The following is a 57,416-nucleotide window of genomic DNA, read 5'->3' as shown; positions in this document are numbered from 1 at the left end:
GCTCGGCATCTTCCAGCCGCCGAATACCCAGGACTCGTGCCGCCACCCGCGATTTCAGCTCTTCGGTTTCTCCGGGAACCGGCACGAAGGTGCCCGTCGACTGATCGCTGGCAATCTTGTCGGCCATCGCTTCGATGTGGCCGGCGGTCTCGATGCGGTAGGTAATGGTAATGCTCATAAGCAGCCGTTGCTCCTCTCGCCAACGATTTTGTCGTGGCGTCAACTCGTGATCTGGTATAATGAGTATTCCAATTTGTGCAACGATTTTTTTGTTCAGGAGGCCTAACTCGTTCCGAACGGGCTTTCTCGGCGCTGTCTGACATTGCATAAGGGAGAAAAGCTTTGAGCCAGCGAGATGCCATGAGCCAGCCAGTCGAACAGATCGTACGTCGGAAGCTCTCCGACGAAGTATTCGACCGATTAGAGCGGTTGATCACGTCCGGAGAACTCAAACCCGGCGACGAGATGCCGTCCGAGCGTGTTCTCATGGAGCGCTTCGGTGTCGGGCGTCCGGCGATCCGCGAGGCGATGCAGTCGCTTGCCAATATGGGATTGGTCAGCATCTCGCATGGGGAGCGGGCGAAAGTGCTGCAGCTGACCGCGAAATCGATTTTCCGGCAGGTCGATTTGACGGCGAAGATCATGCTGTCGCAGTCTTCGGACTCTCTCGAGCATCTGAAAAGCGCGCGCATATTCTTCGAGCGCGGCATGGCCCGGGAGGCCGCACCGCGCGCAACCGAAAAAGATATCGCCGACCTCAGGGATATTATCGAACGCCAGCGGGCCTCCCTGGGGCGTGCCGAGGAATTCATTTCGGCCGACATGCAGTTTCACACCCGGATTGCCCAGATTTCCGGAAATCCGATCTTCGTCGCGGTCAGCGAGGCGATGCTGGCGTGGCTGAAGACCTACCATACCGAGATGCTTATCTGGACCGGCAAGGAAAAGTTCACGCTTGTGGAGCATGAAGAAATATTGGAACGGCTTTCCGTCCATGATGCCGATGGTGCAGAAGCTGCGGTCATGAAGCATCTGGAGCGATCCAGAGCCCTCTACACCAAATAGGCAGCGATCCGGATCCGACATTGCCGGATTCGGTTCCTATGACGACGTGCCGCGAAATGGCTGGAAATCAAAAGGCCACCTCCGGAACATGCTCCCCTTATTGATGTTAGGGGCATTGTTTCACGGAGGAACAAGCAATGTCTCCGCCTGATCACAATCAAAGTATCGGCAATTTCCAATTTCCTGGCGAAGCACCGCTGCGCGATCCTCTTATGGGTACCTTCAGCAATGAGCTTGCCGATAAAGGGTTTCTGGTCACAAGCACCGATGAACTCATCACCTGGGCGCGAACGGGATCGCTAATGTGGATGACGTTCGGGCTCGCCTGTTGCGCAATCGAGATGATGCAGATGTCGATGCCGCGTTATGATGTCGAGCGCTTCGGCACCGCGCCACGCGGCAGTCCAAGACAATCGGACCTGATGATTGTGGCGGGAACCCTATGCAACAAGATGGCCCCGGCACTTCGCAAGGTCTACGACCAGATGCCTGAACCCCGCTATGTGATCTCGATGGGCTCATGTGCCAATGGCGGCGGTTATTATCATTACTCCTATTCCGTCGTTCGGGGCTGCGACAAGGTGATCCCTGTCGATATCTATGTACCAGGGTGCCCTCCGACGGCGGAAGCGCTGCTCTATGGCATCCTGCTCCTGCAACGCAAAATCCGCCGCACCGGCACGATCGAACGGTGATCAAAACAGCCAAAAGAGTGTCTGTGAAGGCAGCTCTTACGACGATGCGGCGAAGGTCGGCTATGCGGTCGGCACAATCGAGAGCCACATCGCCAACCGCATGCTGCCTTCAGAGGTCCCGTTTTCGCCTGCCGAACAGTGCTTTGGCGATGTGTTCGATCTCAGTGGCTTTTTCGCACAGGATGAAGCCGGTAAAGCCGGCGGGAACGATGGGCGGGCCATAGCCCTTTGCGAATATATGGGGAAGCTTCAGCCTCTGTAGGGTTTCTACAATCGGAAATGCAAATCCGGCATCGAGATGCAGGTCAAGGATCACCGCATCCACTTTCTTGCCCTTGATGAGTTCGAGAGCGTCTTCGACTTTGCCGACAGGGCCGCTCAGGATAGCGCCAAGTTCCCGCAATTTTTGGCACGCCCCTTCGGAGAGGAAATGTTCGTCCTCGACGATCAAGAGCCGCTTGCCCGCAAACATCTGGCGATATGTCACCGTCGAGTCGTTCATATTTTGATCCAGAAACTGCCCCGCACATCGACGAACATTCAAGGGCAGCGGTTGTTCCCGAGCCGGCCAGACGATGTTGGTGATGATGAGGAATGCGATGCCTGCGCATGCGGCATGCAGGGATATCCCAGCACTGCACATGCAATGTCGTATCCAGCAAATAGCGCTCCATCCCGCGGGAACAATCATCCCGACGCCTTGTTTGGTGGGCAAGTGACAGGGGGAGCAAATGAACGAGATCATCGACGTCAAATTCAAGATGCTCTGGGACGCACCGGTTTGCGTAGCGGTAGGCGGCCGCTTTACCTCGCGCGTGAACGGACCTGAAGACGCAATTCATTTCCTGTCCGTCAGATGGCCGTCCGAAAGGGGCTCATCTTATGCAAAGGCAATGCAAAAATGCCTCGCAGCCATTTCGCACCGCGCCACCCTGGAGGCTGCGCGCGAAGCCTTTGTCATGGCCTGTCTCGAAGCGCATCTGATACAGGACGATGGATACGTATGGTGAAGAGATCGTCAGACGCGTTTCTGGCCCTCAGCCATTCCTGTCCTGGTCGTCTGGATCGATCTGATCTGATATGGAACAAACATACCGGCAATCGGTTGACGGATGTGATTTCAAAATTGCAGCGAGCCTCCCATGCTCGATAAACACCTCTTGCCCGATACCGGTCCCTCTCTTCGACCCGATCATGCCGATGCGCCAACGCTCGGCGAACTCCGGCACGACGCCGAATCCTGCACGCGTTGCGACCTCTATCGCAACGCAACGCATCTCGTCTTCGGTGAGGGGTCTGAAACCGCGGAGGTCGTGCTGGTCGGAGAACAACCCGGCGACAAGGAAGATCTTTCGGGCAGACCCTTCGTCGGGCCGGCAGGTCGCTTGCTAGATCAATGCCTCGATGAGGCCGGGGTCGATCGCGACCTCTGTTACGTTACCAATGCGGTCAAGCATTTCAAGTACCAGATGCGCGGTAAGAAGCGGCTGCATTCCAGGCCCAATGCCGGCGAGGTGCAGCGTTGCGCCTGGTGGCTCGGTGCCGAACTTGAACTCTTGAAACCGAGGCTTGTGGTTGCGCTCGGCGCAACGGCTGTATCCTCGCTGCTCGGATCGAAAGTGCGGGTGATGCGCGATCGCGGCAGCATCCTTCATCCACCCGGGCAGCTTGATATCCTGGTCACCATTCATCCATCGGCTCTTCTGAGGATCAGGGAAGCGGACGAAAAGGAGCGGAGCCGGCAGGCATTCGTCCAGGATCTGAAGAAGATCCGGAGTTTCCTGCGGCATTGACTCACATTCATCGCAGCGAAGCGCTATTCGTCGCCCGGAATGTGCGCATCGACACCGATCGTCCGAAGGTTGTTTTGAACCTCCACGACGCCGGGAATAGACCGAACGATAGCTTCGAGGTGACGAGCCAAGGGGATCGTCTCCACACTACCCTCCAACATCACAACGCCGCCCTCAGCCCGCACATCGAGGCTGTCGATGTCGAACCCCCTTTGTTCAAGCTGCTGGGTTATGACGGATTCCAACTCGTCGCTGTCGATACGATCGGTTGGAAGCGGTCCGACGGTACGATCCTCAGCTCGCTCCAGGCCGGTCTGATCAGCTGCATCTATGATGAAATCGCCATCTGGTTCCTCGTCGAAATTCGCTGAGGTATCACCATATCCCCGGTTCTCAGGGCTTTGCGAGGCACTTCCACTCCCGTCCGAATACGGCCAGCCGTCACGAAGATTGCGGTCCTCATAGTCGCGATAGTCTTCTTCGCGCGATAGTGGTTTTGGCTTTCGAGGTTGCATCATGTCGACCTCCTTTTCCTATGAAAGGTCAAACAAGACAGAGCTGATTTTGTTTCATCGACACCCGTCGGAGCAATTCCGATAAGGCGGGCATTCGGTTTTCGGAAGTTTTTTGCCATGCTCGAATGAATAATTTTTGATTGTCTCGCTCCTCCTGGAACCAAGGCGAAGAGTGTCCGTTTCACGGGCGGAGGAAACAGCTAGATGTCCAAATATCTGTGGAATCGTTCGGTGACGGTCGTCACCGGGGAGTGCCGCCACCACGTAACGATCAATAACACCGAACAGGCCCTTAAATTTCTTCTGCGTGAATGGCCACCGGGCAAAGCCGATCGCGTTCATGCCATGGCCAAGAAAACCTTGATCGGAAATTATCATAGCCAAGGGTCGGTGGAGGAAGCGTACGATGCCTTTTTAGCGGCCGCCGTTTCGGCTGGAATAGCGGTAAGGGATTGATGCAAAAGCAAATACGATAATCGCGACAACTTTCATGTGAAAATCCGCCGGAATCCAGCCGGCTTGGCAATTCATTCATGCCGTCGCCACTTGAAATCGAGAACGCCCAACCGTATCTAGGCTTCACTTCCCGTATTGATGGTCTGCTGCAGACGCCAGTCGCTGCGTTCCAGACCGTCCGGGTTGGAAAGGGCGCTCCCCGGAAGGGTTGAGCGCCCTTTCTCGTCATATGTTCGGATTCGAGCCGGAGGCCGCTTGCTCCCAACATTGCAGGCTTCTTATTTTCTCTCTGTAGACTGCTATTCGCGACAATCGTCCGCCAAGCGCCAGGCAAGGCGATCCTTGAGGGTCTGTAACCTCTCAGGGATTGCCAAGCCAACGCTCGGCTGCCGGTATGTCACTTTTGCGATGCAGCCAAGTTGGACACATCGTCAATGTCCGTCAGCCGGAGCCGGGATTGTCGAAAATACAGACTATATCGACAACGCCCTGCGCAAACGGGCAAACAGGCTCGGTGGCCGCCCGGCGACCAACGGACGAATGGAGCGTGCGACTACGGCAGAATTGACCGTCTCGCCGAAATGGCAGTAGCAGACAATTCCGTGCAGCTCATGATCCGTAAGTTCGAAGAAGCGCTTGGCTTCCCCGTAGCTATCGTTTTCCAAACCAGCGGCGCGAAGAACCGGATCTGCAAAGGCGACGGAGATCGGGGAGCTATCCGTCCGCATTGCCGCCCTGGTTTCGCTAGGCTGAAATTCGGTTTCGCGCAAAGTGGAAAGAAACTGTCGGGGACTCCGCTCGAGAAGATCTATCCAACGTTCCAGCCGTTGGCTTCGCGACATCTCTCGATTAAGGAAATCCTGATCGACTTTTGCAATTTTCTGCAAGTCATCGCGTGCATGCTGCTTCATCTCGGCCTCCTATATGGCGATAGTTGGTCCCCTTCGATGTAACACTTCAGCCCGCGTTAATGGTGATCCCAAAGAGACGAGATGTCCAGTCATCTTGGGATGCCAGACGATCTGTGGAACGAGAAAAATCACGCGCCGGGCTTCCCGTCCGTCTTTCAGCCGTGTCTGGACGCGATCGAAAGTTTGCATTTCGGCGCTGATACTGCGCCGCAGACGGTTGCTTTCTGTCGATCGGAAGGTTCGGAAGCAATTGAGCTGCAAGGAGGGGCGCATTTCCGTCGCGTCGGCCCAACAGCAAACAACAGTGCGGCCGGGCTCCTGCGGGGTTGTTGCCTGAGGCCTCTTGGCCGGCTCCCCTGCCGTATCCACCACGCTTGACTCGGACATCAATTCTGCGACGGTGGGACTGTTATGCTGCGTCTGGTCTCCACGGCAAAAAGGCTAATCGTATGAACGGATTTTTGTTTTTTCGCTTCATGCGCCTTTTTGTGACGGCGTCGGCCGCCACGCTCGCCTTGGCTCTTTCACCGGCGCTGCCGGCGTCAACGGCCTATGCGCTCGACGCCGCTTCACAGACGAAAGCCTCGAACAATCAGATCGATAAACTCATCGAGGCGTTGCGTCCGAGCTATGCCGCTCTCGACCTTCGCCAGCGGCGTGCCGCTTTCGAAAGGCTGATGGCGTCTACGCCGGATCCGACGCGTGTGCAGATCCGTCATCTCGATGCCAACGGGGTCAGGGCCGACCTGATATGGCCGGCACGACTGCACCATCCGATTGGCCGGCGCGCTATACTCTATCTCCATGGAGGTGGGTTCTATAGCGGCTCTCTCAGGACGCACCGGAATATAGCGGGCTCCCTTGCTAAGGCTGCGTCCGCCGATGTTCTCCTGGTCGATTACCGCCTGTTGCCGGAGAATAGGTTTCCGGCCCAGATCGACGACACTCTGGCTGCCTATCGTTGGCTCCTCTCCTCGGGATACAGGCCTGAGAACGTGGTGATTGCCGGGGAGTCCGTGGGCGGCACCCTGGCCATCGAGGCTACCCTGAACCAGCTTCGGATCAGGGGACCTTTGCCGGCGGCCGTGGTCGCGATGAGCCCGGTGACCGATTTTGCTGGAGAGGGTGAATCCATGACCACGAATGCGGAAAATGATCCGTTCATGGGCAAAGCCGAGCTGGAGATTATCCGCAACGCCTATATCGGCGACAAATCTCCGGTCAATCCTGAACGATCGCCGCTCTATGCCGACATGAGCGGCTTTCCGCCCCTGCTCTTGCAGGTCGGTTCACGGGAGACGCTGCTCGACGACACGCGCCGGCTGGAAGACAAAGCACGCAAGGCCGGAGTCGATGTAACCGCGGAGGTTTGGCCGGGCATGATCCATCAATGGCAAATCTTTCCATTCTGGATAGAGGATGCGCGCAAATCGAATAGAAAAGTCGCCGAATTTGCCGTCTCTCACTTTGCCGACAGACCTGAGGAATGAGCAGTCAATGGCTGACCGGCGACGATGTCTTATAGGACGTCGTTGAAAATACACGGTGCGAACTCAATCAGGCCGCAATAGGCCGATGCAGTCTACAGCATCAGCGAAAATCGTTTATTGGTACGATTTCAATGCGGCGGCTTGTCGTCGCTCCTTATCTTCTGCCCATCCAGATAGCCGTGCTCATATGCCTTGGCGCGACTGCTTTCCTCGGGATAAGGATTTTTCTCGGCTTTAGATTCCTTTTTGCCGGCTTCAACCCCACGCTCATAAGCGGCTTCATCATCATCCTGTGCGCCACCATCTATTTTGGGCGGCTCTGCTGATGGTGGCTGGATGGGATTTGGAAGCCCCGCTTCCGTCGCGGGGAACGGGGGTGACTTTAGATCATATTTTGCCATGGCGTTGTCCTCCAGTGAGAAAACGCCATCGCCCCCTCGCGGTTCCCGAGCGATCCTATCCGCTTCGCTATATCGCAACTTGTTCGGCTGAAAGGTCGCTTACGCCGCGGATGTTCGTCATCTGCGCAAGACAAACGGCTCAGGCGATCGAGCAGCGTTCAGGTCGCATCATCAATCCAACTTGAGGGAAAGCTGTAAGCCGCGCGGCAAGGGCGGTAGCGGCCGGCTGATATCGACACGGCGCTTCCAGGCAGCGCGCCGCTCCTGTTCACGTTCCCGCAGCGCTTTCGAGACTGCAACAAAGGTCATGGCGCGTTCTATGACTTGCTCGGTTTTTGTCATGGATACCTCCATATGTTCACTATATGTTCTCATGGTGAATCGCGATAGTCAAGCGGTTGGTAAAGTTCCGCTGGAATGGAGGCTGGCTTGTCGATTGGGCCGTATCGCGTTTGCATCCTGTCTCCTTTTGAAAAGGAAACGGGATCGACGAACAAAACTGCTCGGTCTGCCGGAACAAAGCCTGTGAGATATCGTTCAATTCCATTGGTCCACCGGAGATTTGTCGGATGTCGCCGCGTGCGCAGTGGAAAGGTTATTTGCAATTCGGTCTGGTGACTTGCCCGGTGGCGCTTTATACTGCGGCGTCGACGTCCGAGCGTGTATCTTTTCACACCATCAATCGGGCGACGGGCAATCGTGTCCGACGCGAATTCGTCGACAGCAGCACCGGCAAACCCGTAGGGCGTGAGGATCAGGTCAAAGGCTACGAAGTCGGCAAGGACGATTATGTGATCCTTGAGCCCGATGAAATCGCCGCCGTTGTCCCCGGCAGCGACAAGACCCTTCACCTCCAGGCATTCGTCGCATATTCGGATATCGACGACGTTTATTTCGACAAGCCCTACTATCTCGCACCGAGCGATCGCGGAAGCGAGGAGGCTTTTGCACTGATCCGTGCCGGTATGCAAAAAAAGAAGGTCGCAGCAGTCGCGCGAACAGTGCTTTTCCGGCGCTTGCGGACCTTGTTGATCCGTCCCTATGACAAGGGCCTGCTCGGGACGACGCTGAACTTCGAATACGAAGTCCGCTCCGCGAACAAGGCGTTTGAGGATATACCCGATATCAGGATCAAGGGCGAAATGCTCGATCTGGCAAAGCATATCATCACCACGAAAAGCGGCATGTTCGACGCTCAGAAGTTTGATGATCGCTATGAAGCGGCCCTCACGGAACTGATCAAGGCGAAGATCGAAGGCCGCAAAATTCCCTTACGCAAGGAGCGCAAGCCGGAAAAGGTCGTCGATCTCATGGAGGCACTTCGCCAAAGCGCCGGCATCAAGGGAGAAAAGAAGCAGACCCCCAAACGAGCTGCTTCCGGTGCCTCCCGGCAGCGAAAGGCAGGCTGATCCATGGCGCTTGAGACCTATCATGAAAAGCGGGATTTCTCGAAAACATCCGAACCCAGGGGACGCATGCGCAAGACCGCCGGGCATAACAGCTTCGTCATCCAGAAACATGCAGCCCGCCGCCTGCACTATGATTTTCGCCTGGAGCTTGACGGCGTCTTGAAGAGCTGGGCCGTTGCAAAGGGTCCGAGCCTGGTTCCAAGCGACAAACGTCTTGCGGTCGAGGTGGAGGATCACCCGCTCGAATACGGCGATTTCGAGGGGACTATTCCCAAGGGTGAATATGGCGGCGGCTCGGTGATCGTTTGGGATCGCGGTACCTGGGAACCGGATGGCGATCCGCACAAGGGCTTCAAAAAAGGTCACATTGAGCTCGAGCTGCATGGCGAGAAACTTCACGGGCGCTGGCACCTGGTCCGCATGGCAAGACGCGCTCGGGAAAAGCGGGATAATTGGCTGCTCATCAAAGGTGACGATGAGGCGGCCCGCCCCGAGGGGGCGGATGATATTCTCGAAGAGCGACCGGAATCGGTGAAGACCGGCCGGTTGATCGAAGAGCTCGAAGGAGAAGAGCCCGGATGGTCTTCGAAGACGGGAAAGATCGAGCAGCCGGCAGCCAAGCGTAAGCAAGCCCAACGGCCGGCAGTGAGAACTCAGGCTGATCCTTCGTCTGTGAACAAGGCTAAAAAGGCGGCTTTGCCCGATTTCGTGCCGCCGACATTAGCGACGCTGACGAAGAAGCCGCCGAGCGGGAAGCAATGGCTCCACGAGATCAAGTTCGACGGCTATCGCTTGCAAGCCCGTATCGAAGACGGGCGCGTCAAGCTGCTGACGCGTAGCGGTCTCGACTGGTCGGACAAGTTCGGGAAAACGCTTCTGACCCAGCTCGCCGGCCTTCCCGTCAAGACGATGCTTGCGGATGGAGAATTGGTGGTCGAGACCGGTTCCGGCGCATCGGATTTCTCAGCATTGCAGGCCGATCTAAGCGACGGCAGGAGCGATCGTTTCGTCCTCTACTTCTTCGATCTCCTCTATCTCGACGGATATGATCTGCGCGATGCCCCGTTGATGGAACGAAAGAAAATGCTGGAGAAAATCATCCCCTCGGGGACCGGCAAACTCCGCTTCAGTAGCGATTTCGATGCTGATGGCGACCTGATGCTGGAACATGCCTGCCGCCTGAGCCTGGAAGGCATTGTGTCGAAACGTGCCGACGAACCCTATCGCTCCGGCCGCGGCAAAGGTTGGCTGAAATCGAAGTGTTCCTCCCGGCAGGAGTTCGTCATTGCAGGCTATGTACCCTCATCGACGGCGCGCAAGGCGATAGGCTCCCTCGTGCTCGGCATTTTCGAGAAGGGCAAACTGCAGCATGTCGGCCGCGTCGGCACTGGATTTACCAACAAGGTTGCCGAGGATTTGTATTCTCAACTCGAAGGTATGCGCACTGACGAAAACCCGTTCGAGAAACGCCTCAGCGCCGATGAAGCGCGCGGTGTTCGTTTCGTTCGTCCGGAATTGGTTGCCGAAATCGAGTTCCGCACATGGACAGGGGACGGTCTCTTACGGCACGCCGCATTCCGCGGTCTGCGCGAAGATAAGCCTGCGACTGAAATTGTCCGCGAGACATCGGCCGGTTCGGCTGTAGAGCCAGAGCTGCCGAAGCGGACGGTTGTCCTCACCCATCCAGACCGCATCTACTGGCCGGATGAGGGCGTTACCAAGGAAGGTCTCGCCGATTATTACACCGATGTCTGGAGATACATGGCGCCCTTTGTCGTCCAGCGACCATTGGCGCTGCTGCGTTGCCCCGATGGCATCAATGGCCAAAGCTTTTTCCAAAAGCATGCGTGGAAAGGCCTGAACAAGAACATCGTCCTCATCCATGATCCGAAGGAAAAGGATGAGGAGCCGCTTGTCAGCATCGATGATCTCGATGGCCTGATTGGCCTCGTGCAGGGGGGATCGCTGGAACTCCACCCCTGGGGGATCACGATTGCCGATTGGGAGCATCCCGATATGATCATCATGGATCTCGATCCCGGGCCGGGCGTGCCTTGGGAGCGGGTAATCGAAGCGGCGGAAGAAACGCGTGATCGTTTGAAAGAGGCTGGGCTGGAGACCTTCATCAAGACGTCAGGCGGCAAGGGTCTGCATGTCGTGTCGCCATTGAAACCAATAGCAGATTGGTTGGCGGTCAAGACTTTTACGAAATCCATCGCCGATCAGATGGCGGCGGACAGCCCCGAGCGCTACGTTTCCACCATCACCAAATCGAAGCGTCATGGCAAAATCCTGGTCGATTATCTGCGCAATCAGCGCGGTTCGACGGCCGTGGCGCCCTATTCGACGCGAGCGCGGCCGGGTGCTGCGGTCTCGATGCCGCTCGCCTGGGAGGAACTCAGCCCCGCGATCGGGCCGGCCTATTTCACCGTCAACAACACGCCCACCCGGCTCGCGGCGCTTCGGTCCGACCCCTGGGCAGATTTTCGGGCAGCCGCGGTACCTCTGGAAAAAGCAAAATCCAAGAGCAGAGCGCGGTAGATTCAAAAAGCTAGAGCGACCTGGGTGCGTTCAAATGAACGAACGGCACTCTAGCGTTTGGCTTTCGAGGCAGCAGCGAGGCTCTTTTTCAAGGCATCCATGATGTTGATGACATTGCTCGGCGACGCTTCGGCGTCAGGTTTGGATTTGGCCGGCCGTTTCCGGCCATTCTTTTTCGCAGCAATCAGGTCGTGCAGCTTGTCCTGCACCGGATCGCTTGCCATGGAAGGCGCCCAGGGCTTCGTTTGCTCGTCGATCAATTGCAAGACGAGCGACATCAAAGACGGATCGACCTTGTCCGCTTTGACTGTTTCGAAATAGGCGGCGGCATCCCGAACCTCGTCGCCATAGCGCAATGTCCATAACACGATGCCTTTGTCGCGGGGCTCGAGCATAACGGCCCGCTCGCGGCGATACATGACCAGGCGGGAGATGCCGACCGTCTTTGTCGCTTCCATGGCATCGCGGATGACGCAGAAGGCTTCCTCGCCGACGGGGTCGTCGGGGGTCAGATAGTGCGGCTGGTCGAGCCAAATCCATTCGATGGAGTCGCGAGGGGCGAAGACATCGATATCGATGGTGCGAGTGCTTTCGAGCGCGACGGATTCCAGCTCGTCGTCTTCGATCAGCACATAATCGCCTTCGCCACGCTCGTAGCCTTTGACCTCGTCATCCTCCTTCACGGCCTTGCCGGTGACGGAGTCGACATACTGGCTGACCACCCGGCTCCGAGTCTCGCGGTTGAGGGTGTGGAAACGGATCTTTTCATTCTCGGACACGGCCGGCGTCATCGCGACGGGGCAGGTCACGAGCGAGAGTTTGAGATAGCCTTTCCAGAAGGAACGCGGCGCCATGTGTCGGTCTCCCGGTTTTCAAAACGGGAGACTTGACGCTTTGTTCCGCCCCGCGATCAGCCTTTGCGTCGGCTATTCCGCCGCGGTCGCAAGGCGCCCATCGATGATCCCGCGGATTTCGGCGCGGCAGGAGCCGCAATTGGTTCCGGCGTTCAGCGCTTTGCCGACGGCTTCGACGCTGTGGCAACCATTGCGAACCGCACCCACGATCTGGTTGACGCCGACGCCGAAACACGAGCAGACGGTTGCACCGGGGTCAGGCGTATTGGCGCCTGGCCGGCCGGCGACGAGGGCAAAGCGTTTGCGCATATTGCCGTGCGATGCTGAGAGTTGCGCGATTGCCCAGTTGCGAGCGACGGCCACCGGCTGGCGCGCCAGAAATAGCGCCGCAATCAGCCGGTCCCCGTCGAAGAAGGCCAGACGCAGATCGCCGGAAGTTTGATCGGCGTAACCGAGCGGTTCGACATCTGGAGGAATGTCGAATGTGGCGCGGCACCACTCCGCCCAATCTTCCTCTGCCTCGTCGAAAGCCAGTTCCGTCCGCCATCCGCCATCCGCCTTGGCGAGCGCCCAATAGGCAGCTTCGAGGTGCTGCGGCTTTGCCACGGAGACTGCAAAGCCGTAGTGTGATGCCTCGAAAGGACGCGCCGCAACAGCGACATTTTTCGAAGCCGGCTGGCCGGAAAAGGGATCGGTCACGGGTGCGACGACGGTATCGATGCGCGCCTTTGCGGCGAAGCTGTCATTCCAATGCATAGGCACGAACAGGCTGCTGCGCGCCTGTCGTTCCGTCACCAATGCCCGAACGATCACCTTGCCTTGCGGGCTTTCGATCTCGATCAGGCTGGCATCGCTGACGCCGATTTCGATCGCATCGCGGGGATGGATCTCAGCAAAGGGTTCGGCGATATGCGATGACAGCCGAGCGCTTTTGCCGGTGCGGGTCATCGTGTGCCACTGGTCGCGGATGCGGCCTGTATTGAGCGTGAACGGGAATTCCGCACTCGTGCGGTCCGAAACGGGCATCTTCACGGCCACGAAACGGGCCTTGCCATCGGCGTGAAAAAATCCGCCTTTGGCGAAGAAGCGCGTCGTCTGCGGTGCCGTTCCCGCAGGCTGCGGCCATTGGAGCGGCGAAAGCTCATTGTAGTCGTTGGCTGTGATCTGCTCGTAGGCGCCGATATCGAAATCCCGGCTGCCGTTGTTTTCAAAGCTGGAAAGGGCGGCATGTTCGGCAAAAATGCTCGCTTGTGAGCGGAAGGAGAAGGCTTCGGTGAAACCCATCCGACGGCCAACTTCGGCCATCTGCCACCAGTCCGGTTTCGCCTCGCCGGGCGAGGGGAGAAAGCCGCGCTGACGGGAGATCCGGCGTTCGGAATTGGTGACGGTGCCATCCTTCTCACCCCAGCCGAGGGAGGGCAGCAACACATTCGCGTGTCGCGTCGTATCCGTTTGCCGCAGGACATCGGAAACGACGACGAAAGGACAGGCCTTGATAGCTGCTTCGACCGCATCGGCATCCGGCATCGAAACCACCGGATTGGTCGCCATGATCCACAAGGCTTTGACGCGGCCGTCGGCAACGGCGCGGAACATGTCGACGGCCTTCAGTCCAGGTCGCGCTGCGATGACTGGGGATTTCCAGAAGCGCTGCACACGATCCCTATCGTCTGGATTTTCGATTGCCATATGGGCGGCAAGCATGTTGGCGAGCCCGCCGACCTCGCGTCCGCCCATGGCGTTCGGTTGGCCGGTCAAGGAGAAAGGCCCCATGCCGGGGCGGCCGATGCGTCCTGTGGCGAGATGGCAATTGAGGATCGCGTTGACCTTGTCGGTGCCGGAGGATGATTGGTTGACGCCCTGGCTATAGCAGGTCACGACCTTTTCCGTCGTTTCGAACAGGCGGAAGAACTCGCGCAGTTGCATAGCCGGCAGGCCGGTCTTGTCGAGCAGGTCGCTGAAGCTCAACGCCGAGGCTTCCGCGAAAGCGTCCGAGAAGCCTTCGGTATGGGTCGCAATGAAATTCTCGTCGATGGCGGAGCTCTGGGCCAGACGGGCAAGCAGGCCCGTGAATAGAGCGACATCGCCATCCGGACGAATTGCCAGATGCAGGTCGGCGATATCGGAGGTCATCGTCCGGCGTGGATCGATGACGACGACCTTCATTCCGGGACGCTCTGCCTTGGCGGCTGCAAGGCGCTGGTAGAGGACCGGATGACACCAGGCGAGATTGGAGCCGGTCAGGATCACCAGATCGGCCAATTCGAGGTCTTCATAGGTCCCGGGCACCGTGTCCGAACCGAAGGCGCGGCGATGGCCGGCAACCGAGGAGGACATGCAGAGCCGGGAATTGGTATCGATATTGGCCGAGCCGATAAAGCCCTTCATCAGCTTGTTGGCAAGATAATAGTCTTCGGTCAGAAACTGACCGGAGACATAGAAAGCGACCGAATCCGGACCATGGGCGGCGACGGTTTCCGAAAAACGGTTCGCCACCAGATCGAGGGCGTCGTCCCAGCTCGCACGCTGACCGCCGACCTCCGGATAGAGAAGCCGGCCATCAAGATCGATCGTCTCCGCCAGCGCCGACCCCTTGGAACAGAGCCGCCCGTAGTTGGAGGGATGATCTGGATCGCCTTTGACGGAAACCTTGCCGTCATCATCGATGCTGGCGATGACGCCGCAGCCGACGCCGCAATAGGGGCAGGTCGTTTTGGTCTCAGCGGACATCGAGGTGCCCTCCGGGAGCCGAAGATAGAACTGGGCGCAAAACCATCTATTCCGCCGCCATCATGAGACTATCGAGCTTGATCGACAGCACGCCGTTCTCATTGCGCACAGGGATGGTCCGAACCGAACCCTCGTCCGCTCCGAGTGCCTTGCCGGTTTCAAGCGAGATGACCCAATTATGTAGCGGGCAGGTGACGGCTGCACCATGCACGATCCCTTGCGAAAGCGGTCCGCCCTTGTGCGGGCAATGATCCTCGATGGCGAAGACTTCGTTTTCGGCGGTCCGGAAGACTGCGATCTTGCCCTGCGGTGTCTTCACGCAGCGCGCGCCGCGCAGCGGGATATCCGAGATGTCGCCGATTGGATGCCAGTTTTCATTGGGCCAGTTCATGTCCATCTCCTTACTCGGCGGCCTGCGGATAGCCGATCGTCGCCATCGGCTTGAACTCATGCTTGTCCTTGCCGGAGACACGCTCCGACCAGGGATCGACCTGGGCAAATTTCTGGCTGAAGACGAAGCGCTCGTAGTAGGCCTTGCGCTTTTCGCCGTCCTCCATGATCTGGCGACGGATCTCGGCGAGGCCGATGCGCTTTGCCCATTTGTATATGCGCTCGAGATAACGGGCCTGCTCGCGATACATCTGCGTCAGCGCCACGATATGCTCCAGCGCCTCGTCCTCGGTCTTGACGAGGCCGAGCACTTCCGTGCCCTTGATGTCGAGACCGGCCGCACCGGCGAAATGGATTTCGAAGCCGCTGTCGACACAGACGACGCCGATGTCCTTGCAGGTTGCTTCGGCGCAATTGCGCGGACAGCCGGAAACCGCCATCTTGAGCTTTGCCGGTGTCCACGAGCCCCACATGAATTTCTCGAGGCGAATGCCGAGACCGGTCGAATCCTGCGTGCCGAAGCGGCACCAATCGGAACCGACGCAGGTCTTCACCGTGCGCAGCCCCTTTGCATAGGCCTGGCCGGAGATGAAGCCGGCCTTGCCGAGATCGGCCCAGACGGCGGGCAGGTCTTCCTTGTGCACGCCCAGAAGGTCGATGCGCTGGCCGCCGGTCACCTTGACCATCGGGATCTCGAATTTGTCGACGACATCGGCAATGGCGCGCAGCTCGTTGGAACTGGTCACGCCGCCCCACATGCGCGGCACGACCGAATAGGTGCCGTCCTTCTGAATATTGGCGTGAACGCGCTCGTTGATGAAGCGCGACTGATAATCGTCCGCATATTCATCCGGCCAGTCGCAGACGAGGTAATAGTTCAGTGCCGGCCGGCATTTCGCGCAGCCGCAGGATGTCTTCCACTCCAGCTCCTGCATGACGGCGGGGATGGTCTTCAGCCCCTTGGCCTTGATCAGCCGGCGCACATCGTCATGGCCAAGCTCGGTGCAGGCGCACATCGGCTGGACGGCGGCCGGGTTATAGCTGTCGCCAAGCGTGATCGACATCAGTTGTTCGACGAGCCCCGTACAGGAGCCGCACGAGGCGGACGCCTTGGTATGGGCACGCACCTCGTCCAGGGATGTCAGGCCCTTTTCAGTGATTGTCGAGGTGATTTTGCCCTTGCATACGCCGTTGCAGCCGCAGATTTCCGCATCATCCGGCAAGGCTGCAACGGCCGCCATAGGGTCCAGAGGGGACCCTCCCTGGTAGGCCTGGCCGAAGATCAGCGTCTCGCGCATCTCCGAAATATCGGTCGCCTTCTTCTTCAGATCGTTGAACCATGCACCGTCAGACGTCTCGCCATAAAGCACGGTGCCGATGATGCGGTTGTCCTTGAGGATCACGCGCTTGTAGACGCCGGCCGCGGCATCGCGCAGCACGATTTCCTCGCGATCGTCGCCGTCGGCAAAGTCGCCGATCGAAAAGAGATCGATGCCGGTGACCTTGAGCTTGGTCGGCGTATCGGAATGCACGAAGCCGGCGGAGGTATCGCCGGCAAGCTGCGCGGCGGCAACGCGCGCCATCTCATAGAGCGGTGCCACCAGGCCGTAGACCTGACCGCCCACTTCGGCGCATTCGCCGAGCGCATAAATGTCGCCGTCAGACGTGCCCATGCCGGCGTCGACCACGATGCCTCTGTTGACGGCAAGGCCGGCGTCCTTCGCAAGCCCGGCGCTCGGACGGATGCCGGCCGCCATGACCACCAGCGTTGCCGGCACGATGGTGCCGTCAGCCAATTCGACGCCTTCGACTTTGCCGTTGCCGACGATCGCCTTGGTATTGGCCTTGGTGATCACCTTGATGCCGCGCTCCTCCACGGCCTTTTGCAGAAGGTAGCCTGCAGCCGGATCGAGCTGGCGCTCCATCAGCGTCGGCATGACATGCAGAACGGTGACATCCATGCCGCGCGAGCTGAGACCCGCCGCCGCTTCGAGGCCCAGCAGACCACCGCCGATGACGACCGCCTTGGCGCGGGATTGTGCAGCCAGCAGCATGGCGTTGACGTCGTCCAGATCGCGATAGGTCAGGACGCCCGGCAAATCGTTTCCGGGAACGGGGATGATGAAGGGCACGGAACCGGTGGCGATCACCAGCTTGTCGTAGCTTTCGGTGACGCCATGATCCGATGTGACGGTCTTGGCGACGCGATCGATGGCGACGATCTTATGGCCCTTGTAGAGGGTGATGTTGTTTTTGATGTACCAGCCATCGCCGTGGATGATGATCTGCTCATAATCCTTTTCGCCCGAAAGAACTGGCGAGAGCATGATGCGGTCGTAATTGACGCGCGGCTCGGCGTTGAAGATCGTCACTTCATAGCGGCCGGGCACCTTTTCGAGGAGATGTTCCAGCATGCGGCCGGGCGCCATGCCGTTACCGATGATGACAAGTTTTTGGGTCATGAGGGAGTTCCGATCCGAATTACTGGGCAAAAACGCTGGCGTTCGCTGCCGATGCGCTGTTCCGCTGCAATTGCCGGATGGAGAAATGCATCCACACCAGCGAGATGGCGACGATCGCGAAGAGCAGCATGAAGCAGCTCGACCATAGGCCGGTCATATCCTTGAGCAGGCCGAAAGCGATCGGCAGTATGAAGCCGCCAAGGCCGCCCATCATGCCGACGATGCCGCCGACAGCGCCGACAGCGCCGGGATAATAGGCGGGAATGTGTTTGTAGACCGCCGCCTTGCCGAGGCTCATGAAGAAGCCGAGGATGAAGATGACAACGATGAAGATAGCCGGGGTTATGCCGAAGGCCGGGCCTGTTGCGGTGGCTGCTGGCATCGAAAGGATCAAGGTTGCGAGCGCCGACACAGCCAGCATCGTATACATGACGCTTCGCGCTCCCTTCTTGTCGGAAACAATACCGCCGAAGGCGCGGAAGATGCTGCCCGGGATGGAATAGGCGGCAGCGACCATGCCGGCAGTCTCGAGGTTGAAGCCGTAGACGCCGACCAGATAACGAGGCAGCCACAGCGACAGGGCGACGAAGCCGCCGAACGCGAAGAAGTAATAGAGCGAGAAGCGCCACACCTGCACGTTCTTCAACGGCGCGAATTCCTGCAGCAGGCTCTTGGATGCGCCGCCGCCGTTGCGACGGGCGCGGAATGCCGGATCATCGGTCGTGGTGAACCAGAAGACGATCGCCATGACGGCAAGCACCAGCGCCCAGATCTCCGCGACTGCCTGCCAGCCCCATACGAGGAGGACGAAGGGGGCTGCGAACTTGGTCACCGCGGCACCGACATTGCCGGCGCCGAAGATACCGAGCGCCGTTCCCTGCTTTTCGGGCGGAAAGAAGGGTGAGACGTAGGCAACGCCGACCGCGAAGGAGCCACCTGCAAGGCCGACGCCGAGGCCGGCGATCAGCATCTGCGTATAGGTGTGGGCATAGGAGAGCAGGAAGGTCGCCAATGCGGCAGCCAGCATGGTGAGCGTGTAGACCAGTCGCCCGCCATAGCGACCGGTCCAGATGCCGAGGACGATGCGGACAAGCGAACCGGTCAGGACGGGGGTGCCGACCAGCAAGCCGAACTCGGCCTCGTTCAGGCCAAGTTCCTGTTTGATACGAATGCCGATGATCGCGAAGATCGTCCACACGGCAAAACAGATCGTGAATGCGAGTGTCGATATCCACAGCGCGCGTTGCGGTGCGTCAGAGGACGATGTCGGCGTTTGGTCAAAAGCAGGCATAGCTTCTCCGTGCGCGACAACGTCGCGCTTTTCTGGGTTCGAATTGAAACAAAAAAGCTGCCGGCCAGGGTTCGCGCACGCTGGGAGCGCGTTCGTTAATCCTGATCAGCAGCTTTGCCTGGAGCGCCCCACGTTGGACGCCAAATGTGTGAGCCTTATCGGCCTCAAAAATAAGAAAGCAAGTTGCGTGCCAAATTCAGTTAAGAAAAAAACGTAACATTATCAATGAGAAAGAAGATCACCGGCTTTGTGGTGGAATGGTCAAATCTTGGGCGGCCTTTGCTGCGGTGCACATTAATCGAGCAAGGCGCTTCTTAAAAATCGATAGAGCGACGTCGTCGGAATTGCCGACGAGTTGCGCTGCATTGCTCGCGCCGCCAACGGCGGATGTCAGCAGATGTCGTGACCCACAGCCGCCGGCTCACGAAGCCTTGGCTTCGAAGGCGGGCGGGAAATCACCCAGCGATTTCGCCTTGAGGATCTGGCCCTCGATATCCTGCTTCACGATCGCTTCAAGATCGGCGAAGCTGTCGATGACATAATAGATCGGCTGGACGATATCGATCCTGTAGGGAGTCCGGAGGACGCTTAACAGGTCGAACGGCCGAAATTCGCATGCCTTGCCTTCCATCGCCGCTTTCGTTTCACTTGGCGATGAGACGATGCCCGCGCCGAAGCAACGGCGGCCTTGCGGCGTGTTGATCAGGCCGAATTCGACGGTGAACCAGAAGATGCGGAACAGATGCCAGGAATAGCCTTTGCCGAGGCGCACAGCGGTTTCGCCGAAATGCCGCACGAAATTGGCATAGCTCTGGTTGGTCAGCAGCGGGCAGTGACCGAAAACCTCGTGGAACAGGTCCGGCTCCTCGATATAGTCGATATGCTCGCGGCGGCGCAGGAAGGTTGCGAGCGGGAATTTGCCCTGCGACAGAAGTTCGTAGAAGCGCGAGGGAGGAATGAGCGCCGGTACACCCTCGACGCCGAAGCCGGTGGTCTCGTTCAAGCGCCGGTTGACATCGAGAAGTTGAGGCACCTTGTCCGGCTTGAGCCCCAGGGTTTTGACGCCGTCCAGATATTCGCGGCAAGCCATATTGGCCAGCAGCTTCATCTGACGCTCGTAGAGTTCGCCCCAGATCGCATCTTCTTCGGCGGTGTAATCGTATAAACCATCCGGGCCGGGCAGTTTGGCGGTGTAGGTGCTTTCCATGGTCATATTCTAATCCTCCCAGGCACTGCGGTATTCTTGCAATTATGCTCCGGCCTTTGAGGATTTTCTTTTCTTTTATGCTGGCTATTGCCATATTGTTGGGAAATACTCTCGAATATGGCGCTGAAAATGAAAGAAAATGGGAGTTTTCACCGCAAGCTTCTGCAGCTCATCCAGGCCGATGGCAGTCTTTCGCTGGCAGAGCTGGCGGAAAAGGCCGGCATGTCGCAAAGTTCGGCCTGGCGGAAGGTCCAGGAGCTGGAATCCGACGGTGTCATCCGCAAACGCGTGACATTGCTGGATCCGGGCAAACTGGATCTGAAACTCTGCGTGATCGCGCATGTGACGCTGGAGGATCACCATGAAGAGGCGGTTGCGTCTTTCGCTTCGGTGGTCCTGGAACGGCCGGAGATCATGGAGTGCTACGCACTATCCGGCGCCTTCGACTATATGCTGAAGATCCGGGCAAAGGATGTGGAAAGCTATGAGGCCTTCATGACCCGATACCTCATGCGCAATCCGCATGTACGCACGGTCGTATCGAGTTTTGTGCTGCGCGAGCTGAAATTCTCGACCGAGCTGCCGATCTAACAGCGTGTGCGCAGGCAGTTCAACGCGAACTATCGCCATGCCATGTATGCGGCATAAGCACCGGAAATCCTTCAAATGTCTTGAGTGTGTCGAGGACGATCGACGTCTTCACGTGCTGCACCGACTCGTGAGGTAACAGAACGTCGTTGACGAATCTTGAGAGGTCGTTGAGCCCGCGGGTCGCTACCTTGAGGTGATAATCCATTTCACCCGTCAGCGCATAGGCTTCAAGAACTTCCGGCAGTCCGTTGATCAGTTGGGAAAATCGGCGGGCATTGTCCCTGTTGTGGGTTGCGAGCGTTACGGAAATGACCACCAGCATATCCAAGCCCAGCTTCTGCCTGTCCAAATTCGCCTGGTAGCTGCGAATATATCCTTCGGATTCCAATCTCGTCCGCCGGCGCGAGCATTGTGAGGGTGAAAGCGCGATCCGCTCACCCAGCTCGTTATTCGTCAGCCTGCCGTCTTTCTGAAGCTCTTGCAGCAGACGCAAATCCAATTTGTCGAGCTGTTCATCCATTGCAGAAAATCTCGAATATGCTCACGATCCATGCATAATATCTTCTCCAAGCATGAAGAATGCAAGAACTTTGCGCGCGTTTTGGGCCACACTTTGCATAGTCAAATTCATCTTCTCTCAAGGAGAAAGAAAATGGGTCCTTTCCCCCACGATGCGCCGCCTTCGGAAATAACCGCCGACAATCCGGCCGGCACTGACGGCTTCGAATTCGTTGAATTCGCTCATCCTGAGCCCGAAAAGCTGCGCGAGCTCTTCACGCGCATGGGCTACGTTCCGGTCGCCAAGCACAAGACGAAAGACATCACCGTCTGGCGGCAGGGCGATATCAATTACGTCCTGAACGCCGAGCCGGGCAGCCATGCCGCTCGTTTCGTCGCAAAGCATGGTCCCTGCGCCCCATCAATGGCCTGGCGCGTCGTTGATGCCAAGCATGCGTTTGATCATGCGGTGTCAAAAGGCGCCGTTCCCTATGAAGGGGATGACAAGGCACTCGATGTTCCGGCAATCGTCGGCATCGGCGGTTCACTGCTTTATTTTGTCGAGACCTACCGCGCGAAGGGGTCGGCCTATGACGCCGAGTTCGATTGGCTTGGCGAGCGTGATCCGAATCCGGAAGGGGTTGGTTTCTATTATCTCGACCACCTGACTCACAACGTTTTCCGCGGCAACATGGACAAGTGGTGGGATTTCTATCGCGAACTATTCAATTTCAAGCAAATCCACTTCTTCGATATTGATGGACGCATCACCGGCCTGGTGAGCCGCGCCATCACCTCGCCCTGCGGCAAGATCCGCATTCCGCTCAATGAATCGAAGGACGACACGAGTCAGATCGAGGAGTTTCTGAAGAAATATAAGGGCGAGGGCATCCAGCACATCGCGGTCGGAACGGAAGACATCTACAGCGGCACCGACAAGCTTGCCGCCAACGGCCTCCGTTTTATGCCGGGTCCACCGGAGACCTATTACGACATGTCCTATGCCCGCGTGAACGGCCACGACGAACCCATCGAACGTATGAAGAAACATGGTATCCTCATCGACGGCGAAGGTGTGGTGAATGGCGGCATGACGAAAGTCCTGCTGCAGATATTCTCCAAAACCGTCATTGGCCCGATCTTCTTCGAGTTCATTCAGCGTAAGGGCGATGAAGGCTTCGGGGAGGGCAACTTCCGTGCTCTTTTCGAGTCGATCGAGGCGGATCAGATCAAGCGCGGCGTCATCGGCACTGCGGCGGAGTGATCTCCACGCGACCCTACGCATGTGGGGTCGCGAAGTTTCCGGGAGGAATTGAGCGATGGAACAGGCAGTAACCCGAACTTCCGACGGTAAGGCTTCGGCGGCGAGCAAGCCGGAATACATGTCGGGATTCGGCAACGACTTCGAAAGCGAGTCGCTTCCCGGCGCTTTGCCACAAGGCCAGAACAGTCCGCAGAAATGCAATTACGGCCTCTATGCGGAGCAGCTTTCCGGCTCCCCGTTCACCGCTCCCCGCGGAACGAACGAAAGGTCTTGGCTCTATCGTATTCGCCCAAGCGTGCGTCACACCCGCCGCTTTTTGAACGCCTCCTATCCGCTCTGGAAATCGGCACCCTGCCTTGATGAACATTCGCTTCCTCTCGGGCAGCTTCGCTGGGATCCAGTCCCCGCGCCGACGGAAAGGCTGACCTTACTGGACGGTATTCGCACGATCACGACCGCCGGCGATGTCATGACCCAAGCGGGCATGGCAGCCCACGCCTATGTCTTCAACGAGGACATGGTGGATGATTATTTCTTCAATGCTGATGGCGAATTGCTGATCGTTCCCCAGGTCGGCGCTGTCAGGGTGTTCACCGAAATGGGCATCATGGACATCGAGCCCTTGGAAATCTGCGTCCTCCCTCGCGGCATGATGGTCAAGGTGCAGCGCATTGGCGACGAAAAGGTCTGGCGCGGATATATATGTGAGAATTACGGCGCGAAATTCACGCTGCCGGATCGCGGGCCTATCGGCGCGAACTGCCTGGCAAATCCGCGAGACTTCAAGACCCCCGTTGCCGCCTTCGAGGACAAGGAAACGCTCTGCCGCGTGCATGTCAAATGGTGCGGAAAGTTCTACGTCACCGAAATCGGGCACTCGCCGCTGGATGTGGTCGCCTGGCACGGCAACTACATTCCCTATAAATACGACCTGCGGACATTTGCCCCGGTCGGCGCGATTCTGTTCGACCATCCCGATCCGTCGATCTTCACCGTGTTGACCGCTCCGACCGAAAGCGCCGGCACCGCGAATGTCGATTTCGTGATCTTTCCGCCGCGCTGGTTGGTGGCGGAACACACTTTCCGCCCGCCCTGGTATCATCGCAACATCATGAGCGAGTTCATGGGCCTGATTCATGGCCAGTATGACGCAAAGGAGCAGGGTTTCGTGCCGGGCGGCATGAGCCTGCACAATATGATGCTCCCGCACGGGCCGGATGCCTCGGGCTTCGAAAAGGCATCCAATTCCGAGCTCAAGCCCGTGAAGCTGGAGCAGACCATGGCTTTCATGTTCGAGACCAGGTTTCCGCAGCAGGTGACGAAATACGCGGCTGAGATTGAAACGCGGCAGGATAATTATCTGGAGTGCTGGGACGGCCTGGAACGCAAGTTCGATGGAACGCCGGGCATCAAGTGACATCCGGCCAAGCATCCTCCGACACTGGGATTGGGACATGAAGCTTGCGACACTGAAAGACTCCACAAGGGACGGCCGGCTCGTCGTCGTCTCCCGCGATCTGACCCGCTGCTCCGAGGTCGGTCACATCGCCCGAACGCTGCAGGCAGCCCTCGATGACTGGGAGCATGTGGCTCCGAGGCTTGCCCTGATCGCGGAGGGTATCGAGACCGGAGCCCAGCCGACGATCCGGTTTCACGAACATGAAGCTGCCTCGCCTTTGCCGCGGGCCTATCAATGGGCTGATGGCTCGGCCTATGTCAACCATGTCGAACTGGTACGCAAGGCGCGCAACGCCGAGATGCCGGCCAGCTTCTGGATCGATCCGTTGATGTATCAGGGGGGATCGGACGGCTTCCTCGCGCCCCGTGATCCAATCGTGATGGCTGACGAGGCTTATGGGATCGACATGGAAGGCGAGGTTGCCGTCATTGTTGGCGATGTTGCCATGGGTTCGACTCCGGAGGCCGCCCGCAGCGCCATCCGGCTGGTGATGCTCGTCAACGACGTGTCGCTGCGCGGCCTCATACCCGAAGAGTTGGCAAAGGGCTTCGGCTTCTTCCAATCCAAGCCCGCATCGGCATTTTCTCCGGTCGCGGTGACGCCGGACGAACTTGGAGAAGCCTGGGATGGCGGCAAGGTGCATCTGCCGCTGCTTGTGACCTTGAACGGCAAGGCATTCGGCAAGGCAAACGCCGGTATCGACATGACGTTTGATTTTGGCCAGCTTATCGCCCACGCCGCCAAGACCCGCAATCTCGTGGCCGGAACGATCGTCGGCTCAGGAACGGTTTCCAACAAACTTGACGGCGGGCCGGGGAAGCCGGTGGAAGATGGGGGTGACGGCTATTCCTGCATCGCCGAGATACGGATGATCGAGACCATCGAAACCGGATCGCCGAAGACCCCCTTTATGCGCTTCGGCGATCAAGTCCGCATCGAGATGAAGGATCGGGCCGGGCATTCAATCTTCGGCGCGATCGAGCAGACGGTCGAGAGATATGAAGGGTCGAAGTCGCGATGAACGATGTCGTTCTCTACGATTATTGGAGATCATCAGCGAGCTACCGTGTCCGCATCGCGCTCAACATGCTTGAGATCGGCTATAGAGCCGTATCGATCAACCTGCTGGAAGGAGAGCAGAGAAGCCCAGACTATTTGGCGCTCAACCCGCAGGGGTTCGTGCCGACGCTGGTGATCGATGGAAGGACGCTGACGCAGTCGCTCGCAATTATCGAATATCTGGCCGAGCTTCGGCCGGAGTGTGGATTGCTGCCGTCTGACATTGCGGACCGGCAACACGTGCGGGCACTTGCTTACGCGGTCGCCATGGACATCCATCCCATATGCAATACGCATGTCGTGGCCCACGTCATGAACATAACGGGCAAAGCCGATGCCCGGGACGAATGGATGAAGCACTTCATCGGGGATGGACTTCGCAAAGTTGAAGCGATGCTCAGTGAATTCAATGGGGAATTCAGCTTTGGAGATCGGCCGACGATGGCGGATCTCTGTGTTGTTCCCCAGGTCTACAACGCCCGCCGCTGGGGAGTGGACCTGAGCGATTTCAAGCGCATTGTCGATATCGATGGCAAATGCGTCAAACTGCCCGCCTTTCAGGCGGCGCATCCCGACCGCGCGAAACCATAGCGGCAGACCGGGTTTTACAAGCCGTTGCGGCCTTTTACCCGCTTCAGAATGACCAAAGGCTGGTCCGGCATCGACGAACGCCTCGATCCATTTGGTTTTACGACGGAAAATCATCCGGACGGCATCTGATGGAGAGATCGACGAAAGCCGACCTACTTCAGGTTCAGGCAAGCCCCTTTTCGTACTCAGCTTTACAGGATGGCGGACTCACATGGCCGATGCTCGTTCAGAGCTTGGGCAGACAGGCCGCCTGTCGGTTGTTGAGGCGTTGGACCTCACGTTTAGGATTTGCGGGCATGACTTCGATCAGTTCTTCCCTAAGTGTCAGTCAGATCAGACTTCTGTCGACAGCGACGGTCGCCGCTTGGTCTACCGACGATGTGGCGTCGCTTTCCACAGCTCAGATCGCAGCGCTTTCTTCGGCTCAGCTCGCAGCTCTGGACACGGAGGATGTCAAAGTCCTCGATACCGAGCAGTTGGGCGCCATTTCGCAAGGCGCCATCATTGGTTTGACGCTGGATCAGTTGAGCATTCTCGATAAGCTTGCCATCGAAAGTCTGAGTTCGGGTCAGGTTTCCGCGCTCACGACAACACAGCTTCATGCTCTGACGACAGATCAGGCGGAGGCGCTGACCACGTCTCAGGTCGGCGCCCTCAAAGCATCGCAACTCGCGGCTCTGACTGCGGATGATATTGCGACGTTCTCGACCGCCGATATCGCGTCGATTGCCAGCAAGGCCATGTCGGGCCTGAGCACCGATGCTATCGCGGCGCTCTCCACCGAGCAGGTCGCCGCATTGACGACGGGCCAGGTCAGTGCTCTCAAAACGACGCAGCTCCAGGCGCTGGACACCGAGCAGTTGGAGACCCTGTCGACCGATCAGATTGCTGCCTTGAATACCAGCGCAATCGCAGGCCTGACGACCGATCAGATCGCCGTCTTGAGTACCGATCAGGTCGAGGCCTTGACCTCGGCGCAGGTGAAGTCGCTGAGCTCGGCGCAACTCGCGGCCCTCGGTTCGGATGATATTGCGACGTTCTCGACCGCCGATATGGCGGCGATCACGAATAAGGGCATCTTGGGCTTGAGTACCAAGATTCTGGCGGGGCTCAGCACCGGCCAGATCGCCGCTCTGGGCACCAGTGCGGTTGCAAGCCTGACGACCGATCAGGTCATGGCTTTAAGTGCCGATCAAGCCGAAGCCCTGTCGCCGGCGCAGGTCAAGGTGTTGAGTTCGACGCAGCTTGAGGCCCTTGGCACGGATGACATAGCCACATTCTCGACCGCCGATATCGCGGCCATTACGAACAGGGCCGTGCATGGCTTGAACGAGGATATGATTGCAGCCCTCACCACGGATCAGATCGCTGCCTTCAGCACGAGCGCGATTGCAAGCCTGACGACCAATCAGATCGTGGCTTTGAGTGCCGATCAGGTCGATGCTCTGTCGTCGGCACAGATCAAGGTGTTGAGTTCAATGCAGCTCTCGGTTCTGAGTTCGGAGGATATGGCGACGTTCTCGGCCGCCGATATCGCTGCGATCACGAATAAGGCCATCCCGGGCCTGGGCGCGGATATTATCGCGGGGCTCTCCACCGATCAGATCGCCGCATTGACGACGGCTCAGGTCGCCAGCCTCACGACGACGCAAGTCGCGGCCATGAACACGGATCAGGTCGAAACCTTGTCGTCGGCACAAGTGGCAGCGCTGACTTCGGCGCAACTTTCTGCCTTCGGCACGGAGGACATAGCGGTGTTCTCGACTGCCGATATGGCGGCGATCACGAGCAAAGCCGTGCCGGGATTGAGCACGGACATTATCGCCGCACTCTCCGCCGATCAGATTGCCGTGTTGACGACAGCCCAGATACACGCCCTGAAAACAACGCAGCTCCAGGCCTTGGACACCGATCAGTTGGATGGGCTGTCGACCACCCAGATTGCCGCTCTGAGCACCGGTGCGGTCGCAAGCCTGACGACCGATCAGATTGCGAGCATGAGCACCGATCAGGTCGAGGCCCTGACGACGGCACAGGTGAAGGCCCTCTCCTCGGCACAGTTTGGCGCGCTCAGCGCGGATGACATAGCGACATTCTCGACTGCCGATATGGCGGCGATTACGAGCAAAGGCATCTCGGGCCTAGGTACGGGCATTATCGGAGCCCTTTCCACCCACCAGATCGCCGCTTTGAGCACCGTCGCGATCCTAGGCCTGACGACGGATCAGGTCGCAGCTTTGAGCACCGATCAGGTCAAGGCCCTATCCTCGGTACAGGTGAAGGCGCTGAGTTCGACGCAGCTTGCTGCCCTGAGCACAGAGGACATAGCGGCGTTCTCGACCACGGACATCGCGGCGATCACCACCAAAGCCATACCGGGCCTGAGCACGGATGTTGTCGCAGAGCTTTCCACGAAGCAGATCTCTGTTTTGTCGACGCTGCAGATCGCTGCCCTCAAGACAGCGCAACTCGCTGCCATGAGCACGAGCCAGGTCGAAGCCCTGTCGTCGACACAGGTGAAAGCACTGAGCTCGACGCAACTTGCTGCCCTGAGCGCGGAGGACATAGCGACGTTTTCGACCGCCGATATCACGGCGATCGCGGGCAAAGCCATGCCGGGCCTGAGCACGGAGATTGTAGCAGCGTTTACCACAGGTCAGATCGCCGCATTGACGACGGCCCAGGTCGCTGCCCTCACGGCGGTACAGCTACAGGTCTTGAGCACCGATCAGGTCGAAGCCCTGTCGCCGACACAGGTGAAGTCGCTGAGTTCGACGCAACTTGCAGCTCTGAGCGGGGATGACATTGCGACATTCTCGACCGCCGATATCGCGGCGATCACCACCAAAGCCCTGCCGGGCATGAGCGCGGACACTATCGCGGCGCTTAGCACCGACCAGATCGCGGCGCTGACGACGCTGCAGATCACAGTCCTCAAAACCGCGCAACTCGCAGCCTTGAGCACCGATCAGGTCGAAGCCCTGTCGTCGGTCCAGGTGAAATCGCTGACTTCGACGCAACTTGGAGCCTTGAGCGCGGAGGACATAGCAACGTTTTCCACCGCGGATATCGCGGCGATTACGAGCAAGGGCATCTCGGGTCTGAGCACGGACACCGTCGCGGCGCTTACCGCCGATCAGATCGCAGTCTTGACGACTGCCCAGATTAGCGGCCTCAAAACGGTACAGCTTCAGGCTTTGGACGCCGATCAGATCGAAGCCCTGTCGACCGCCCAGATTGCCGCCCTGAGCACCAATGCAGTTGCAAGCCTGACGGACGATCAGGTCGCGGCTTTGAGCACCGATCAGATCGCGGCCCTGTCCACGACACAGGTGCAGGCGCTGGGTTCGGTACAGCTTGCCGCTTTGAGCGTGGATGACATCGCGGCCTTCTCCACCGCGGATATCGCGGTGATCACCAACAAGGCCATGCCGGGCCTGAGCGCGGATGTTGTCGCAGCTCTCACCACCACACAGATCGCTGCCCTGAGCACCAGCGCGGTTGCAAGCTTGACGGCCGACCAGATCGAAGCTTTGAGCACCGATCAGGTCGAAGCCCTGTCCACGGCACAGGTGAAGGCGCTGAGTTCAACGCAACTTGGGGCTCTGAGCACCGATGACATCGCGACCTTCTCGACCGCCGATATCGCGGCGATCGCGAGCAAAGGCATGTCGGGCTTGAGTGCGGATGTTATTGCAGCTCTCACCACAGTTCAGCTCGCTTCGCTGAGCACCAGCGCGATCACAAGCCTGACGACCGATCAGATCGATGCCTTGAGTACCGTGCAGGTCGGTCTCCTGTCCGCCGCACAGGTCAAGGCGTTGAGCGCAGCGCAAGTCGCCGCCTTGGGCGACGATGTTGCGGTCTTGTCTACCGACAAGATTGCCGTGTTGAGTACGTCGGGCGTCTCGGGCCTGACCGCCGATCAGATTGCGACCCTCAGCTCCAGTCAGATCGACGCCTTGACCAGTACTCAGATCGGTGCACTCAGCTCGACGCAGATCGCGGCTCTCAGCACGGGCGACATAGCATCGCTTTCAACGACCCAAATCGCGGCTCTGAGCACCGGTGGCGTCGCAGGACTTTCGACCAGCCAGATCGCTGCGCTCAGCACCAGCCAGATTTCGCTCCTATCGACCAAGCAGATAGCGGCGCTGAGTTCCACGCAAGTTGCTGCCTTGAGCACAGGCGACATAGCGGCTCTTTCAACGGCCCAAATCGCCTCCCTGAGCACCGGTGGCGTTGCAGGGTTGAGCTCCAAGCAGCTAGCGGTCCTCAGTACCAGTCAGGCGGAAGCCTTGACCAGCGCCCAGGTCGGCACTCTCAATTCATCACAGATTACCGTGCTTAGTGCGGATGACATAGCAACCTTCTCGACCAAGGACATCGCGGCGATCAGTTCGAGCGCGATCCCGGGGTTGTCGACAGCGACGATCGCTTCCCTGACGACGGCCCAGATCGCGGCCCTGAGTACGCTGGGCATCAGCGCTCTGAGCAGCGCGCAGATCGCGGCCTTGAGCACGGCTCAGGTGGAGGCTTTGACGAGTACTCAGGTCGGCGCACTGAGCTCGAGGCAGATCGCCGTCCTCGGCACGGACGACATAGCAACCTTTTCGACCAAGGACATTGCAGCGATCAGTTCGAATGCCATCGCCGGCTTGTCGACGGACACGCTCGCCTCCCTGACGACCGCCCAGGTCGCAGCATTGAGTACGTTAGACATCAATACGCTAAGCACCAAGCAGATCGCGGCCCTGAGCACTGCTCAGATGGAGGCTTTGACCAGTGCGCAGATCAGCGCCCTCAGTTCCGCGCAGCTTACGGTGCTGGGAGCTGACGACATCGCAACGTTCTCGACCAAGGAGATTGCGGCGATCGGTTCGGCCGCCATCCCCGGATTGTCGACGGATGCGATCGCCGCCTTGACGACGGCTCAGATCGCAGCCCTGAGTACGGTAGGCATTAGCGGATTGAGCACCAAGCAGATCGCCGCCTTCAGCAGCGATCAGGTCGACGCTTTGACCAATTCTCAGGTCGGTGCGCTCGGTTCGCGACAGATTGCGGCCCTGAGCACCGGCGAGATCGCCTCGCTTTCGGCGAGTCAGATAGCCTCTTTGAGCACGGCGGGTATGGCGGGTCTGACCACCGATCAGATCGCAGCGCTCAGCACCGATCAGGTCGAGGCCCTGACCAGTACGCAGATCGGTGCGCTCAGCTCGAAGCAGATTGCCGCCCTCAGTGCGGAGGATCTGGATACCTTTACCGCCGCGGAGATGGCCGCGATCGGCTCGATCTCGGTCTCCGGCTTGTCGACGGCAACGATCGCCTCGCTGACGCCGACCCAGGTCGCGGCCTTGGGCACGGCGGGCATATCGGGTCTGACCACGGATCAGATCGTCGTCCTCAGCACGGATCAGGTGGATGCCCTGACCACGGCGCAGGTCGGTGCTCTCACATCGAAACAGATTGCGGCCATGAGTACGGCCGACATCGCTTCGCTTTCGGTAGAGCAGGTCGCGGCACTTGGCACGGCAGGCATCGAGGGTCTGAGCACCGATCAGATCGCGGTGCTCAGCACCGATCAGGTCGAGGCACTGACCAGTACGCAGATCGGCGCGCTCAGCTCGAAACAGATTGCCGTCCTCGGTACGGACGATCTGGATACCTTCACGACCGCCGAGATGGCCGCCATTGGTTCGAGTGCAGTCTCGGGCTTGTCGACGGCAACGATCGCCTCGCTGACGCCGACCCAGGTCGCAGCGCTGGGCACGGTGGGCATATCGGGGCTGACCACCGACCAGATCGCTGTCCTCAGCACGGATCAGGTTGATGGCCTGACGACTGCGCAGGTCCATGCTCTCTCCTCGAAACAGATTGCGGCGATGAGCACTATCGACATCGCTTCGCTTTCGCTGGATCAGGTTGCTGCACTTGGCACGGTAGGCATCGCCGGCCTAAGCACCGCTCAGATCGTGGCACTGAACACGTATCAGGTCGAGGCACTGACCAGTACGCAGATTGGTGCGCTCAGCTCGAAACAGATTGCCGCCCTCAGTGCGGAGGATCTGGATACCTTCACCGCCGCGGAGATGGCGGCGATCGGTTCCAGCGCGGCCTCGGGCTTGTCGACGGCAACGATTGCGTCGCTGACGCCGACCCAGATCGCAGCCTTGGGCACGGCGACTATATCGGGCCTGACCAGTGACCAGATCGCAGTGCTCAGCACCAGTCAGGTGGATGCCCTGACGACGGCTCAGGTTGGTGCGCTGACGTCGAAGCAGATTGCGGCAATGAGCACTGGCGACATCGCTTCCCTTTCCGTGGAGCAGGTCGCGGCACTCGGCACGGCAGGCATCGCAGGGCTGACCACAGATCAGATCGCCGTGCTCAGCACCGATCAGGTCGAGGCACTGACTAGTGTGCAGATCAGCGCGCTTAGCTCGAAACAGATGGCTGCTCTTACCACGGCCGATTTGGATACCTTCACGACCGCAGAGATAGGCGCGATCAGTTCGAGTGCGATCTCGGGCTTGTCAACGGCAACGGTCGCCTCGCTGACGGCAACCCAGGTCGAGGCTCTGGGTACGGCGGCGATATCGGGGCTGACCACCAACCAGATCGCCGTCCTCAGCACGGATCAGGTAGACGCTTTGACGACGGCACAGGTCGGCGCTCTGACCTCCAAGCAGATTGCGGCGATGAGTACGGCCGATATCGCCTCGCTTTCGGTCGAGCAGGTCGCGGCGCTTGGTACGGCAGGTATCGCGGGCCTCGGCAGTGCGCAGGCCGGCGCTTTGACCATTGAGCAGGTCGAAACATTCTCGACCAATCAGATAGCTGCGTTGAGTTCGGACGCGCTCAAGGGCCTGACTGCGGAAATGCTGGACACCTTCTCGCCGGAAGAACTTGCCGCGATTAGCTCAGGCTCGATAAAGGGGCTGTCCACGGACTTCATCGCAACGCTTTCTACCGATGAGATTGCAGCCTTGAGCACTGGAGGCATCTCCGGACTGACGAGCGATCAGGTCAACGTTCTGAGCGAGGAGCAGATCGAAGCGCTCTCCACCAGCCAGATAGCCGCTATGAGTTCCGCCGGGCTTGCCGGGTTGACTACTGCGGATCTGGAAACGTTCTCGACTGACGAACTTGCGGCGATTAGCTCGACGGCAATCAGGGGATTGTCCACGACGGCTTTCGCGTCCCTATCCTCCGACGAGATCGCAGGTTTGACGACAAGCCAGGTTGCTTCGCTGAGCTACGTCCAGGTGGCGGCGATGAGTACTGCGCAAGTTGGAGCGTTGTCGGCATCGCAGGTCAGCTCCTTCAACGTGGTTCAGGCCGCCGCGCTGAGCGCGGATGATCTATCGGCGTTTTCCGCCGAGCAGATCGTCTCCCTGAATACGAGCGCAATCTCCGGATTGAGCACCACTGCGCTCGCCGCCCTGTCGACCTCCCAGGCTGAGGCCTTTACTCCGGCTCAGATCGCCGCCATGACATCGGCGCAGGTTGACGCGTTGGCGACGTCCGATGCCGCGGCAGACGCTTTGTCTTACCTGACAGTCTGACGTCGGCGGTGAGGTGGATTGATCGTTGCTTTCCGGGCACGATGAGGCATTGAGCCTGCCGAGGCAGGCTCAAGCATTATGGAGTTCCGTTCCCTGGATAGCGGAAAGCTTCCAGTCCGAACCGGGCTTGCGCACGAAGGTCCAGATCTCGGTGGTCTCGGACGCATTGCGATCGTCGCCGTCGACAACCCGGCCCGTCGCACGGTCGAGTAGCGCATCGATGCTCGAATAACGCATGGCGAGGGTGGCATAGTCGGTATTGCCCTCGCGCCAGGCTTCCGAGATATCGCCCTGCAGCAGATGAACGTTGGTGACGCTGTTGCGAACGCCCTTGGTCGCGTTTTCTCCAAGCTCCTCGGCAAGATAGGACATTGCCTCCGGCGTGGTAAGACGGCGCAGGCTGTTGTAATCCTCAGCGCCATAAGCCGACTGGACTTCCGTCAGAAGCTGTTCGAAACGGTCGAGGTCGGCCTGCGACAGCCCGATCTCGTCATTCGCCTTTCTTTGCTGCGTGGGGCTGGCAGCTCCGCCGCCGATCGTCGGAATGGCGAAGGAGGAGGGCCGCGACGCGTTCATATGATAAGGCGTGTTCGATCCCGATGCGGAATAGGAGGTTTGCTGCCGGTTTGCGAAAAACCGCATGGCGAGGCTGATGGCCGCAATGATCAGGCCAATCTGCAGCAGCAGGCCAAGGAAGCCAAAGCCGCCGCCGAAGCCGTGTCCGAGCAGCATGCCGAGAAGGCCGCCCGCGATCAATCCGCCGAGCATCGACCGGCCGAAACCGTTGAACAAGCTGGGACGCGGCTGCGCATTGATCGGCGATTGCGTTGCGGTCTGCGGCCGCGGCGTCATGGTCCGGTCGATGGGAGCTGCCTGCGTCGGAGCGGTGCGCGTTATCGCCGGAGAGTCAAAGGTTCTGGTTCCACGGCTGCCAAATCCACCGAAGCCGCCGGCCCGCCGTGCATCGGCATCGCCGAAGCTTGCAAGGGTGGTGGCAACGGCGAGAGCGACGATGACTGCTAGCTGCGTGAAACGCGGAACTGCACCAAGCATTGTTTCTCCTGTCCTTAGGCAGAAAGACGATTTGCAGCTATATATAGGAACGCTGCTTGCGATTAACAGTTGGCGGAAAAGCCCGCTCCTGGAAGATGTAAGGTCATTGTTCTCCGTCAGCCGCGCTGCCAACGGGAAGAAGCGGAATGGAGCACCGAGGAAATCAGAGCCTTCCGGCGTAGATCGCCTATCGCGGCATCCGCCAATTCCTTGCAGAGAGGCTCATCGGCGCCATAGCCGGAAACGGATTGCTTTTCGGGGGCGGTGCGAACGGGCAGGTTGCCCAAAAGCCACCGAAGCATCGGCATGCGAATCAGAAGTTCAGCCAGGAAACCCTTGGAGGATGCGTTCGAATCATGATCTTCCGGATACATTTCCAAAGCCTCCCAAAGCCCCGTGACTCCGCCTGTCCTAGTGATACCGATGCGCAAGCTCGACATCGAAATGCGGGGGCGCATCGGAGGTGATCGGCACGAAACGGCCTTTCACCCGGAAGACCTTTTCGATCAGCCCAGTGTCGGCCAGTACCTTTGGATCGCCGTCAAAGACCAGATTGCCCCTATCGAGCAATGAGATCTGATCGCAAACGGACATTGCCTGGTTGAGGTCGTGGATCGCCATGATGATGGTGACGCCTTTTTCCCGGCTGAGCCGATAGACAAGATCGAGGACTTCCACCTGGTAGCCGATGTCGAGAAATGACGTCGGCTCATCGAGAAGCAGGATTCGTGCTTCCTGTGCAATCGCCGCCGAGATCCAGGCCCGCTGGCGCTCGCCGCCGGACAATTCCCGCAGGCTCCTGTCGGCGAAACTATGAAGGCCGGTGCTTTCCAGGGCCCAGCGAATGGCATCTTCGTCCCGCGGGCCGTAGTTCCGGAACAGGCCGACATGTGCGAAGCGACCTTGCCTCACCAGTTGCGCCACGGTCATCTCGTCAGGTGCGGCCGGCTGCTGCGGCAGAAATGCAAGGTGCCTTGCCAACTGCCGGCGCGACATGGAGGTGATCGGTCTGCCGTCGATCTCGGTGTTGCCTCCCGCCGGTTTGATCAGACCGGAAAGGGCTTGGAGGGCCGTGCTCTTTCCGGAGCCGTTGGGTCCGATCAGCGCACGGATCTCGCCTGGCCTGAAGGAGAGATTGAGAGCCTTCAGTGCTCTTCGAGCACCATAGGCGACGGACAGGCGGGAGCAGGACAGCAGCATGGCATCCTCATGGGGTTTTGCGCAGAAGCGCGATGAGCACGGGAACGCCGCAGATCGCCGTGACGATACCGATCGGGATTTCGTCGGCCTGCCCGATGAGCCGGCCGACAAGATCTCCGAGGGTTACGGTCACGGCGCCGAGGGCGATCGTCAGAGGCAGAACGAGGGCGGTGCGCTTGCCGGCCAGAAAGCGGGCAAGGTGAGGGACGATAAGCCCGATGAAGACGATGGGTCCGACCGTGCCAACCGCGCTTGCCGCAAGCGCGCAGGACAAAAGCAGCGCAAGCGAAAATTGCCGCCGGTAGGAAAGCCCGAAGGACCGGGCCGTGGAAACATCGAAGCGCAGCAGTTCCAGCGGCCTTCGGATCATGGGCAAGACAGCGAGACCGGCAATCGTATACGGAAACAGGAAGGCGGCATGTTCCCAACTGCGCGCATAGAGACTGCCGGAAAGCCATTCCAGTAGCACTTCAATCCGCGCAGAGCCCCAGCCTGCGATCAATCCGATGGCTAGCGCCTGTAGCACGGCTCCCACCGCAATGCCGCAAAGCGTGATGCGAAGCGGTCCAAGGTCGAGACGAAAGGCCAGCATATAGATGATGCCGCCTGCCAGAAGACCGCCCACCGTGCCGACGGCCGGCAGCCACTCAAGGGGAAGTTCGGCGACGGTCGTCGATCCGGTATAGTGAATATAGACTGTGAACAGCAGGAAGACGGTGACTGCGAGCGTTGCCCCCTGCGAGACACCCATGATCGAAGGATCGGCCAGCGGGTTGCGGGTAACGCTTTGAAGAATAAGGCCGGCAACAGCGAGATGAATGCCAGCCAGTATACCCGTCACAATTCGGGGCAGGCGGATATCCATGATGACCGATTGCGCCTGCTGCGAACCGTGTCCCGTGAACACAGCGATGACATCCGATGGGGGAATATCGGCCACGCCCACAAACACCGCCAGCATGAACGAGAGGAGCGCGATGAAGATAAAGGCGAGCAGGAATCCGGTGCTGCCGGTGTTTCGGAGCGACAGAGAAGTGGCCATGCTCACGCTTCTCCCTTGAAGGAGAAGTTGCGGCTTTGCACGAGGTAGATGAACAACGGCCCTCCTATCAGCGCCGTGACGATGCCAACCGGAAGTTCTTGGGGAGCGGCAACGCTTCGCGCAATGACGTCGGCGACAACCACCATCAGGCCGCCGATGGCCGCGGTGAGCGCAATCGTCCATCCTGGACTTTTCGGCCCCAAAAGCCGGGCGATATGCGGCGCTGCCAACCCGACGAAGGCGACAGGACCTGCCACGGGCGTCACGCCCGCCACCGGCAAAACTGCGAGAAGAAGCAGCAATGGCTTCCAAAACGAGAGCTGCAATCCCATCCCGGCCGCCGCCTGCTCGCTAAGGGCGAGAAGTCCGATCACGCGCTGGCATGCCAATGCGCCGGCGGTGCCAAGAAAAACCCAAGGTGTCATGTATGCGAGCTGCGTCCACGAACGTCCCTGAAAGCCGCCGGCCAGCCAGAAAAGCAATGACGGCACCTGCGGTCCGCTCAACAACAGGATGTAGGTCGTGACTGCGCTGAGGAACAAAGAAATGCTGACGCCGCCAAGGGCCAGATGCAAGGGGCGTCCTCTGCCTCCGCGTGAGACCCAGAAGGTCAACAGCGCAGCCGCCAAACCGCCCGCCAGCCCGACCAACGGATAATATGCGGACGAAAGCCACGGCATGAAAACGAAACAGAAAACGATCGGTGTCACCGCTCCGGATATCACGCCGGTCAGGCCCGGCCCGGCGAGCGGATTGCGGGTCAGTGTCTGCAGCAGATAACCGGAGACGCTGAGACCGGCGCCTCCGATGTAAGCCGCGAGGCTGCGCGGCAGCCGCAATGTCCATACGACAATGGAATCGATCTTCCCGTCGGGCTCGAACAGAACCGTCCAAAGAGCTCGCGGCTGAAGCGGCTTTGCGCCGATCAGAAGCCCGCCGACAATCACGATCGCGGCAACGGCCACGATCGTGATTGTCATCACCAGCGATCGAAGATCATTGCGTGGCGGCTGAGCAGCCGCGATCCTCATCAATTTTGCAGCTCGGTCGGGATCAGCTTCGCCGCCTCCGCCTTGACGTCGACGGCAGGGAAGGTGTCGGGGTAGAGGTAGTGGGCGGCCTCACGCAGCACCAGCTCACGGCCGATCGGACCATTGGTCTCCACCCATTCGTCACCGACATAGTGCACGCGACCGTTCTTGACGGCCGAGAGCTGTTTCCAGATGGGATTATTCTCGTGCGGACGATCCGGGCCGCTGTCATAGACGAAGATCACCTCCGGATCTTTTTCCAGCATCGTTTCGAGGCTGAGCTGTTCGCCGAAGCGGCCGTCCTTCGTCATCGGGCCAACGATATTGTCGCCTCCGAGCGCTGCAACGATCGATGCTGCCGTGTTTTCGGTATGGAAGGAGAAGGGGGTATCGCCCGCCCACATGATCTGGAAACGCGGGCGCGTGTTCTTCGGCGCCTTTGCGGCGAACTCCTCGAGATCCTTCTTGAAAGCGGCGTTCAATTCTTCGCCGCGCTTCGGATTTCCGAACAGCTTCGAAAGGTCGGCGACCTCCTGATAGCTTTGGCTCAGAAGCTCCATATTGTAGGCGATATAGGGCGCGATCTTTTCGAACTGTGGGGCATTGCCGACGGTGTAGCGTTTCATGGCAATGATAACGTCGGGCCGAACTTCCGACAGCAATTCGAGATTGGGCTTCGCCCGTTGTCCGATCTGCTTCATGTCCTTCGTCAGGCCGAGAAGGAAGTCCGGTTCGCGTCCGGCCGTCATGTAGGTGGTCGCGACAGGCTTGATGCCGAGGGCAAGCGCGACATCGACCGCAAGGTAGGAAACCGAGGCGATCCGCTTCGGGTTGACCGGGGCCTGCACGGTCACACCGCGATCATCCACGATCGAAAGAGTCTTTTTGTCCTCGGCAAAAGCGCCACCCGAGGTCAACATGACAATAATGCTTGCAATATTAAATACGCCCAACGCGCGCCGCCTCATGGGGATATCCTCCAGTTCAGTATTTGTTACAACATGACGTTTCGTTGGCAGACGCCGTCTCCCAGCCGCTTGCAAGAAGCGGCGTCTCGACGGTCTGGCCGTAAAACTTGACTATATTACTCTGCTTAGCGATAAAACATGATGATTACAATCATATTTTATCGCGGTATGCGGGAAAATTGCCCGCGTCGGGCTCGCTAACTGGCACCTTGATATTCAGCGTCTTGCAGCGAAGCCGATGCCGTTCTGAGGTCGGTAACGAAACGCCACCACAGCAAGAAGCTGGTGGCTCCGAATCCGAGGCAAAGGCCAAACCAGATGCCATAGCTGCCCCAGCCGATCCAATATCCGCAGACCGCCATAGCGGGGATGCCGATCAGCCAATAGCCGATCAGCGTATTTGTCAGCCCGGCCTTCGTGTTTCCAAGCCCGCGCAGCAGTCCGATGCAGATGTTTTGCGACCCCTTGAAGAATTGATGCGCTATGGCGAACCAGAGCAGCGTGGTCGCCGCGGAAAGCACGGTCGGATCGGCCTCGTCACCCAGGAAGGGGCGCAGCACTGCCTGCGGAAGCAGGACGTAGAGAAGGCCAACAGCCGTCATGAGGGAGAAGCTGATCGTGAAGGTGCGCCTTGCGATCGCACCGATTTCACCGGCCTGGCCCTTTCCGGCCGTGCGGCTCACCAATATCGATGATCCCTGAGATAGTCCGATATTGGCCTGATAGACGATATAGGCGAGCTGATTGACGATGTTGGAAGCGGCGAGAGCGACCGGACCGAAGGTACCCATGAAAACGGTCGCGATGGAGGTAATTGCCGCTTCGGAACCATAGGTCAAAGCGATCGGCGTTCCCATCCTGGCGATTTTTCTTATCGTCGCGGGCTGAGCCCGCCATCCGTCCAGTGCGAGAAGGGCGTTCAGTTTTTCATCCCGCCAGACAGTCCGCAGATAAACGAAAAAGGTCCATATCTGGACAAGCGTGGTTGCCAGACCGATGCCCGCCAGGCCGAGCTTCGGCAAGCCAAGCCATCCGTAAATGAAAGCGGCATCGAGCAGAGCGTTGACGGCGATCGAGAGGATCGTAACCCACAGGAGGGAGCCGGCGCGGCGCATTCCCACCGCAAACTGACGCAAAACATTGAGCCACAGCATGGGCAGCAGGCCCGGTGCGAGCGTCAGCATGATTGGTTTCGCAAGCTCGACGACCGCGCCGCTCTGCCCGAGAAAGACCAGGCAATAGCTGAGAGCGACGAGGATGATGCCCGCGACAATCGCAACGATCGTTGCCAGCATCATCGATGCCCGCAGCAGATCGCGAACTTCGTCATGCGTTGTGGTGTCGATGGATGAGGTTCCGGTTCTCTTTTCTCCTCGTCCCACGGAGGCGGCAATCATATTGCCGACGCCCGTCACCATGCCGACGCACATTGTACGCAGTTGGTTGTAGAGCAGGATCGCAAGGCCGCCCGCAGCAACGGCCTGAACGCTGATGAAGCCCATCATCAGGAGGTCAGTGCTGGTAAGGGCGACCTGAGCGAACTGAATGCCGGCAATGGGGGCAGCGAGCGTGACGATGTCCCGATAGTTTCGAAATTGCATTGTGGCCACGTCGTTATGCTCCCACCGCTGCCGCAGTTCGAGAGGCGAGATATATCGATTCACGGTATGCATCGAAAAGCCTATGCAGTCGCCGATGTGCCGTCTCGTCAAACAGATGGCGTTCCCGAAGCCAGTCGTCGTCGTAGATGGTGTCGAGATATTTTTCGCCGGCGTCGCAGACCAGAACCACCATCGTGCTGTTCGGCTCGATGAGGGCCAGACGTTTGAGCGCCACATGGATGCCGGCACCCGCGGTCCCGCCGACAAGCATGCCCGTTCGGCGAGCGACGACCCGGGCTGCCGTGAATGCTTCGATGTCTCCGACCGTCAATCCCTCATCGATCAGAGCATGATCGACGTTGGGGCCGACGGTAAATCCGCCCGGTGCGCCGGCGCCAGTCTGCCAATATTTGCCAGGCCGGCCCCCGAAGATGATCGATCCCGTCGGTTCGACACCGATGCTCGTGACTTGCGAGCCGAGGCGGCGTAGTTCCCTTACCGTTCCGCATAGGGTGCCGCCGGTGCCGACCGCGCCGACGAGATAGTCGATATCCGTACCGAGGTCGCGGAGCAGTTCGGCCGCCAAGCCGACATAGCCATTGTTGTTGTTGGGGTTGTAGTGCTGATCCGGCCAGAATGCGCCGGTTTCCTCGGCGATTTCTCCCGCGATGCGCCGCCGCTCGACAGTGCTGGGGCCGTCCCCCTTGCTCTCGGCAAAAACGAGATCGACGCCCATGGCCCGCATCGCCCGAAGCTTGTCGCGCGATGCGTGGCTGTCGACGACAGCGGTAAACTTATAGCCCCGCTCGACTGCTGCAAGCGCCAGACCCGTTCCGGTATTGCCCGAGGTTGGCTCGACGATGCGGCCGCCCGGCTTCAGCTTTCCGTCCCGCTCAGCCGCTAGGATCATTTCCCGTGCCATCCGAACCTTGCAGGTTCCGGTGGGGTTGAACTGTTCCAGCTTCAGCAGCAATCGGCTGCCGGATCCGGTTCGCGCAAGTTCCAGCAGGGGCGTATCGCCAATCAGCTCGGAGCATGTCGTTACCACGCGTTCAGCAGGCCGGCTAATGTGTCTGGTCATTGATCCATCCTCCAGGTGAAACGCTCGCCCTGCCGGGTCACAACAATTTTCGGCGGCAAGGCGAGTTGGTGAAACTCACTCTCGTTCTTGTCCATCTGATAGCCGGCTGTGTTGGGATAAATGATCAGATCGCCATACCGAGGGGTCGCGGGAAACGCGATCTTGCGCCAGGTCAGAACGTCGTATTCCATGCAACTGGAGCCGCCGATCGCGGCGCGAATGGGCTCCTGGGGACGGGCCGCTCCTCTTTGCACCAGAATAGGGGTCGGCAGAAATTCGCTGTTTTTCCACTGTTCCGACAAGCTCATGCTGAGGCCGGCTACGGTTACGATGCCGTGTTCCGCATTGCGCTTGAAACTCTGCACCGGAAAGACCGTGATCCCTGCACCGTCGAGAAGCGCCCGTCCCGGCTCGAGATACAATTGCACCTCCGCAGCGATGAGCTTCGATGCAAGCGTCCCTTCAGAGTCCGGGCTTTGCAGGATCGCGTCGAGCATGGCGGCGCCGGTGGGAGCCTGGTAATAGGGATAGAAGTGGTTGAAGCTCTTTCCGGCGTGAAACTCGGCCGGATCGATCGTTTCCTTAAAAGCCTTCCACTCCTCTTCTTCGACATAGGCGCAGGCAAAGCCTCCGCCGATGGAAGTGGCGGTTGCCGGAAAGCCCTGTCGGCGTGCTTCCAGGCATTGGTCGATCAATATCGACGCCAATTCGGCGCGCGGCTCTACCGCATAACCATCGAGATGGAAGGAAAAGCCATCCATGATCAGGTGGCGTCTGGCCTTCGCGCAGCGCTCCAACGCGACGCGAAGGTCATTTGAGTTCAATCCGAAGCGGCTGTTCTGCCCGGTGGGCGGCAGCACCCGCAGCAGGATGCGCAAGGGAGCGGTTTCCGCCGCGATATCGATTGCCCGTTCCAGTTCATCCAGGGCGTCGATGGCAACGGTGGCACCGTGGCGGCAAGCCAGCCAAAGGAGATCGTTGCTTTTGGCGGCGCCCGTCACGCCAATATCCTCGCCGAGGATTCCATTGGCGAGCGCATGAACAAATTCGGGCAGACTGGCGACATCGACCGATCCGCGTAGTCTTGCGACTTCACGCAGCCATGCGCCCGCCTTGTTGGCTTTCTTGCCGAAATAAACGTGTCCCGTCACGTTTCTTTCCCGCAGAACGTCTTGGAAGGCCGCCAGATTGTCGGCAAAGCTCTCGGGATGGATGATATGAAACGGGCCATCCGTCGCGCGGTGAATCTGGCTCAGCAGCTCAATGTCTTGCCTGACGGCAATCGCCCAGGCCTGTTCCCGGGCGCGCATCGAATTGATCACTAGCTCCATAGTTCGACCCGCTTGCCGCGGCCGGCGGCAATCCCTCTGGTGGCCAATGCGTGAGCAACTGGGATATCGGTAATGATCATGCCGCTGCTGAATGCGAATACCCGGTCTTCCTGACTGTTACGCCCGGGTTTGCGGCCAGCGACGATATCAGGCAGCTCGGCATCGATCTTGGCGATGCCCTCCGTGCCGGCGAGCCGCTTTCCGGTCACGCCCAACTGACCCTCGTTCGTGGCGATCGCATAGTCGGCATCGTGCAATGCACCCGCCTCGACCCCTTTGCTGGCAACCGAGATCAACAGGCCGCCGGGCTTGAGCCACTTGGTCTGGATTTTGGGGTGGGCGGCGCGGCCGGAGGCGGCCACCACGATGTCGGATGCGGCGACCGCCTCCGGGACGTCCTTCACCAACTCGATCTCACGATCGGGAAAATACTTGACAAATGTGGAAAGGCTCGCCGCAAGCCCGTCGGGATGCGTGCCAAAGAGGCGCAGGGTTTGCAGGCGGGGCAGGGCGGTCAGAAGATAGGGCAGCGTATTGATACCCTGCGCGCCTGTCCCGAGCATCAGCGCCGATCGTGCGTCCTCCTTGGCGCAATGTTTGGCAATGATGGCGGTTGTGGCCGGCGTGCGCGAACCGCCGACACGATGGCAATCCATGAAGGCGAAGGGAAGTCCGGTCGTATCGTCATAGAGGCTGATCGTGGTGTAGTATTTTTCAGCGCTTTCGCTGCCTTGGCGATAGGAGGTCTTGAACCCGACTTGTTCGAGCGCACCGTCATATCCCAGCATAGAATAGGAGACCGCGTCCCGCTGTTCATTCGGCAGCGGCATCATAAGCTTGGTCGGGCAACGCGATTGTCCCTCAGCATAGGACAAATAGGCATCTTCGACGAGCCGAATGACCTCTGCCGGTGGCAGTTCGATATCCGATAAATCAGAACGCGTGAGGATATGGATGGCAGGCGTATGCATGAACGTCTTGGTCATCGTCGATGCCTTTCGATGTTGCCGATGTGATGTGAGGAGCAAAAGGGTGCCCGTTGAGCGAGCGCGTCGATTTCGCTCGTCCATTATCGCGGCGGAAGGATCCGCGTTGGGCTGTTTGGCGCTCTCCCCTTAAGAAGGAGCCATTGAATGTTTGGCGCTTGGGGCAGGGTCGGGATGCCGAAGCTCTCCCAGGGGGATGTCGCAAGCCGGAGGCGGGCTTTCGAAAATGTGGCGCGTCGTCTTGCAGGGGAATTTTCGGCCGCTGCGCGCCATCTCGAAAATCATGTCGGGCGTGATTGTTTCACCTTGCCGCCATGCCTCCACCCGAACGGTGTCGTAGTCCAAAAGAACAACCGGGAGCACTTTGAAGTCAAGGCGTTGCGCAATGGTGAGCCTGTGGTGCCCGTCCATGACGAACCAATCGCCCCGATGGACGGTGATCGGTCGCGTCCACCGGCCGGATTGCACGATCTCCTGTTCGAGCTCGACGACTCTGTCGCCATCGATTTCTTCGGTCGGAATGAGCTTCCGGGGGTCGAGAAGCTGGTATTGAACAATGCTCGTCTTCATTCATGTCTCCCCGAATCACGGTTCGCGAAAACGCGAGCCAGATCGTTTATGAGCGGGAACTTACACCCTTTTAAGCTGCAGTCAACAAAAGATGATTAAAATAATCAAGATTAGAATAGAACTAAGAATGTCTCTAAAAACAGACTGTTAGAATCTGGCTAACAAAATGATAACAACTAAGGATTGTTTGTGCGGTTGTATGAAAATGAGTCAATATCGGGGTTGGTCGTAACATCCATATTGCATGGATATGCGGCGCCGTCGATGATTTCGGGCAAGCGCGCTCACCGTCGTTGCGCTTCAATGCCGACAGGCGCTGTCCTCGACGAAGCTGACGGGAAGGTGATTGTCTTTGCAGTCGCTATGGGCCTATGTTGCCGCATCCTTTGTCCCTTAGGAATTGCGCCATGGAATATCGTCGTCTTGGAAAATCTGGCCTGCAGGTCAGCGAGTTCTCGTTCGGATCATGGGTTACCTTCGGCAGGCAGGTCGAGGGCAGCGATGCAGTCAGCCTGATGGCGCGAGCCTATGACAGCGGCATCAATTTCTTTGACAATGCCGAGGGTTATGAGAGCGGCAAGTCCGAAGTCGTTATGGGTGAAGCCCTGAAAACCCTCGGTTGGAGCCGCGACAGCTTCATCGTTTCCAGCAAGGTGTTCTGGGGTGGTGAGAAGCCGACACAAAGGGGTCTATCGCGCAAGCATGTCACCGACGCCGCTCACGCTGCATTGAAGCGGCTGCAGGTCGATTATCTCGATCTCTATTTCTGCCACCGGCCCGACATCGACACTCCGATCGAGGAAACGGTTCGTGCCATGCACGACCTCGTGACCCAAGGCAAAATCCTCTATTGGGGCACGTCGGAATGGTCGGCCCAGCAATTGACTGAAGCTTATGCCGTGGCACGCGACCTGCGCATCACGCCTCCGACGATGGAGCAGCCGCAATACAATATTTTCGAACGCCAGAAGGTAGAAGGCGACTACCTGCCGCTTTACGAGCTGATGGGTCTGGGCACCACGATTTGGTCGCCGCTTGCATCGGGCGTTCTGACCGGCAAGTACAACAAGGGCGTGCCCAACGACAGCCGTATGAACCTGCCCGGTTATGAATGGCTGAAGGAGAGGTGGGCGAGCGAAGCCGGTCGCTCCCGGCTTGCTCAGGTGGTGGAATTGGCGAATCTCGCGGAAGAGATCGGCATTTCGATCACCCATCTTGCGCTGCTCTGGTGCCTTTCGAACCGCAACGTATCGACGGTCATTCTCGGCGCATCGCGCATGAGCCAGCTAGAAGACAATCTGGCGGCGCTGGCACACAAAGACAAGCTGACGCTTGAGGTGTTGGCCCGTGTCGACGCCATCGTCGGAAACAAGCCGGCTGCCCCGCAGAGGTTCTGAGATCTGTGGGCAACCCGCGAAGTTTGCGACAGGAATATCATCATGACCACTTCGAGATTTCGATGAATTAAATCGAAACGACGCGTTCACGCCACATTCAGGCGAACATTATCATGTTTGAAAGCGTTCCTTACCTGAGTCGAAGACTTGAATCGAATGGCGTAAGGCGTCGAAGGTGGTCATGATGAAAAAGACAGTTCTCTCGGTTTTCCTTGCTGCTGGGTTTGCAGGCAGCGCACTATTCTCTGGCGGCGTCGCTCAAGCGCAGCAATATGATTGGCGCGACAGGCCGCCCCCGTATCACCATCATCATCATCATCATGATGGAAATGTCATCGCTGGCGGCGTGGCTGCCGGGCTTATTGGCGGATTGATCGGCGGCGCCATCGCAAATGGCGGAGGGTACGAGCCTGCACCGCCGCCGCCGAGGTGCTGGTATGAGAGCCGCCCGGTTCAAAACGAATATGATGACGGATATCATTACGAGCGTATGCGCGTCTGCGATTGAGAGCCTTCCTCTCGCCCAAGGGCTTGAAGGCCTGACAACAGGCTCTCGATTGCCGAGGCCGGTTGTCGCAGCCGAAATGCGGGATGTTTTCTATAAAACACCTCAGAACGCCTCGCTTTCAGTGGTTTCACCAGAGAAAGCGGGGCGTTGCAGTTTGAAAAGAGTGACCTTGGTGCGTTCAAATGAACGCAGAGCCCTCTAAATTAGTCTGTGTGAGAGACGTTGGCGACGATGACGGGAGTAAGCAGGTCGCCCCAGTTGCCGTTGCCGCTGTGATGGCGGGCGGAGCGGACCAGCTCGACGGAGACGCCCGCCTCGACCGCATCCATAACGACCTGATTGAGCCGATGGAGCTCGTTGGCGAGCATGCGGATAACAGCCTGTTGGTCTGCATTCATGGTGGAAGACTGTTCTTCCGTTCTTTCGCTGATGCGTGCGATGGATGCCATTGTCGTTCTCCTCCGATTGATAGTTATTCCGCAGCCGGCTTGAATTGTGCGTGCTCGGTCGATTCATGCATGGCGGTAGTCGAAGACTGGCCGCCGGTGATTGCCAGCGAAACGGCATCGAAATAGCCGGTGCCGACTTCGCGCTGGTGCTTGGTGGCGGTATAGCCGTTGGCTTCCGCCGCAAACTCCGCTTGCTGCAGTTCCGAATAGGCCGCCATCTGGCGTGTCTTGTAGCCGCGAGCAAGCTCGAACATGCCGTAGTTCAGCTGATGGAAGCCCGCGAGCGTGATGAACTGGAACTTGTAGCCCATCGCCCCGAGTTCGCGCTGGAACTTTGCGATCGTCGCGTCGTCGAGATTTTTCCTCCAGTTGAAGGATGGCGAGCAATTATAGGCGAGCAGCTTGCCCGGATGCGCCCGATGCACGCCCTCGGCGAATTTGCGTGCCTGCTCCAGATCCGGCTTCGATGTCTCGCACCAGATGAGGTCGCAATGCGGGGCATAGGCGACGGCCCGGGTGATACAGGGTTCGATGCCATTCCTGACCTGGTAGAAACCTTCGACAGTGCGGCCGGCATCGTAATCGACGAAGGGACGGTCGCGCTCGTCGATATCGGAGGTCAGAAGCTTGGCTGCCTCGGCATCCGTGCGAGCGATAACCAGCGTCGGCACACCCATGACGTCCGCTGCCAGACGAGCGGCATCAAGATTGCGGATATGGGCGGCAGTCGGGATCAGAACCTTGCCGCCGAGATGGCCGCATTTCTTTTCCGAAGCGAGCTGATCTTCGAAATGGACACCGGCGGCACCAGCTTCGATATAGGCCTTCATGATTTCGAAGGCGTTGAGCGGCCCGCCGAAACCGGCTTCCGCATCGGCAACGATCGGCGCGAACCAGGTTTCGACCGACAGCCCCTTGCCTTCGGCAGTCTCGATCTGATCGGCGCGCTGCAGCGTGCGGTTGATGCGCTTTGCAAGCTCCGGCCCGGCATTGGCCGGATAGAGCGACTGGTCGGGATACATGGCGGACGCTGTATTGGCATCGGCTGCGACCTGCCAGCCGGAAAGATAGATCGCCTTCAAACCCGCGCGAACCATCTGCATGGCCTGATTTCCGGAGAGCGCGCCGAGTGCATTGACGAAATCCTCCTCGTGGACGAGCTGCCAAAGACGGTTTGCTCCCAACTCGGCCAGGCTATGGCGAATGGAGACCGAGCCGCGCAGGCGGCTGACATCTTCAGCCGTATAGGGCCGCTTTATGCCGTCGAAACGGCCAGCAGGCGCCGATGAAACGAGTTTGTAAAAATCAGTCATAGAGATTTTCCTTCTCCCAAGCTTTCGTATTGCTGATGTGACTAAATTTACATTGCAGTGCGATATAGGGCCAATGAAAATAGCGAAAACGCCGATCGAAAAGGGTTAGGATGTATTGTGCTTGACAAAGCCATGCAGTAAATTTGTCAAACTTGTAAATCTTGCGGTTGGGCAAATTTGTAAAAGGAATGACAGATGGCTGAGCGCAAGATCTTCGCCGGACCGCGTATGCGGCGCATCCGCAACAGCCTGGGTTTGACCCAGACGGCGATGGCGCAGGCGCTGGAAATTTCGCCTTCCTATCTCAATCTGATCGAGCGCAATCAGCGGCCGCTGACTGTCCAGCTTCTCTTGAAGCTGTCTTCGGTTTACCGGGTCGATCTGGATGAGCTCCAGGGCGAGGCCGGCGGCAGCGCCGGACAGTTGCGCGAGGTCTTCGCCGATCCGCTATTGGCGGGTGAGATCCCGGGAGAACAGGAGCTGATCGAGGTTGCCGAAGCGGCGCCGAATGCCGCGAATGGTATGATCAAGCTTTACCGCGCCTATCGTGAGCAGGCGGCGCGGCTATCCGATCTGGCAGAGCTTCTCGCGCGGGAGGGGCATATTCCGGCACTCGCCGGCCCGCGCCTGCCGCTCGACGAAGTACACGACAAGCTGCAGCATCGTCCGAATTTCTTTGCCGGGATCGACGATGCGGCAGAGGCTTTTCATGCGAGACTGACGCAGGGAGACGATCTGGTCGCGGCGCTGAAGGCATGGCTTCGCAGCGAGCACGGCATTGCTGTGCGCACGCTGCCGGTCCACGCCATGCCCAATCTGCGCCGGCGCTACGACCGCCACTCGATGCGGCTCTTTCTGTCGGAGCGTCTGTCGCCGTTCGACCAACTGCAGGAGATTGCGACCGAAGTCTCGCTGCTGGCGCTGCGCCAGGAAATCCACGCCGAGCTCGAGCCGCTATCGCTATCCACGCCGGAAGCGAGCCGTATCGCCCGCTTCGAACTGGGGCGCTACGCCGCTCATGCGCTGATGATGCCCTACGGCACCTTCCACAACGCGGCGCAGCGTTTGCACTACGATATTGACGGGTTGCGCGCCCGTTTCGGCACGTCCTATGAACAGGCAGCCAGTCGCTTGACGACCCTGCAGCGGCCGGGTGCGGCTGGCATTCCTTTCTTCCTGATGGAGATCGACGGGGCAGGGCACCGGCTGCGCAAGGTGGGCGCTCAAGGCTTTCCGCAAGCGCGTTTCGGCGGCGGCTGTCCCAAGCTCAACGTCCATGCGGCCTTCGCACAGCCTGGGCAGATCCTGGTCGAAGCGGCCGAAATGCCTGACGGCACCGGCTTTCTGACGATATCGCGCACGATCGAAGGTCCGCAGGCCAATTTCGGCGAAAGGGTTCGCCGCACCGCGCTTCTCCTCGGCTGCGATCTCGGATTTCGGGAGGAGATTGTTTATGGCAAGGCTCTCTCGGCCGCTCCGATCGCAATCGGCGCGGCCTGTCGTCTCTGCGAGCGTCAGGGTTGTCTAGCAAGGGCCGAGCCGCCGGTGACGCGGCCGCTCGGGCTCGATGAAATGGCTGCGGGGCTCAGCGTCTTCGACTTCCAGTGAGTCCGGCAATTTTCGACGTGGCTGCCTGTCCCCGATTCAACGGAACAGGCCCGTTCATGGATTCTTGCCAGCTTGTTCTTTTCGGAACGCCGCCTCGCCGGCATCGGATACCTCGACCCACTTCTTGTCGGGCGCTGCGTCCGCGACGTAGCTGTCGTGCCAGTTCCACCACTTGTAAGTCGGCGTCTGGGGATAGCCCTCGGGCGAATCCTCCCAGACCTCCTGCCGGCCCAGCGGCGTAATGTCGAGGTAGTTCCAGGTGCCTCCCATCTGTTCATCGCCGCGATTGTTGATGAAGTAGGTGCGGAATACGCGGTCGCCGTCACGATAGAACACGTTCGTGCCGTGCCATTCGCCGACGCCGAAGTCGGCATCGAAGCTGTCCGTGATGGTAACCCATGGTATTTCCTCCCAACCCATCCGCGCCTTCAGCCGCGCGATATCCGATTGCGGCGCGCGCGAGACGAAGACGAGGGTGGTGTCACGCGCATTCAGATGTGCGACGTGGGCAACCTGGTCGGCCACCATGGAGCAACCCCGACAGGCCTGGTCGGGCCAGCCGAACACTCCCGGCTCGAAGAAGGCGCGGTAGACGATCAGTTGGCGCCGGCCTTCGAACAAATCGAGCAGGCTTACCTTGCCGGCAGGCCCCTCGAACGCATAATCCGTCTTCACGGCCATCCATGGCATTCGCCGGCGCTCGGCGGCCAGGGCGTCACGGGCACGAGTCTGCTCCTTTTCCTTTAGGAGCAATCGCTGGCGGGCCGCCTCCCATTCCTGTGACGACACGACCGGGGGAGTGTGCATAGGCTGTCCGCCATTCCGTCCGTTTTCGGCTGATGTAGTCATGGTTTCGAAATCTCCTGGCTTGGGCGAATTTCCGTGTCTCAGAGGCGCGATTTCATTCGCCGGTTAATGCTCGTTGTTTGTCGTGAGATAGTCTGGCACCGGAGAGCGAACAGTGGGAGTAACAAGTGTGGCGGCATTCCGATGGAGCCGCTGATTGCAGTCCTACGCATGAAGCACATCAAGCCATTGGACGCTGAGGATGGGGCCACGAAGCGGCGCAACATTCCAGCCGTTGTCCACGTTCTTGACCAGGATCAAGGTGGAGCGCCAATATCGGGCTAAATTCGCATTGATCGGATAATTCCAAACGCGAGGTGTGGCTATGCGAGCCAAAACCGTCTTAAGCATCATAGGCATCAATCAAGACAACGAGGATCTGCGTTCGGCTATCGAGCTCTGCCGTGCAGCCGGGGCACATCTTTCCGTGCTGGTGACGGCGCTTGCGATCGCTCCTGTCGGCGGATACGGCGAAATCTCCTCGTCAGCATGGGCTGAAGAACGCGAGCGCGAGTTGCAGAAGCTTGGCCAGCAGGCTGAAACCGCAAAAAATCTACTGCAATCCAGCGATATTTCGTTTGATGTGGACAGCCTGTTCACGGAATACGGATGGATCGAGAATGAAATTGGCGAGCGCGCTCGCTACGCCGACTTGACGCTGGTCGGCGGCGGTCTCTTGGCTCAGGACGATATGCGGTGGCGCATATTGAACGGTGCGCTGTTTCACTCACCGGCGCCGATCCTCGTTGTACCGAAAGGGCGTTTGGCCTCGCTTCAGCCGCGTGTGGTGCTTGTCGCCTGGGACTCCCGCAACGAGGCAAGTCACGCCGTCCGCGCCGCAATGGAGCAATTGACGACGGCCAAAAACGTGCATGTCGCTATCGTCGATCCACACGCATCGACCCGCGGCAATGGCGAGGAGCCGGGCGCAGATATCGCCGCCTTCCTTGCGCGACACGGCGTCCATATCTCAGTCGATATCCTGGCGGGTGGCGGCAGGACGACCGCCGACGTCCTGCGGCAGCATGCCGTGGATATTGGCGCCGAATTGATCGTGCTGGGTGCTTATGGACATTCGCGCATGCGGGAGCGGATTTTCGGAGGAACAACGCGTTCCATGCTTGAGGCCACACCCGTTCCATTGATGATGACGCGATGACACGAAAACGAAAGGTGTCGTGCCTCGTAAAGGGCAGGATTAAACCTTGCCGGTGAACATATAGCCGACCCCGCGTATCGATTTGATCAATTGCGGATGTTTGGGGTCTGTTTCAATCTTTTTGCGCGGCCGTGCGATCTGGGCATCGATCGTCCGGTCAAAAGCTTCCAGATTGCGACCGCGGATGAGATCCATCAGGAATTCGCGGCCGAGCACGCGCCCGGCATGCCGGACGAAGACGACGAGCATATCGAATTCGCCCGTCGTCAATTCGACTTCGCTGCCGACCTGACCAACCGGCACAAGATTGAGGAGGAGATGCGGCAGGCTCAAAAAATGGATGCCGTCGGCCAGCTTACGGGGGCCTGGCGCACGATTTCAACAATTTGCTCACGGTCATCAGCGGCAATCTGGAAATGATCGAAGGCAAGCTTCACGATGAGAAGCTGTTGTCGCTGCTGTCCGAGGCGCACGCGGCTGCCGAATACCGCCCATGAACTCGCCATTCGCCTGCACGAACTGCTGGATTGATCCATTGAGGAATTGTGCACGCCTCTCGGCCTATGCTTAAGCAACAGCTTCAAAATATATATACTGAACGCGGACCGATTTCTGAAACAAGCACATGCTCTGGGATTTCGAACCGAATTTGTCGGCGGAAGCGGCAGAGATTTCTTCTGAGGTGACATATGTACAGGACGATCATCTGCGCCGTAGGTCTTGGATCACGGGAAAGGGCAGAACATCTGGTACGTACGGCTCAGGCGTTTCTCGAAGCCGATGGAACCTTGCATGTCGTTCATATCGTGGAACGTTTTCCTTCCGTTGTTAATCAGGAACCGGACGATTGGGCCATCTCGGTGATCGACGAAGCTGAGAAAAAGCTGTCACAGCTCTGCAAGCAGTTGCAGGTTCCGGCACTTATCCATGTTCGCGTGGGGCGTGCCGCCGATACGATCCTGGCAATTGCGGCTGAAACCAACGCGGATTTGATCATTGTCGCGGCCCATAAGCCCGATGTCCTCGATCGCGTCTTCGGGTCGACCGTCGACGACATCATGCATCACGCAAAATGTCGCGTGCATATCGACCGGATTTCCGGGGCGAAACAATGAAGATTGAAGGTATCGCACGCGGATTCTTGGATCGGCTTGAAATCTGGTCTTGGAAAAATTCGATGTAAGGCTCATAGTGCCGACGCTGGATGATGGTTACGCCCGACAAGAAGGGCGGCGGCTTCGATGCACGCTCCACCCCAGTAGCCGTTTCCCGCCACCAGATGTCGGGCATGCGGATCAGCACTATGATTACCTGCCTGTCGTTCTTGATCTAGGGAACGCTTACAAAAGACTTCTCGTTGGAAGGCAAGCGCCATCATTTGCGCGGCTTGAGAAGCCTTCAATGAGGACGCCGGTGAAAATGAATTCCACGGGAGGAAAACGATGCTGACAACAGATCGGGAATGCCGGAGAGGTGGAGAGCGATTTGCAATGCCGACGCTCGGTGAAATCGAGGGAAAACTCATAGTTTCGGAAGTCGTCGCCGCAAATTGCCTGCGTCAGCTCCTCGCCGGACCAGAGACTGAACCGTTGTCCTCGATAAGGCGGGGGATCAAACAAGCGCTTCAAAGTCGGTGCAAGAAGTCAGGACTTTGCGGCGAAGACACCGATGCCGCGGTTGAGTATGCTTTTCAGCTACTCGATGCAGCCGTAGAGGCTGTCGGCAGCAACCAGTCCAAACTGGATTCCAACGGGCGTGAGAGCGTCCATCAACTGAACCGCATGGCGGCGTCACCGCAATAGCTGACGAAAACAACAGTAAAACAGTAACGCGATTCGCGTAGTAGGCTGGCATGCAGGTGGCTAAACCAATGTCCGCCGAAGTACGAATGTGGCTGCAGGGATATGGATATCCGTGCAGCCCCTAATAAGTTTGTGCACGCTTCCATCGCCGCAACGCCAAAATGCCGTTCGCCTCGTAAATCTTAAGTCCGGTCGCGGATGTTCGTTAAACGTCCTGAAATACATCCTGCTTTAAAATAATTCCAAATTATGGGGAGATTTGGGATGTTTTCTGACAGTAGAATGGGGATTTTTCTGCGATTTGATAGGCTTAAACGAGAAAAATTTAAAGTAATACGGCGCTTGAAGTTGCGGGAGATAGTGCGGCTCGCGTTGATCGCCGCCTTTTGTGCAGCCGTCCCGATGAACATGGCCGTCGCACAATCAATCCCGGCAGAGCAGGGAGCTCAAAACGTTACAAAGCAATCAGATGCAAAGAAGAAAATAATCAAGAGCAAAAGCGTTTCGGCAAAATTCGCAAGGCCGATTTATCTCGGTGGGGCGCCGTACATTTGTACGCCAAGCGGCTTCGGACATACGTCAAAATGCTTCTTGAGGTGAGCGGCTTCCTCACTCACCCGAGCGCCGAATTGGCTTTGTGGCAAAGCCAGAGAAGCCGTCCGTTCTGCTCCTGAGTGAGCACAAATTCAGACGGCTTCGTGAAACAGGATCAATGACCTTCTGGAATGCTCGATCTATTTGTTTTCCGACAATTTGATCCGCATGCGATCGTATCCCGCTGTCGCATAATCGCCCGGCCGCACCTTGTTGTATTCATCGTCGGCCTTGGCCGGCCTTGTTTTGAAGGGATACCAATCTCCGTCGGGTTCGCGCTTCTGGAATATGATATTGCCTTTCCTCCGATGACTGAAACACGTCACCGCCAAGGCATTTCCCGTCTTCGCGTACCATGTGGCCCTGAAGCAGAGTTTGCCCGGATCCGTCACAAACCAACGGCCAACCCCGTATGAACCTGTTCCTTCGCCAGACCAGGCCTTGAATTCGCGCCCTTTCGCCGCAAAATAGCCCGCGCCGTCTTTCCAGATCCAAGTGCGATTGTAATAGAGCTGAAACACATCCTCAGCAGTCAGCGATACTGACTTGGCTGGCGGTTTTGTCATCTTATTTTGCGCGGTATTGGCGGCAAAGGCGCAGGTGCTGATCGCACCAAAAGCGCTCAATAGGAACAGCGTTCGGAATACAGTCACTGGTTTTCCTCCTGTCTGTTGATTATCGGTCGGCGAATGAATTGCGACAGATCGGCTTTGCAAGAATTGGAATTCCGACCGTCCGTTCACCGATTTGAGCAGCTTGCGGTTGATCTTGCAAGCTGCTGGTTCTTTTGCAGCAGCATTTGATCCTTTCTTGCAACAGCAGGTTATTGCCGCCGCGTTGTATGCAAACATGAATGAGGAGGGACAGCGGTTCTCCAAACCATCGCCGCGTTGCCAATGATTACAGCATCGAACGATAGGGACGAACTGCGTTCCGCGATCCCTAGATAAGACTGGTTCTTGAACTGGATATGCCCGTTCGCGGGCTATTTTCTTGCCGTACGGGATTGAGCTTGGATTTGCGGCCCAAGGCGGTAGCCTCAGGTCGTCGAGGTGTTTATTCTAATGTCGTTGATGATTCTCAAGAAGACGTACCGGCGTTGGCGCGAAATTTCGGCGGCGAGAACGGATGGTACTTTCCCCGCCAGATTGAACAGATATATGTGCAGTCCATCATTAACGATTTGGTTTTAAATCATTTGCTGATAAAGACTTCAGGTGGTACAAAAAGCCTCCCGAAAGTTGTGAGGAAACATTGCCTGACTCACCTCAGAAAGGGCATTCGCCACAGGTTCCCGTCGAAAGGCAAAATGACGGGCAGGCGGCCACGCACCCCACTGTCCAGGTCGAGCGCCGGCGTTGGCCTCGGTCGTCGGATATTGTTCAAGAAGCAAGTCCGCCTTTGCCGCCGGCCCTTACACCTCTGCGGTTTTCCACCCACGACTTGCCGCCGGGCGATCAATTCGCAGCCTGGCAGGCGTATTTGGCTCCTTTAATAGATATCAGACTGCCGGATGGTGTATCGGAGGAAACAGGCTTCCCCGCCGATCATACAGCCTGGAATCTCGGCGGCATGCTTGTCGTCCAGCAATCGGCGCCTGCGCATTCTTATTCTCGTACAGCGGCAAAGCTGCGGTCCAATTCAATCGACCATTGGCATATCGTGCTGTTGCGGAACGGCGGGAGTTGGACAGAGGTTGATGGAAACGTATCGAAGGGTGAACCCGGTCGCGTGGAACTGAGGTCCTTGGGTCATCCGTTCAGAGGAAGGGCTACCGACTCGCGAAGCCTCTCGGTCTATCTGCCGCGGGAACTGTTTTTGGACGTGCCCGCTTTCAACGAAATCAAAAGCAACACGATATTCTCAGATACCTACGCCAAGCTGCTGATCGATTATCTCGACAGCGTCGAGGCGAAGCTATCCAGCATGACTGCGGCAGACCTTCCCCGCGTCGTGCAAACGACCCACGATATGCTGGTGACATGCATTTCGTCATCGGCTGAACATTCCGGACCTGAAAAACATCAGAGCAATTTAGCCCTGATGGAGCGCGTGCGCCGCTTCGTTCAGCGTAACTTGAGTTCGCAGGATCTCACACCGGATACGCTATGCCGGGAACTTGGCATTTCTCGTACTCGGCTCTACCAATTGTTCGAGTCGAGCGGCGGCGTGCTTCATTATATACAAAAACGTCGCCTTTTTTCGGCGCATGTCGCACTCAGCAACACCGTCAACCGACAGCAGATAGTGGAAATCGCCGCCGAGGCCGGTTTTGCCTCTGCTGCCCACTTCAGTCGGGCCTTTAGCAAGGAGTTTGGTTATACGCCTCGCGAAGCCCGAAATATCGCCGCGCCACCCTTCCTTGCACGCCCAGTTTCACCCATGGACGCGAAGGATAGCGCAAACCCCTTCGGCGATTGGCTGAATTCCCTCGGACACTAATAAGAACGGAAATAAGAGCGGAGCTGCTGCTGGCTGGGATTCTGTCTCCAGAGCCAGCGATGACCGACGGTCAACCCTTCATCTGACCAGATCTCCCCCAGCAAACCATTGTGATCCGGTGCTGTCCCGAAAATCGTGACTGGCTTGTATGAGCGGTTGCAAATATGGACGCTGTGGCAAATTTCAGGATGCGCAGCTAACGACAGTTCATGTTGCTGCAAGTATAAAAACAGCAATATCAACGCTGCCTTATAACACTTTAGCCTGACATGAAATCACTAACAAAGTGTTTCTATCTCAGGAAAAAGAATAGGTAGATTTTGAGGTCGGTCAGATGAAAGTAATGCGTCCAACAACAGATCGCTCTGATATTACTACTCTCCTTGGCGACATCCGCGTTCTCCATTCCAAGCAGCAACCTCGGCATATTCTAGTCGCCGGCGGCGCGGGTTTTCTTGGATCACATCTCTGTGAGCGTCTCCTCAAATTGGGGCACAGTATCGTTTGCGTCGACAATTTCTCAACCGGACTTGAGCGCAATATCAGCCATTTGCGCAGCTATAACCGCTTCAGCGTCATAAGGCATGACGTCGTCGATCCGATCGACATCGAAGCCGATGAAATCTACAACCTTGCCTGCCCGGCATCGCCTCCTCATTATCAGGCTGATCCGGTGCACACGATGAAGACATCCGTCTTCGGTGCGCTCAATTTGCTGGAATTGGCTGCCCGTACCGGTGCTCGCATTTTCCAAGCGTCCACCTCTGAAGTCTATGGTGATCCGCTTGTGCACCCGCAGGTCGAGAACTATTGGGGCAATGTAAACTCGTTTGGCCCCCGGTCCTGCTATGACGAGGGCAAGCGCAGCGCCGAAACGTTGTTCTACGATTTTCATCAAAGATACGACGTCGAAATCAAGATTGCGCGAATCTTCAATACTTACGGGCCCCATATGCGTCCCGACGATGGTCGCGTCGTATCGAACTTCATCGTGCAAGCGCTGAAGGGTCAGGACATCACCATCTATGGCGATGGCTCGCAGACGCGTTCGTTCTGCTTCGTTGATGATCTCATCGAGGGCTTTCAGCAGTTGATGGCGACCGATCCCTCCTTCACCGGGCCCGTCAACCTCGGCAATCCGGGTGAGTTCACCATTCTGGAACTCGCCGAACAGGTGATCAAGCTGACCGGCTCCCGC

The 57,416-nt window shown here is 58.4% G+C and carries 51 protein-coding genes and 2 pseudogenes (2 of these 53 running past the window's edge); 24 read left to right on the top strand and 29 right to left on the bottom strand.

Going from position 1 to position 57,416, the window contains the following annotated elements; translation table 11 throughout:
- Positions 1–178 carry the 5' end (the start) of a 3-oxo-isoapionate-4-phosphate decarboxylase OiaX gene (gene oiaX / locus QA646_RS24280; RefSeq protein ID WP_283059292.1) on the bottom strand. The gene continues 1,082 nt to the left of window position 1, outside the view, so 178 of the gene's 1,260 nt are visible here — the first part of the coding sequence; its start codon is at positions 176–178; the stop codon falls past the left edge of the window.
- A gap of 182 nt (positions 179–360) precedes the next feature.
- On the opposite strand from oiaX, the gene QA646_RS24275 reads away from it, so the two are divergent.
- Together QA646_RS24275 and QA646_RS24270 are read left to right on the top strand one after the other, a co-directional pair.
- The gene (locus QA646_RS24275) at positions 361–1,065 is read left to right on the top strand and encodes a transcriptional regulator NanR (protein WP_283059291.1); all 705 of its coding nucleotides are present in this window, start codon (positions 361–363) and stop codon (positions 1,063–1,065) included.
- 137 nt (positions 1,066–1,202) lie between these two features.
- The gene (locus QA646_RS24270; RefSeq protein ID WP_283059290.1) at positions 1,203–1,760 is read left to right on the top strand and encodes an NADH-quinone oxidoreductase subunit B; all 558 of its coding nucleotides are present in this window, start codon (positions 1,203–1,205) and stop codon (positions 1,758–1,760) included.
- 109 nt (positions 1,761–1,869) lie between these two features.
- On the opposite strand, the gene QA646_RS24265 is transcribed toward QA646_RS24270, so the two are convergent.
- Positions 1,870–2,505: a hypothetical protein gene (locus QA646_RS24265; RefSeq protein ID WP_283059289.1), complete on the bottom strand. Its 636-nt coding sequence runs from the start codon at positions 2,503–2,505 to the stop codon at positions 1,870–1,872.
- Between QA646_RS24265 and QA646_RS24260 the strand changes: the two genes are divergently transcribed.
- A complete protein-coding gene (locus tag QA646_RS24260; protein WP_283059288.1) occupies positions 2,492–2,770 on the top strand; it encodes a DUF982 domain-containing protein in 279 nt (92 codons plus the stop codon). The genes QA646_RS24265 and QA646_RS24260 overlap by 14 nt on opposite strands.
- Positions 2,771–2,902: 132 nt before the next feature.
- Positions 2,903–3,553, top strand: coding sequence for a UdgX family uracil-DNA binding protein (locus QA646_RS24255; protein ID WP_283059287.1), 651 nt, complete (start codon positions 2,903–2,905; stop codon positions 3,551–3,553).
- 23 nt (positions 3,554–3,576) lie between these two features.
- On the opposite strand, the gene QA646_RS24250 is transcribed toward QA646_RS24255, so the two are convergent.
- Positions 3,577–4,071: a BON domain-containing protein gene (locus QA646_RS24250; protein ID WP_283059286.1), complete on the bottom strand. Its 495-nt coding sequence runs from the start codon at positions 4,069–4,071 to the stop codon at positions 3,577–3,579.
- Positions 4,072–4,272: 201 nt separating this feature from the next.
- Between QA646_RS24250 and QA646_RS24245 the strand changes: the two genes are divergently transcribed.
- Positions 4,273–4,524, top strand: coding sequence for a DUF982 domain-containing protein (locus QA646_RS24245; RefSeq protein WP_283059285.1), 252 nt, complete (start codon positions 4,273–4,275; stop codon positions 4,522–4,524).
- Between the two features lie 473 nt (positions 4,525–4,997).
- Here QA646_RS24245 and QA646_RS24240 read toward each other — a convergent pair whose 3' ends face one another.
- Positions 4,998–5,435 (bottom strand): hypothetical protein, encoded by a 438-nt coding sequence (locus QA646_RS24240; RefSeq protein ID WP_283059284.1) that lies wholly within the window; start codon positions 5,433–5,435, stop codon positions 4,998–5,000.
- 449 nt (positions 5,436–5,884) lie between these two features.
- Between QA646_RS24240 and QA646_RS24235 the strand changes: the two genes are divergently transcribed.
- Positions 5,885–6,925, top strand: a complete 1,041-nt coding sequence (locus QA646_RS24235; RefSeq protein WP_283059283.1) for an alpha/beta hydrolase — start codon at positions 5,885–5,887, stop codon at positions 6,923–6,925.
- Between the two features lie 128 nt (positions 6,926–7,053).
- Here the strand turns inward: QA646_RS24235 and QA646_RS24230 are convergent, their stop codons facing one another.
- Both QA646_RS24230 and QA646_RS24225 read right to left on the bottom strand, forming a co-directional pair.
- Positions 7,054–7,326, bottom strand: a complete 273-nt coding sequence (locus tag QA646_RS24230; protein WP_283059282.1) for an Sf3a2-prov protein — start codon at positions 7,324–7,326, stop codon at positions 7,054–7,056.
- Positions 7,327–7,497: 171 nt separating this feature from the next.
- On the bottom strand, positions 7,498–7,668 hold the full coding sequence (locus QA646_RS24225; RefSeq protein ID WP_283059281.1) for a hypothetical protein: 171 nt from the start codon (positions 7,666–7,668) through the stop codon (positions 7,498–7,500).
- Positions 7,669–7,895: 227 nt separating this feature from the next.
- Between QA646_RS24225 and QA646_RS24220 the strand changes: the two genes are divergently transcribed.
- Positions 7,896–8,735 carry a Ku protein gene (locus tag QA646_RS24220; protein WP_283059280.1) on the top strand — a complete coding sequence of 280 codons (840 nt, stop codon included), beginning with the start codon at positions 7,896–7,898 and terminating at the stop codon, positions 8,733–8,735.
- A 3-nt stretch (positions 8,736–8,738) separates the two neighbouring features.
- Entirely contained in the window at positions 8,739–11,276 is a 2,538-nt protein-coding gene (ligD, locus tag QA646_RS24215; RefSeq protein ID WP_283059279.1) for a DNA ligase D, read from the top strand.
- A 50-nt stretch (positions 11,277–11,326) separates the two neighbouring features.
- On the opposite strand, the gene QA646_RS24210 is transcribed toward ligD, so the two are convergent.
- The 6 genes from QA646_RS24210 to QA646_RS24185 form a co-directional block, all read right to left on the bottom strand.
- On the bottom strand, positions 11,327–12,130 hold the full coding sequence (locus tag QA646_RS24210; protein ID WP_283059278.1) for a Ku protein: 804 nt from the start codon (positions 12,128–12,130) through the stop codon (positions 11,327–11,329).
- 72 nt (positions 12,131–12,202) lie between these two features.
- Positions 12,203–14,860 (bottom strand): nitrate reductase, encoded by a 2,658-nt coding sequence (locus QA646_RS24205; RefSeq protein WP_283059277.1) that lies wholly within the window; start codon positions 14,858–14,860, stop codon positions 12,203–12,205.
- A gap of 46 nt (positions 14,861–14,906) precedes the next feature.
- Complete coding sequence (gene nirD, locus QA646_RS24200; protein ID WP_283059276.1) at positions 14,907–15,257, bottom strand: nitrite reductase small subunit NirD; 351 nt, start codon at positions 15,255–15,257, stop codon at positions 14,907–14,909.
- 4 nt (positions 15,258–15,261) lie between these two features.
- A complete protein-coding gene (nirB, locus tag QA646_RS24195; RefSeq protein ID WP_283059275.1) occupies positions 15,262–17,712 on the bottom strand; it encodes a nitrite reductase large subunit NirB in 2,451 nt (816 codons plus the stop codon).
- 19 nt (positions 17,713–17,731) lie between these two features.
- Complete coding sequence (locus QA646_RS24190) at positions 17,732–19,003, bottom strand: nitrate/nitrite transporter (protein WP_283059274.1); 1,272 nt, start codon at positions 19,001–19,003, stop codon at positions 17,732–17,734.
- A gap of 421 nt (positions 19,004–19,424) precedes the next feature.
- Positions 19,425–20,216, bottom strand: coding sequence for a phenylalanine 4-monooxygenase (locus QA646_RS24185; RefSeq protein WP_283059273.1), 792 nt, complete (start codon positions 20,214–20,216; stop codon positions 19,425–19,427).
- A 123-nt stretch (positions 20,217–20,339) separates the two neighbouring features.
- On the opposite strand from QA646_RS24185, the gene QA646_RS24180 reads away from it, so the two are divergent.
- Positions 20,340–20,801: an Lrp/AsnC family transcriptional regulator gene (locus QA646_RS24180; protein ID WP_283059272.1), complete on the top strand. Its 462-nt coding sequence runs from the start codon at positions 20,340–20,342 to the stop codon at positions 20,799–20,801.
- 19 nt (positions 20,802–20,820) lie between these two features.
- Here QA646_RS24180 and QA646_RS24175 read toward each other — a convergent pair whose 3' ends face one another.
- Positions 20,821–21,321 carry an Lrp/AsnC family transcriptional regulator gene (locus tag QA646_RS24175; RefSeq protein ID WP_283059271.1) on the bottom strand — a complete coding sequence of 167 codons (501 nt, stop codon included), beginning with the start codon at positions 21,319–21,321 and terminating at the stop codon, positions 20,821–20,823.
- A 132-nt stretch (positions 21,322–21,453) separates the two neighbouring features.
- Here QA646_RS24175 and hppD point away from each other — a divergent pair, with 132 nt between their 5' ends.
- From hppD to QA646_RS24150, 5 genes are all read left to right on the top strand, one after another.
- Complete coding sequence (gene hppD / locus QA646_RS24170; RefSeq protein ID WP_283059270.1) at positions 21,454–22,563, top strand: 4-hydroxyphenylpyruvate dioxygenase; 1,110 nt, start codon at positions 21,454–21,456, stop codon at positions 22,561–22,563.
- 55 nt (positions 22,564–22,618) lie between these two features.
- Entirely contained in the window at positions 22,619–23,980 is a 1,362-nt protein-coding gene (gene hmgA, locus QA646_RS24165) for a homogentisate 1,2-dioxygenase (protein ID WP_283059269.1), read from the top strand.
- 37 nt (positions 23,981–24,017) lie between these two features.
- Positions 24,018–25,043: a fumarylacetoacetate hydrolase family protein gene (locus QA646_RS24160; protein ID WP_283059268.1), complete on the top strand. Its 1,026-nt coding sequence runs from the start codon at positions 24,018–24,020 to the stop codon at positions 25,041–25,043.
- On the top strand, positions 25,040–25,672 hold the full coding sequence (gene maiA / locus QA646_RS24155; protein ID WP_283059267.1) for a maleylacetoacetate isomerase: 633 nt from the start codon (positions 25,040–25,042) through the stop codon (positions 25,670–25,672). Before QA646_RS24160 ends, maiA begins: the two co-directional genes overlap by 4 nt.
- Positions 25,673–25,968: 296 nt before the next feature.
- Positions 25,969–33,237, top strand: a complete 7,269-nt coding sequence (locus QA646_RS24150) for a hypothetical protein (protein WP_283059266.1) — start codon at positions 25,969–25,971, stop codon at positions 33,235–33,237.
- A 69-nt stretch (positions 33,238–33,306) separates the two neighbouring features.
- On the opposite strand, the gene QA646_RS24145 is transcribed toward QA646_RS24150, so the two are convergent.
- The 11 genes from QA646_RS24145 to QA646_RS24095 all read right to left on the bottom strand — a co-directional run bounded on the left by QA646_RS24145 (position 33,307) and on the right by QA646_RS24095 (position 44,100).
- A complete protein-coding gene (locus QA646_RS24145) occupies positions 33,307–34,290 on the bottom strand; it encodes a Tim44 domain-containing protein (RefSeq protein WP_283059265.1) in 984 nt (327 codons plus the stop codon).
- 116 nt (positions 34,291–34,406) lie between these two features.
- Positions 34,407–34,664, bottom strand: coding sequence for a hypothetical protein (locus QA646_RS24140; RefSeq protein WP_283059264.1), 258 nt, complete (start codon positions 34,662–34,664; stop codon positions 34,407–34,409).
- 37 nt (positions 34,665–34,701) lie between these two features.
- The gene (locus tag QA646_RS24135; protein WP_283059263.1) at positions 34,702–35,490 is read right to left on the bottom strand and encodes an ABC transporter ATP-binding protein; all 789 of its coding nucleotides are present in this window, start codon (positions 35,488–35,490) and stop codon (positions 34,702–34,704) included.
- A 7-nt stretch (positions 35,491–35,497) separates the two neighbouring features.
- A complete protein-coding gene (locus tag QA646_RS24130) occupies positions 35,498–36,532 on the bottom strand; it encodes an iron ABC transporter permease (RefSeq protein WP_283059262.1) in 1,035 nt (344 codons plus the stop codon).
- 2 nt (positions 36,533–36,534) lie between these two features.
- Positions 36,535–37,512 (bottom strand): iron ABC transporter permease, encoded by a 978-nt coding sequence (locus QA646_RS24125; protein ID WP_283059261.1) that lies wholly within the window; start codon positions 37,510–37,512, stop codon positions 36,535–36,537.
- A 50-nt stretch (positions 37,513–37,562) separates the two neighbouring features.
- On the bottom strand, positions 37,563–38,483 hold the full coding sequence (locus QA646_RS24120; RefSeq protein WP_283059260.1) for an ABC transporter substrate-binding protein: 921 nt from the start codon (positions 38,481–38,483) through the stop codon (positions 37,563–37,565).
- A gap of 245 nt (positions 38,484–38,728) precedes the next feature.
- Positions 38,729–40,132, bottom strand: a complete 1,404-nt coding sequence (locus QA646_RS24115; protein WP_283060553.1) for an MATE family efflux transporter — start codon at positions 40,130–40,132, stop codon at positions 38,729–38,731.
- A 13-nt stretch (positions 40,133–40,145) separates the two neighbouring features.
- Positions 40,146–41,213: a cysteine synthase family protein gene (locus QA646_RS24110; RefSeq protein ID WP_283059259.1), complete on the bottom strand. Its 1,068-nt coding sequence runs from the start codon at positions 41,211–41,213 to the stop codon at positions 40,146–40,148.
- Positions 41,210–42,544 (bottom strand): Y4yA family PLP-dependent enzyme, encoded by a 1,335-nt coding sequence (locus QA646_RS24105; protein WP_283059258.1) that lies wholly within the window; start codon positions 42,542–42,544, stop codon positions 41,210–41,212. The genes QA646_RS24110 and QA646_RS24105 overlap by 4 nt, the downstream gene beginning before the upstream one ends.
- On the bottom strand, positions 42,535–43,530 hold the full coding sequence (locus tag QA646_RS24100) for an ornithine cyclodeaminase (RefSeq protein ID WP_283059257.1): 996 nt from the start codon (positions 43,528–43,530) through the stop codon (positions 42,535–42,537). The genes QA646_RS24105 and QA646_RS24100 overlap by 10 nt, the downstream gene beginning before the upstream one ends.
- Before the next feature lie 129 nt (positions 43,531–43,659).
- Positions 43,660–44,100 carry a ParB N-terminal domain-containing protein gene (locus QA646_RS24095; protein ID WP_283059256.1) on the bottom strand — a complete coding sequence of 147 codons (441 nt, stop codon included), beginning with the start codon at positions 44,098–44,100 and terminating at the stop codon, positions 43,660–43,662.
- Between the two features lie 407 nt (positions 44,101–44,507).
- Between QA646_RS24095 and QA646_RS24090 the strand changes: the two genes are divergently transcribed.
- On the top strand, positions 44,508–45,497 hold the full coding sequence (locus tag QA646_RS24090) for an aldo/keto reductase (RefSeq protein WP_283059255.1): 990 nt from the start codon (positions 44,508–44,510) through the stop codon (positions 45,495–45,497).
- Between the two features lie 184 nt (positions 45,498–45,681).
- Entirely contained in the window at positions 45,682–46,005 is a 324-nt protein-coding gene (locus QA646_RS24085) for a hypothetical protein (protein WP_283060552.1), read from the top strand.
- Between the two features lie 203 nt (positions 46,006–46,208).
- Here the strand turns inward: QA646_RS24085 and QA646_RS24080 are convergent, their stop codons facing one another.
- Together QA646_RS24080 and aceA are read right to left on the bottom strand one after the other, a co-directional pair.
- Positions 46,209–46,454 (bottom strand): hypothetical protein, encoded by a 246-nt coding sequence (locus tag QA646_RS24080; protein WP_283059254.1) that lies wholly within the window; start codon positions 46,452–46,454, stop codon positions 46,209–46,211.
- A 23-nt stretch (positions 46,455–46,477) separates the two neighbouring features.
- On the bottom strand, positions 46,478–47,767 hold the full coding sequence (aceA, locus tag QA646_RS24075; RefSeq protein ID WP_283059253.1) for an isocitrate lyase: 1,290 nt from the start codon (positions 47,765–47,767) through the stop codon (positions 46,478–46,480).
- A gap of 195 nt (positions 47,768–47,962) precedes the next feature.
- Here aceA and QA646_RS24070 point away from each other — a divergent pair, with 195 nt between their 5' ends.
- A complete protein-coding gene (locus QA646_RS24070) occupies positions 47,963–49,375 on the top strand; it encodes an XRE family transcriptional regulator (protein WP_283059252.1) in 1,413 nt (470 codons plus the stop codon).
- A gap of 54 nt (positions 49,376–49,429) precedes the next feature.
- Here the strand turns inward: QA646_RS24070 and QA646_RS24065 are convergent, their stop codons facing one another.
- A complete protein-coding gene (locus QA646_RS24065) occupies positions 49,430–50,224 on the bottom strand; it encodes a thioredoxin family protein (protein WP_283059251.1) in 795 nt (264 codons plus the stop codon).
- A 322-nt stretch (positions 50,225–50,546) separates the two neighbouring features.
- Between QA646_RS24065 and QA646_RS24060 the strand changes: the two genes are divergently transcribed.
- Positions 50,547–51,380, top strand: a complete 834-nt coding sequence (locus tag QA646_RS24060) for a universal stress protein (RefSeq protein ID WP_283059250.1) — start codon at positions 50,547–50,549, stop codon at positions 51,378–51,380.
- A gap of 39 nt (positions 51,381–51,419) precedes the next feature.
- On the opposite strand, the pseudogene QA646_RS24055 reads toward QA646_RS24060, so the two are convergent.
- Positions 51,420–51,665, bottom strand: a pseudogene (locus QA646_RS24055) (helix-turn-helix domain-containing protein); the annotation flags it as partial.
- Here QA646_RS24055 and QA646_RS24050 point away from each other — a divergent pair.
- From QA646_RS24050 to QA646_RS24035, 4 genes and pseudogenes are all read left to right on the top strand, one after another.
- A pseudogene (locus QA646_RS24050) lies at positions 51,666–51,865 on the top strand (hybrid sensor histidine kinase/response regulator); the annotation flags it as partial.
- Positions 51,866–52,069: 204 nt separating this feature from the next.
- Positions 52,070–52,495, top strand: a complete 426-nt coding sequence (locus QA646_RS24045) for a universal stress protein (protein WP_283059249.1) — start codon at positions 52,070–52,072, stop codon at positions 52,493–52,495.
- 327 nt (positions 52,496–52,822) lie between these two features.
- Positions 52,823–53,182 carry a hypothetical protein gene (locus tag QA646_RS24040; protein WP_283059248.1) on the top strand — a complete coding sequence of 120 codons (360 nt, stop codon included), beginning with the start codon at positions 52,823–52,825 and terminating at the stop codon, positions 53,180–53,182.
- 264 nt (positions 53,183–53,446) lie between these two features.
- Positions 53,447–53,782 carry a hypothetical protein gene (locus QA646_RS24035; RefSeq protein ID WP_283059247.1) on the top strand — a complete coding sequence of 112 codons (336 nt, stop codon included), beginning with the start codon at positions 53,447–53,449 and terminating at the stop codon, positions 53,780–53,782.
- Between the two features lie 134 nt (positions 53,783–53,916).
- On the opposite strand, the gene QA646_RS24030 is transcribed toward QA646_RS24035, so the two are convergent.
- Positions 53,917–54,654 carry a DUF995 domain-containing protein gene (locus QA646_RS24030; RefSeq protein ID WP_283059246.1) on the bottom strand — a complete coding sequence of 246 codons (738 nt, stop codon included), beginning with the start codon at positions 54,652–54,654 and terminating at the stop codon, positions 53,917–53,919.
- A 376-nt stretch (positions 54,655–55,030) separates the two neighbouring features.
- Between QA646_RS24030 and QA646_RS24025 the strand changes: the two genes are divergently transcribed.
- Both QA646_RS24025 and QA646_RS24020 read left to right on the top strand, forming a co-directional pair.
- Positions 55,031–56,218 (top strand): helix-turn-helix domain-containing protein, encoded by a 1,188-nt coding sequence (locus tag QA646_RS24025; RefSeq protein ID WP_349254264.1) that lies wholly within the window; start codon positions 55,031–55,033, stop codon positions 56,216–56,218.
- A 343-nt stretch (positions 56,219–56,561) separates the two neighbouring features.
- Positions 56,562–57,416, top strand: the 5' portion of a protein-coding gene (locus QA646_RS24020; protein WP_283059245.1) for a UDP-glucuronic acid decarboxylase family protein. Its footprint extends 186 nt past the window's final position; only the first 855 of its 1,041 coding nucleotides appear in the window; its start codon is at positions 56,562–56,564; its stop codon lies off the right edge, out of view.

Source organism: Rhizobium sp. CB3090 (assembly GCF_029714285.1).
In the GTDB taxonomy this organism is placed as follows: Bacteria; Pseudomonadota; Alphaproteobacteria; order Rhizobiales; family Rhizobiaceae; genus Rhizobium.
Note: the sequence above shows the minus strand (reverse complement) of the source record. Positions and strands in the feature narration are given on the sequence as shown.

Excerpts from the sequence above, each read along its gene's own strand:
- QA646_RS24275 (WP_283059291.1), top strand. The coding sequence starts at position 361 with ATGAGCCAGCCAGTCGAACAGATCGTACGTCGGAAGCTCTCCGACGAA.
- QA646_RS24270 (WP_283059290.1), top strand. The coding sequence starts at position 1,203 with ATGTCTCCGCCTGATCACAATCAAAGTATCGGCAATTTCCAATTTCCT.
- QA646_RS24260 (WP_283059288.1), top strand. The coding sequence starts at position 2,492 with ATGAACGAGATCATCGACGTCAAATTCAAGATGCTCTGGGACGCACCG.
- QA646_RS24265 (WP_283059289.1), bottom strand. The coding sequence starts at position 2,505 with ATGATCTCGTTCATTTGCTCCCCCTGTCACTTGCCCACCAAACAAGGC.
- QA646_RS24255 (WP_283059287.1), top strand. The coding sequence starts at position 2,903 with ATGCTCGATAAACACCTCTTGCCCGATACCGGTCCCTCTCTTCGACCC.
- QA646_RS24250 (WP_283059286.1), bottom strand. The coding sequence starts at position 4,071 with ATGATGCAACCTCGAAAGCCAAAACCACTATCGCGCGAAGAAGACTAT.
- QA646_RS24245 (WP_283059285.1), top strand. The coding sequence starts at position 4,273 with ATGTCCAAATATCTGTGGAATCGTTCGGTGACGGTCGTCACCGGGGAG.
- QA646_RS24240 (WP_283059284.1), bottom strand. The coding sequence starts at position 5,435 with ATGAAGCAGCATGCACGCGATGACTTGCAGAAAATTGCAAAAGTCGAT.
- QA646_RS24235 (WP_283059283.1), top strand. The coding sequence starts at position 5,885 with ATGAACGGATTTTTGTTTTTTCGCTTCATGCGCCTTTTTGTGACGGCG.
- QA646_RS24230 (WP_283059282.1), bottom strand. The coding sequence starts at position 7,326 with ATGGCAAAATATGATCTAAAGTCACCCCCGTTCCCCGCGACGGAAGCG.
- QA646_RS24225 (WP_283059281.1), bottom strand. The coding sequence starts at position 7,668 with ATGACAAAAACCGAGCAAGTCATAGAACGCGCCATGACCTTTGTTGCA.
- QA646_RS24220 (WP_283059280.1), top strand. The coding sequence starts at position 7,896 with ATGTCGCCGCGTGCGCAGTGGAAAGGTTATTTGCAATTCGGTCTGGTG.
- ligD (WP_283059279.1), top strand. The coding sequence starts at position 8,739 with ATGGCGCTTGAGACCTATCATGAAAAGCGGGATTTCTCGAAAACATCC.
- QA646_RS24210 (WP_283059278.1), bottom strand. The coding sequence starts at position 12,130 with ATGGCGCCGCGTTCCTTCTGGAAAGGCTATCTCAAACTCTCGCTCGTG.
- QA646_RS24205 (WP_283059277.1), bottom strand. The coding sequence starts at position 14,860 with ATGTCCGCTGAGACCAAAACGACCTGCCCCTATTGCGGCGTCGGCTGC.
- nirD (WP_283059276.1), bottom strand. The coding sequence starts at position 15,257 with ATGGACATGAACTGGCCCAATGAAAACTGGCATCCAATCGGCGACATC.
- nirB (WP_283059275.1), bottom strand. The coding sequence starts at position 17,712 with ATGACCCAAAAACTTGTCATCATCGGTAACGGCATGGCGCCCGGCCGC.
- QA646_RS24190 (WP_283059274.1), bottom strand. The coding sequence starts at position 19,003 with ATGCCTGCTTTTGACCAAACGCCGACATCGTCCTCTGACGCACCGCAA.
- QA646_RS24185 (WP_283059273.1), bottom strand. The coding sequence starts at position 20,216 with ATGACCATGGAAAGCACCTACACCGCCAAACTGCCCGGCCCGGATGGT.
- QA646_RS24180 (WP_283059272.1), top strand. The coding sequence starts at position 20,340 with ATGAAAGAAAATGGGAGTTTTCACCGCAAGCTTCTGCAGCTCATCCAG.
- QA646_RS24175 (WP_283059271.1), bottom strand. The coding sequence starts at position 21,321 with ATGGATGAACAGCTCGACAAATTGGATTTGCGTCTGCTGCAAGAGCTT.
- hppD (WP_283059270.1), top strand. The coding sequence starts at position 21,454 with ATGGGTCCTTTCCCCCACGATGCGCCGCCTTCGGAAATAACCGCCGAC.
- hmgA (WP_283059269.1), top strand. The coding sequence starts at position 22,619 with ATGGAACAGGCAGTAACCCGAACTTCCGACGGTAAGGCTTCGGCGGCG.
- QA646_RS24160 (WP_283059268.1), top strand. The coding sequence starts at position 24,018 with ATGAAGCTTGCGACACTGAAAGACTCCACAAGGGACGGCCGGCTCGTC.
- maiA (WP_283059267.1), top strand. The coding sequence starts at position 25,040 with ATGAACGATGTCGTTCTCTACGATTATTGGAGATCATCAGCGAGCTAC.
- QA646_RS24150 (WP_283059266.1), top strand. The coding sequence starts at position 25,969 with ATGACTTCGATCAGTTCTTCCCTAAGTGTCAGTCAGATCAGACTTCTG.
- QA646_RS24145 (WP_283059265.1), bottom strand. The coding sequence starts at position 34,290 with ATGCTTGGTGCAGTTCCGCGTTTCACGCAGCTAGCAGTCATCGTCGCT.
- QA646_RS24140 (WP_283059264.1), bottom strand. The coding sequence starts at position 34,664 with ATGTATCCGGAAGATCATGATTCGAACGCATCCTCCAAGGGTTTCCTG.
- QA646_RS24135 (WP_283059263.1), bottom strand. The coding sequence starts at position 35,490 with ATGCTGCTGTCCTGCTCCCGCCTGTCCGTCGCCTATGGTGCTCGAAGA.
- QA646_RS24130 (WP_283059262.1), bottom strand. The coding sequence starts at position 36,532 with ATGGCCACTTCTCTGTCGCTCCGAAACACCGGCAGCACCGGATTCCTG.
- QA646_RS24125 (WP_283059261.1), bottom strand. The coding sequence starts at position 37,512 with ATGACAATCACGATCGTGGCCGTTGCCGCGATCGTGATTGTCGGCGGG.
- QA646_RS24120 (WP_283059260.1), bottom strand. The coding sequence starts at position 38,483 with ATGTTGACCTCGGGTGGCGCTTTTGCCGAGGACAAAAAGACTCTTTCG.
- QA646_RS24115 (WP_283060553.1), bottom strand. The coding sequence starts at position 40,132 with ATGCAATTTCGAAACTATCGGGACATCGTCACGCTCGCTGCCCCCATT.
- QA646_RS24110 (WP_283059259.1), bottom strand. The coding sequence starts at position 41,213 with ATGACCAGACACATTAGCCGGCCTGCTGAACGCGTGGTAACGACATGC.
- QA646_RS24105 (WP_283059258.1), bottom strand. The coding sequence starts at position 42,544 with ATGGAGCTAGTGATCAATTCGATGCGCGCCCGGGAACAGGCCTGGGCG.
- QA646_RS24100 (WP_283059257.1), bottom strand. The coding sequence starts at position 43,530 with ATGACCAAGACGTTCATGCATACGCCTGCCATCCATATCCTCACGCGT.
- QA646_RS24095 (WP_283059256.1), bottom strand. The coding sequence starts at position 44,100 with ATGAAGACGAGCATTGTTCAATACCAGCTTCTCGACCCCCGGAAGCTC.
- QA646_RS24090 (WP_283059255.1), top strand. The coding sequence starts at position 44,508 with ATGGAATATCGTCGTCTTGGAAAATCTGGCCTGCAGGTCAGCGAGTTC.
- QA646_RS24085 (WP_283060552.1), top strand. The coding sequence starts at position 45,682 with ATGAAAAAGACAGTTCTCTCGGTTTTCCTTGCTGCTGGGTTTGCAGGC.
- QA646_RS24080 (WP_283059254.1), bottom strand. The coding sequence starts at position 46,454 with ATGGCATCCATCGCACGCATCAGCGAAAGAACGGAAGAACAGTCTTCC.
- aceA (WP_283059253.1), bottom strand. The coding sequence starts at position 47,767 with ATGACTGATTTTTACAAACTCGTTTCATCGGCGCCTGCTGGCCGTTTC.
- QA646_RS24070 (WP_283059252.1), top strand. The coding sequence starts at position 47,963 with ATGGCTGAGCGCAAGATCTTCGCCGGACCGCGTATGCGGCGCATCCGC.
- QA646_RS24065 (WP_283059251.1), bottom strand. The coding sequence starts at position 50,224 with ATGACTACATCAGCCGAAAACGGACGGAATGGCGGACAGCCTATGCAC.
- QA646_RS24060 (WP_283059250.1), top strand. The coding sequence starts at position 50,547 with ATGCGAGCCAAAACCGTCTTAAGCATCATAGGCATCAATCAAGACAAC.
- QA646_RS24045 (WP_283059249.1), top strand. The coding sequence starts at position 52,070 with ATGTACAGGACGATCATCTGCGCCGTAGGTCTTGGATCACGGGAAAGG.
- QA646_RS24040 (WP_283059248.1), top strand. The coding sequence starts at position 52,823 with ATGCTGACAACAGATCGGGAATGCCGGAGAGGTGGAGAGCGATTTGCA.
- QA646_RS24035 (WP_283059247.1), top strand. The coding sequence starts at position 53,447 with ATGTTTTCTGACAGTAGAATGGGGATTTTTCTGCGATTTGATAGGCTT.